42 protein-coding genes and 1 pseudogene are annotated in these 41,092 nt (G+C 67.5%); 21 read left to right on the forward strand and 22 right to left on the reverse strand.

Annotated features, from left to right (window positions below):
* Positions 1 to 68 precede the first annotated feature (68 nt).
* Positions 69 to 728, reverse strand: a complete 660-nt coding sequence (locus tag FFA01_RS11750; protein ID WP_146856343.1) for a TetR/AcrR family transcriptional regulator — start codon at positions 726 to 728, stop codon at positions 69 to 71.
* Between the two features lie 165 nt (positions 729 to 893).
* On the opposite strand from FFA01_RS11750, the gene FFA01_RS11755 reads away from it, so the two are divergent.
* The 3 genes from FFA01_RS11755 to FFA01_RS11765 all read left to right on the forward strand — a co-directional run bounded on the left by FFA01_RS11755 (position 894) and on the right by FFA01_RS11765 (position 2,699).
* Positions 894 to 1,205: a hypothetical protein gene (locus FFA01_RS11755; RefSeq protein ID WP_146856345.1), complete on the forward strand. Its 312-nt coding sequence runs from the start codon at positions 894 to 896 to the stop codon at positions 1,203 to 1,205.
* A 39-nt stretch (positions 1,206 to 1,244) separates the two neighbouring features.
* Positions 1,245 to 1,652 carry a RidA family protein gene (locus FFA01_RS11760; protein WP_146856347.1) on the forward strand — a complete coding sequence of 136 codons (408 nt, stop codon included), beginning with the start codon at positions 1,245 to 1,247 and terminating at the stop codon, positions 1,650 to 1,652.
* Between the two features lie 105 nt (positions 1,653 to 1,757).
* A complete protein-coding gene (locus FFA01_RS11765; protein WP_146856349.1) occupies positions 1,758 to 2,699 on the forward strand; it encodes an NADP-dependent oxidoreductase in 942 nt (313 codons plus the stop codon).
* Positions 2,700 to 2,900: 201 nt separating this feature from the next.
* Here the strand turns inward: FFA01_RS11765 and FFA01_RS16485 are convergent.
* The 4 genes and pseudogenes from FFA01_RS16485 to FFA01_RS11785 form a co-directional block, all read right to left on the reverse strand.
* Positions 2,901 to 3,316, reverse strand: a pseudogene (locus FFA01_RS16485) (DUF7882 family protein).
* A 606-nt stretch (positions 3,317 to 3,922) separates the two neighbouring features.
* Positions 3,923 to 5,014, reverse strand: coding sequence for an alpha/beta hydrolase (locus FFA01_RS11775; RefSeq protein WP_244289824.1), 1,092 nt, complete (start codon positions 5,012 to 5,014; stop codon positions 3,923 to 3,925).
* Complete coding sequence (locus FFA01_RS11780) at positions 4,911 to 6,053, reverse strand: serine hydrolase domain-containing protein (RefSeq protein WP_167627358.1); 1,143 nt, start codon at positions 6,051 to 6,053, stop codon at positions 4,911 to 4,913. Before FFA01_RS11780 ends, FFA01_RS11775 begins: the two co-directional genes overlap by 104 nt.
* A 32-nt stretch (positions 6,054 to 6,085) precedes the next feature.
* Positions 6,086 to 7,387 (reverse strand): MFS transporter, encoded by a 1,302-nt coding sequence (locus FFA01_RS11785; protein ID WP_167627359.1) that lies wholly within the window; start codon positions 7,385 to 7,387, stop codon positions 6,086 to 6,088.
* Between the two features lie 185 nt (positions 7,388 to 7,572).
* Here FFA01_RS11785 and FFA01_RS11790 point away from each other — a divergent pair, with 185 nt between their 5' ends.
* Positions 7,573 to 8,184: a TetR/AcrR family transcriptional regulator gene (locus FFA01_RS11790; RefSeq protein ID WP_167627360.1), complete on the forward strand. Its 612-nt coding sequence runs from the start codon at positions 7,573 to 7,575 to the stop codon at positions 8,182 to 8,184.
* A 75-nt stretch (positions 8,185 to 8,259) separates the two neighbouring features.
* Here FFA01_RS11790 and FFA01_RS16135 read toward each other — a convergent pair whose 3' ends face one another.
* Positions 8,260 to 8,862, reverse strand: a complete 603-nt coding sequence (locus FFA01_RS16135; protein ID WP_199859026.1) for a TetR/AcrR family transcriptional regulator — start codon at positions 8,860 to 8,862, stop codon at positions 8,260 to 8,262.
* 73 nt (positions 8,863 to 8,935) lie between these two features.
* Between FFA01_RS16135 and FFA01_RS11800 the strand changes: the two genes are divergently transcribed.
* The 3 genes from FFA01_RS11800 to FFA01_RS11810 all read left to right on the forward strand — a co-directional run bounded on the left by FFA01_RS11800 (position 8,936) and on the right by FFA01_RS11810 (position 11,657).
* The gene (locus tag FFA01_RS11800) at positions 8,936 to 10,363 is read left to right on the forward strand and encodes an alpha/beta hydrolase (RefSeq protein ID WP_167627361.1); all 1,428 of its coding nucleotides are present in this window, start codon (positions 8,936 to 8,938) and stop codon (positions 10,361 to 10,363) included.
* Positions 10,364 to 10,623: 260 nt separating this feature from the next.
* Positions 10,624 to 11,139 (forward strand): hypothetical protein, encoded by a 516-nt coding sequence (locus FFA01_RS11805; RefSeq protein ID WP_146856359.1) that lies wholly within the window; start codon positions 10,624 to 10,626, stop codon positions 11,137 to 11,139.
* Positions 11,140 to 11,399: 260 nt separating this feature from the next.
* Entirely contained in the window at positions 11,400 to 11,657 is a 258-nt protein-coding gene (locus FFA01_RS11810) for a hypothetical protein (protein ID WP_208720913.1), read from the forward strand.
* A 207-nt stretch (positions 11,658 to 11,864) separates the two neighbouring features.
* On the opposite strand, the gene FFA01_RS11815 is transcribed toward FFA01_RS11810, so the two are convergent.
* From FFA01_RS11815 to FFA01_RS11830, 4 genes are read right to left on the reverse strand one after another with little or no spacing between them, the layout of a single operon-like run.
* Positions 11,865 to 12,938, reverse strand: coding sequence for a sensor histidine kinase (locus FFA01_RS11815; protein WP_146856363.1), 1,074 nt, complete (start codon positions 12,936 to 12,938; stop codon positions 11,865 to 11,867).
* Positions 12,935 to 13,606 carry a response regulator transcription factor gene (locus tag FFA01_RS11820; protein ID WP_146856365.1) on the reverse strand — a complete coding sequence of 224 codons (672 nt, stop codon included), beginning with the start codon at positions 13,604 to 13,606 and terminating at the stop codon, positions 12,935 to 12,937. Before FFA01_RS11820 ends, FFA01_RS11815 begins: the two co-directional genes overlap by 4 nt.
* The gene (locus FFA01_RS11825) at positions 13,593 to 14,252 is read right to left on the reverse strand and encodes a DedA family protein (RefSeq protein WP_146856367.1); all 660 of its coding nucleotides are present in this window, start codon (positions 14,250 to 14,252) and stop codon (positions 13,593 to 13,595) included. The genes FFA01_RS11820 and FFA01_RS11825 overlap by 14 nt, the downstream gene beginning before the upstream one ends.
* Positions 14,249 to 15,049, reverse strand: a complete 801-nt coding sequence (locus FFA01_RS11830; RefSeq protein ID WP_146856369.1) for a phosphatase PAP2 family protein — start codon at positions 15,047 to 15,049, stop codon at positions 14,249 to 14,251. Before FFA01_RS11830 ends, FFA01_RS11825 begins: the two co-directional genes overlap by 4 nt.
* Positions 15,050 to 15,167: 118 nt before the next feature.
* Between FFA01_RS11830 and FFA01_RS11835 the strand changes: the two genes are divergently transcribed.
* The 6 genes from FFA01_RS11835 (at position 15,168) to FFA01_RS11860 (ending at position 19,850) form a co-directional block, all read left to right on the forward strand.
* A complete protein-coding gene (locus FFA01_RS11835; protein WP_146856371.1) occupies positions 15,168 to 15,965 on the forward strand; it encodes a COG4705 family protein in 798 nt (265 codons plus the stop codon).
* 37 nt (positions 15,966 to 16,002) lie between these two features.
* A complete protein-coding gene (locus FFA01_RS11840) occupies positions 16,003 to 16,500 on the forward strand; it encodes a DUF2231 domain-containing protein (protein WP_123517333.1) in 498 nt (165 codons plus the stop codon).
* 475 nt (positions 16,501 to 16,975) lie between these two features.
* Positions 16,976 to 17,428, forward strand: a complete 453-nt coding sequence (locus FFA01_RS11845; RefSeq protein ID WP_146856373.1) for a GNAT family N-acetyltransferase — start codon at positions 16,976 to 16,978, stop codon at positions 17,426 to 17,428.
* 136 nt (positions 17,429 to 17,564) lie between these two features.
* Positions 17,565 to 18,524: a proline dehydrogenase family protein gene (locus FFA01_RS11850; protein WP_146856375.1), complete on the forward strand. Its 960-nt coding sequence runs from the start codon at positions 17,565 to 17,567 to the stop codon at positions 18,522 to 18,524.
* A 140-nt stretch (positions 18,525 to 18,664) separates the two neighbouring features.
* Positions 18,665 to 19,090, forward strand: a complete 426-nt coding sequence (locus FFA01_RS11855) for a hypothetical protein (protein WP_146856377.1) — start codon at positions 18,665 to 18,667, stop codon at positions 19,088 to 19,090.
* Between the two features lie 184 nt (positions 19,091 to 19,274).
* Positions 19,275 to 19,850, forward strand: coding sequence for a VanZ family protein (locus FFA01_RS11860; protein ID WP_146856379.1), 576 nt, complete (start codon positions 19,275 to 19,277; stop codon positions 19,848 to 19,850).
* Positions 19,851 to 20,028: 178 nt separating this feature from the next.
* On the opposite strand, the gene FFA01_RS11865 is transcribed toward FFA01_RS11860, so the two are convergent.
* The 4 genes from FFA01_RS11865 to FFA01_RS11880 all read right to left on the reverse strand — a co-directional run bounded on the left by FFA01_RS11865 (position 20,029) and on the right by FFA01_RS11880 (position 22,530).
* Complete coding sequence (locus FFA01_RS11865; protein ID WP_146856381.1) at positions 20,029 to 20,430, reverse strand: hypothetical protein; 402 nt, start codon at positions 20,428 to 20,430, stop codon at positions 20,029 to 20,031.
* A gap of 133 nt (positions 20,431 to 20,563) precedes the next feature.
* Complete coding sequence (locus FFA01_RS11870; RefSeq protein ID WP_146856383.1) at positions 20,564 to 20,944, reverse strand: nuclear transport factor 2 family protein; 381 nt, start codon at positions 20,942 to 20,944, stop codon at positions 20,564 to 20,566.
* Between the two features lie 151 nt (positions 20,945 to 21,095).
* Positions 21,096 to 21,926 carry a TIGR02391 family protein gene (locus FFA01_RS11875; RefSeq protein ID WP_146856385.1) on the reverse strand — a complete coding sequence of 277 codons (831 nt, stop codon included), beginning with the start codon at positions 21,924 to 21,926 and terminating at the stop codon, positions 21,096 to 21,098.
* A 34-nt stretch (positions 21,927 to 21,960) separates the two neighbouring features.
* Positions 21,961 to 22,530, reverse strand: a complete 570-nt coding sequence (locus FFA01_RS11880) for a recombinase family protein (protein ID WP_146856387.1) — start codon at positions 22,528 to 22,530, stop codon at positions 21,961 to 21,963.
* Positions 22,531 to 23,043: 513 nt separating this feature from the next.
* Between FFA01_RS11880 and FFA01_RS11885 the strand changes: the two genes are divergently transcribed.
* Positions 23,044 to 23,475: a DUF1801 domain-containing protein gene (locus tag FFA01_RS11885; RefSeq protein ID WP_167627362.1), complete on the forward strand. Its 432-nt coding sequence runs from the start codon at positions 23,044 to 23,046 to the stop codon at positions 23,473 to 23,475.
* A gap of 142 nt (positions 23,476 to 23,617) precedes the next feature.
* A complete protein-coding gene (locus FFA01_RS11890; protein ID WP_146856391.1) occupies positions 23,618 to 24,025 on the forward strand; it encodes a pyridoxamine 5'-phosphate oxidase family protein in 408 nt (135 codons plus the stop codon).
* A gap of 379 nt (positions 24,026 to 24,404) precedes the next feature.
* Here FFA01_RS11890 and FFA01_RS11895 read toward each other — a convergent pair whose 3' ends face one another.
* From FFA01_RS11895 to FFA01_RS11930, 8 genes are all read right to left on the reverse strand, one after another.
* Positions 24,405 to 24,893, reverse strand: coding sequence for a DUF1269 domain-containing protein (locus FFA01_RS11895; RefSeq protein WP_146856394.1), 489 nt, complete (start codon positions 24,891 to 24,893; stop codon positions 24,405 to 24,407).
* 967 nt (positions 24,894 to 25,860) lie between these two features.
* Positions 25,861 to 27,246 (reverse strand): replicative DNA helicase, encoded by a 1,386-nt coding sequence (dnaB, locus tag FFA01_RS11900; protein WP_146856396.1) that lies wholly within the window; start codon positions 27,244 to 27,246, stop codon positions 25,861 to 25,863.
* A 792-nt stretch (positions 27,247 to 28,038) separates the two neighbouring features.
* The gene (gene rplI, locus FFA01_RS11905; protein WP_146856398.1) at positions 28,039 to 28,491 is read right to left on the reverse strand and encodes a 50S ribosomal protein L9; all 453 of its coding nucleotides are present in this window, start codon (positions 28,489 to 28,491) and stop codon (positions 28,039 to 28,041) included.
* Between the two features lie 26 nt (positions 28,492 to 28,517).
* Positions 28,518 to 28,778, reverse strand: coding sequence for a 30S ribosomal protein S18 (gene rpsR, locus FFA01_RS11910; RefSeq protein ID WP_043595327.1), 261 nt, complete (start codon positions 28,776 to 28,778; stop codon positions 28,518 to 28,520).
* 53 nt (positions 28,779 to 28,831) lie between these two features.
* Positions 28,832 to 29,386: a single-stranded DNA-binding protein gene (locus tag FFA01_RS11915; protein ID WP_146856400.1), complete on the reverse strand. Its 555-nt coding sequence runs from the start codon at positions 29,384 to 29,386 to the stop codon at positions 28,832 to 28,834.
* Positions 29,387 to 29,389: 3 nt separating this feature from the next.
* Complete coding sequence (gene rpsF / locus FFA01_RS11920; protein WP_146856402.1) at positions 29,390 to 29,821, reverse strand: 30S ribosomal protein S6; 432 nt, start codon at positions 29,819 to 29,821, stop codon at positions 29,390 to 29,392.
* Between the two features lie 155 nt (positions 29,822 to 29,976).
* Entirely contained in the window at positions 29,977 to 31,356 is a 1,380-nt protein-coding gene (locus FFA01_RS11925) for an ABC transporter substrate-binding protein (RefSeq protein WP_146856404.1), read from the reverse strand.
* Positions 31,357 to 31,467: 111 nt separating this feature from the next.
* Positions 31,468 to 32,898, reverse strand: coding sequence for a CCA tRNA nucleotidyltransferase (locus FFA01_RS11930; RefSeq protein WP_146856406.1), 1,431 nt, complete (start codon positions 32,896 to 32,898; stop codon positions 31,468 to 31,470).
* 174 nt (positions 32,899 to 33,072) lie between these two features.
* Here FFA01_RS11930 and FFA01_RS11935 point away from each other — a divergent pair, with 174 nt between their 5' ends.
* From FFA01_RS11935 to FFA01_RS11960, 6 genes are all read left to right on the forward strand, one after another.
* On the forward strand, positions 33,073 to 35,370 hold the full coding sequence (locus tag FFA01_RS11935; protein WP_146856408.1) for a DUF6049 family protein: 2,298 nt from the start codon (positions 33,073 to 33,075) through the stop codon (positions 35,368 to 35,370).
* Positions 35,367 to 37,037, forward strand: a complete 1,671-nt coding sequence (gene murJ, locus FFA01_RS11940) for a murein biosynthesis integral membrane protein MurJ (protein ID WP_244289825.1) — start codon at positions 35,367 to 35,369, stop codon at positions 37,035 to 37,037. Before FFA01_RS11935 ends, murJ begins: the two co-directional genes overlap by 4 nt.
* 187 nt (positions 37,038 to 37,224) lie before the next feature.
* Positions 37,225 to 38,217: a thioredoxin-disulfide reductase gene (gene trxB / locus FFA01_RS11945; protein WP_146856410.1), complete on the forward strand. Its 993-nt coding sequence runs from the start codon at positions 37,225 to 37,227 to the stop codon at positions 38,215 to 38,217.
* A gap of 41 nt (positions 38,218 to 38,258) precedes the next feature.
* Positions 38,259 to 38,585, forward strand: coding sequence for a thioredoxin (gene trxA / locus FFA01_RS11950; RefSeq protein ID WP_055799001.1), 327 nt, complete (start codon positions 38,259 to 38,261; stop codon positions 38,583 to 38,585).
* A 115-nt stretch (positions 38,586 to 38,700) separates the two neighbouring features.
* Positions 38,701 to 40,008: an aminotransferase-like domain-containing protein gene (locus tag FFA01_RS11955; RefSeq protein ID WP_146856412.1), complete on the forward strand. Its 1,308-nt coding sequence runs from the start codon at positions 38,701 to 38,703 to the stop codon at positions 40,006 to 40,008.
* A gap of 80 nt (positions 40,009 to 40,088) precedes the next feature.
* Positions 40,089 to 41,048 carry a D-alanine--D-alanine ligase family protein gene (locus FFA01_RS11960; protein ID WP_146856414.1) on the forward strand — a complete coding sequence of 320 codons (960 nt, stop codon included), beginning with the start codon at positions 40,089 to 40,091 and terminating at the stop codon, positions 41,046 to 41,048.
* Positions 41,049 to 41,092 lie beyond the last annotated feature (44 nt).

Consider the following 41,092-nt stretch of genomic DNA (forward strand, 5'->3'; position numbering starts at 1 on the left):
CCGCCTCCTCATGGCGTCGCTGAGTCGAACGTCCGCTGAGCCATCGTCCATCGGGCCGAACAGGAGGGTCAGGCCGTACGGGCCATCGCTTTGTAGAGGTCCTTGTCCAGCGGTGGCTGCGGCATGGGGGGCAAGGGGGCTCCCGGGGTTGCCACGGCCCTGAGGAAGTGACCAACGAGTCGTTTCCACGAGCTTGGTGCCGCCTCGGCAGTAGCCGTCACAAGGCCCGCGTTTGCCATCAACAGGATCACGAAGTCCTCGGAGGCGAAATCGGCTCGTAGGTGCCCAGTTGCTTTGGCACCGGCGATAAGGGTCAGGAAGCCTCGATAGCTCGAGTCTCTGAGGTCCTCGAGTTCACGTGCATCAGGGAAAGTGATGGTGAGGACATTGGCGAATCCGCGATCCGCGGCCTGCATGGAACAGATGGTCTCGATGAACCCTGTGAAGCCAGCCCAGGCATTTGGATTCGCTAGCGCCTCGTCCGTCGCGCGCACATAACTGGCCATGTGCTCGGCGAAGACGGCAGCAATCAAGTCATTTTTGGTGGCGAATCGTCGGCTGAGCGTTGCCTTCCCGACGCCGGCCTCCCTGGCGACCGATGACATCGAGATGTCCAGCCCCTCAGAGGCATAAAGGCGTCGTGCGGCACTCAGGATGCGATCGCGGTTGCGCTCAGCGTCGGCGCGGAGCGATCGATCGGATTCGCCACCTTCGAGCTCTGTCGGCATTTGCACAGCCTATCAAGTGGAACGCCTGACCCACATGCTGCTAGCTTCGTCTATGTGGTTCGCACGTTCCAGTTACGGAATTGCCCGGCGGCCGACGAAACGCTCACTGTCGCGATCGGGCCGAAGAAGAGATCACGTCGATGACCGAGAAGGAGAGCAGACCATATGTCGGTTCAACCCAAGACCGAGCCGGTAACTGAAGCGCCCGTGACCCCCGGGGATCGCGTGCTCCTCGGCTACCCGATGACGGCAATCCCCGAGCCGACATGGGCCGTTGTGGACTTCGTCCAATGGGTCCTCGCGGAAGAGATCCTGCGCGGTAACACCCAAACGCGCCCGTGGAAGGTCGGCTACCGAATCACGCTGATTGACCCGTCGGGGCACGCGCTCGAGCAGCTGGGCGTCGCGTTCCTCGATGACGACGGACACGACATGGACGGCTTCGTGCTCGACATCGATCGAACCACCACGAACTAGCTACACCTCACCCCACCCCACAACAGAAAGAGCACTGCAATGTCGACCGACTCCGCACAGACCCGTTTCCTCCAGCACACCCCCCACGGCTTCTCCAACGTCGTCGAGGTGACCGGCGGACGCCTCGTCTTCATCACCGGCCAGATGGCCCTCGACGCGACAGGAACCCTCGTCGGAGAGGGCGACTACAAGGCCCAGCTCGAGCAGGTCTTCGAGAACATCAAGACGCAGCTCGACGTCGTCGGCGCCGACTTCAGCCAGGTCATCAAGATCACGACCCTCGCCGAGGTCGGGTTCGCCGAGCACGCACTCGAGTTCGGCGAGGTCCGCGACCGCTACATCAACCTGGAGAACCCGCCCGCCAGCGCGATCTTCCTCGCCCCGAAGCTGATCCACCCCGGCGCTCTCGTCGACATCTCCGCCATCGCGCATCTCCCCCTCGCCTAACGAGGCAACACCAACACGGCAGAGGCAGGCTGGTCGCGCGCACGCGGCCGGCCTGCCCCTCTGCACTTCGCATCGCCCCAACCACGACACAGACAAAGAGACACCTTGAAGGCCCTCGCGCTCCCCGCAATCGACCACTACGTCGAGCTCATCGACCTCCCTCTGCCTGCCGTTGAGGAGGGGCAGATCAGGGTGAAGGTCCATGCAGCATCCGTCAACGGATTCGACCTCGCCGTATCGGCGGGTTACCTCCGCGGCAGGATGGAGCACCACTTCCCCGTGGTCATCGGGAAAGACTTCGCCGGCATCGTGGCTGCCGTCGGTGACAACGTGACCGGGTTCCGGGTGGGTGATCGAGTGTTCGGCGTCGTGAGCGAGAGCGTCCTCGGAACCGGGTCGTTCGGCGAGTACGTCACTGTCGCTGCAGACTTCGGGGTCACGCTCCTGCCCGACGAGATCAGCTTCGACGATGGGGCAGCCCTCGGCCTCGCAGGCACGACTGCCCGTGACGCTCTCAACGCCGTCACGATGGACGAGTCAACAACCGTCCTCATCTCCGGCGCCACCGGAGGAGTGGGACAACAGCTCCTCCAGCTCGCCGCCGCAACGGGAGCCCATGTGATCGCCACCGCACCGACTCCGACGGACGTTGATCTCCTCACGACCCTCGGTGCGTCACAGACTGTCGACTCCTCTCGGAACATCACCGAGCAAATGGGCAAGCTCCACCCCGACGGTGTCGACGTCGTCTTCCACCTCGCCGGGGACGTCGACGCCCTCTCCGCGCTGGTCAAGTCCACGGGGACTTTCGTCACGACGATCGCCCTCGACCTCCCTCCCGTGCTTGCCACAGGTGCACGCGCGGAACGAATCATGGCCATGGCGACGCGAACCACCCTTGACGACGTCGCGGCGGCGCACGCTTCCGGGCTGACCACCCTCTCGATCGCGGCGGTCTACACCCTGGACGAGTTTCAGAGCGCTCTCGCTCACTTCACCTCCGGCAAGCGCGGCAAGATCGTTGTGCGCCCGAACCTCGAGGCTTGACAGCACCCCGCATCGACGAGAAACGACAGGATGAAGCTGCCCCCTCCACTCCTGTGATCGTCCACTCGAGGTGATCATTTGCGAGCATGAGAGCAAAGGAGGCGTCCCAATAGACGATCGTCTATCGGGACACGCCCTGTTGATATCTAGCTCTCGGAGGTCGCCCGGGGTGAGCGCGCACCGCTGAGCGCCTGACCCGGGTCATGGAGCCTTGGTTCCTACCGGTGGCCTTGCTGCCCGAGTCTTGGGCGGCTCGGGACGATCGCTAGCCCAGTCAACGTGGTCACCAGTCACACCGGGAAGATGGGTTCCGGGGTCATGGGCAGGTTCGGCCTCCGGGTAGAGGCCCCGCCCAGACGCGGGACTGGCATAGAGCGCAGCAAGCCAGGTCGGGTTGATCTCTATCGTGCGACTCCCCGCGAATTCGAACCGCAACCCAATGTTCGGTGACAGCCACACCGTGGAACGCCATCCCCCGTCTCGATGGGCTCTTTCCACGAAAACATGAACGACTCGTTCTTGCGGAACTTGTTCACGATCACGATCTGCAAGTGGGCAAGAAGGCCGTCTTCGACTTTGAACTCGAGAATCTCACCGTCGTACACGATGTACCCCATGGAGGCTCCGAAAGTTAGTGCGCCGAAACGGTGCTGACAGCAGGGCCTGGGCTGCGGGTGGGTGTGCTCACGACACTATGCACTCTCCGGGCCATGCCAATGGGGCCACCCATGGTGGCTCTTGCGCGCATGAGGTTCAACAGCTCGAGTCTTCTCAGGGACCAAGAAATCCCAGGGAGCGCGAGAAGGCGGCAGGGCCTCACCCGTGAAGAGGACCCTGCCGCTGCCAGCCGCACCGAACCCGATCAATGCGAACTGCACGCCCAGAGAACCTGAACCGCCCTCAGGACTAGACCAGACTCTCCGACGTCACGGGCAACAAAAAGGTCTAGACATAAGCCCCCGCGCACGATAGGAGCTGGCAGGTCCTAAGCACCCACTAGCGGCGAGAGGATTGCGGGTCTATGGTTCCCCCACCGACCCGGACCCATCTAGGGCCATCCTCATCCTTCCCGCGGCCGGTAAGCCACGGCCCGGGAAACTAGTCGCCCTGTGCATGACAGGGTGACACCGGCGGGCGTCTGGTTCCTGAACCACCAGACGCTCGCCACCACTCATGCTCGCCTCGATACAGAGTCCGGTTATGGATGGCCTACCGGGCGCGGTTCAGCTCACTGGTGACTTTCGAGCGTGGGCCGCTCGCAGGGCTTGTAGTCCCTCTTCTCGCCAGGTCCGGGCGGATGCCATGACTTTCGTAAAGGCGCTGGACCCGTGGATGTGCCCGAGTTGTAGGGAGAACGTTGCGGGAACTCGGTCGAGGGTGAGGCGTTCGGCGTAGCGTGCGCCGTCGTCGACGATGGGGTCGTATTCCGCCGACATTATGTGCGCCGGGGGCAGGTCGCTGAGGTTCTCGGCGAGCAGCGGTGATGCGTAGGGGTTGGTCGCGTCGGCCTCGGACGGAAGGTACAGGCGTCGGCACAGGTGCAGGGTCTGTTCGGTGAGTCCGTAGCCGGTGGCGTTTCGGCGGATGGAGGGGCTGCTGAAGGTGAAGTCGAGCGAGGGGACTTCCAGCAGTTGGAAGGCGATCGCGGGACCGTCGTCGTCTCGGGCTTTCAGGCAGAGGGCGGCGGCGAGGTTGGCGCCGGCTGATCCTCCGCCGACGGTGATCAGGTCGGCGCGGGCACCGAGGTTCTCGATATTCTCGGCGACCCAGAGCAGCGCGGCGTAGCTGTCATTGAGAGCGGTGGGGAAGGGGTGTTCGGGGGCTTTGCGGTACTCGACGGCGACGACGATGCAGTCCGCTCCGGCGGCGCGTTCCTGGCAGAGGATGTCGATGACCATCGAGTGGATGGTGCCGCCGATCCAACCGCCGCCGTGGAAGTAGAGGTGGACGGGGTGGGGGCCGTCGCTGTCCGGGTGGAAGACGTTAAGAGTGATCTCCCCGTCCTGGACGGGGAGGGTCACGGTGCGCTTGCTTCGGACGGGTGGGGCGGGTTCGAGCAGCTGCTCGGCGAGTGCGGCGGCGCCTGCGTTCTCCTGCAAGCGGAATGCGGCGATGTCGTCGATCTCGGCGGGGACGGTCGGCATGGTCTCGAGCAGGGGAACGAGGAACGGGTCGAGCGGCATGAGTTCTTCTCCTTCGAAGAGTGGGGTTTCAGAGGCTGTCGCGCAGTGCGCGGCAGAGAGCCTCGGCGCGGTCGTCGGGGTAGCCGCCGGGGCGGATTGTCGCGTATCCGAGGGAAACACCGGATTCGGCATGCGCGAAGCCGAGCTGACCACCGGCTCCGTCGTGGCCGAAGCTGCCGGGGCCGGCCATGCCTCGGGGGGTGGAGTCGAGCATGAATCCCGTGCCCCAGCGAAGCCCCGAGTCGGGGCCGAAGAACGGCGCGCCGACCGATTGAGGGAGGCGGGCGTCGCGGGTGGTGGCGGGCTGAAGCAAGCGGATCCCGTCGACCTCGCCGATGGTCGCGGCGTAGAGGCGGGCGATGTCGTGGGCGGTGCCGACGATGTTCGCAGCGGGAATCTCGAAGCCGAGAAGGTCGGGGGTGTTCGCGGAGCCGAACAGGTTGAGGCCGTCGATGGCTCCGTTCATCCCCATCACGCGCGCCAGCATGTCGATGTTCGGGCTCTTCCACGGTGGTGCGGCGGTGTCGGGGAGTGGCTGCTCCTGGAGCGCGAAGTCCGGGTCGGTGTCGGGGTCGGTCCCGAAGGTGAGTCCGAGGCCGAGGGGGCCGGCGATGTGCTGGTGGAGCCAGTCCGCGGGGCGTAGTCCGGTGGTGCGACGGAGGACTTCACCGGCGAGCCAGCCGAAGGTGAGGGCGTGGTATGAGTGCGCGGTCCCAGGCTCCCAGAGCGGGTTCTGCCGGGCGAGGGCCTCGGTGACCGGATGCCACGCGCGCAGGTCCTCCACTGTGAGGGGCTCGTCGGGGGCGATGAGTCCGGCGCGGTGCGCGAGGAGCTGCCGGACGGTCAGTGCGCTCTTGCCGTGGTCGGCGAATTCCGGCCAATAGGTGGCGACCGGTTCATCGAGGGTGAGATGGCCCGCTTCGACGGCCATGAGCAGGCAGATGGTGGTGACGCCTTTGCTGACGGAGAAGAGGATGCTGCGGGTGTTGGCCGTCCACGGTCCGTGGCGGAAGGTGCCGCCGTGGAGGTCGACGACGGGGACGCCGTGGAGATAGACGGTGCAGGCAGCCCCGGTGTCGCCGCGTTCGGTGAAGTTCTGAGTGAACGCGTCGGCGACGCGTTGGAATCCGGGTTCGACGTGTCCGTGGATGGTGGGGGCGGAAGTGCTCATGGGTGGCGTGGAGGCCTTCTGGGTGGGGGTGGTCATGATGCTGAGGACGAAGTGGCGGCGGTGATGTCGATGCTCTCGGTCTCGTGGTGGAACTCGTTGATGAGGCGTCCGCTGCGCACCCCGAACCAGCCGACGGCGATACCGGCGGCGGCGAGGACGGAGAGGGCGATCAGGAAGCCGTTGATTGAGCTCGAGAGAAGGAACGGCACGGGGACCAGGAGCAGTGCTGGCACCAGGCGGGCGATGGCGAAGATGACGCCTTGGCCGGTGGAGCGGAGCATGGTCGGGAACGCCTCGTTCACCCACACGCGGAAGATGGGCTCTCCGCAAAAAACGGTGCCCATGCCGGAAACGAGCACCGTGGTGACGAGCGTGGCCAGGTTCATTCCGAGGATGACGGGAATGAGGTATGCCGCGACGTAGAGGATTCCGCCGAGGATGAAGAAGGTGAGGCGGAAACGGGTGTCGACCACTCGCATGAAGATGACCTGCACGATGATCGCGAGCGGTACGAGGAACAGCACGAACACGGAGAATTCGGACACGGGAGTGCCGGTGAAGTTCGCTCCGATGTAGGCCGCGTAGGAGCCAAAGAGCGTGATCGGGATGCTCACCAGGGTGAAGAACCCGACGAGGATGAGGAACGGGAAGCGCAGCGGGGGCGTGATGAGGTCCCGCAGCTTCGAGCGGTCAGCGCGCACGGTGTGCACGCCCTGTGTCTGTTCCAGGCGAGCAGCTCGCCAGCTGGTGGATTCGGGGATCGTAAGTCGCAGCGCGAGGACGATGACCGCGACGACGGCGATGAGGCCGAAGATGGCCTGCGCGGCGAAGATCCCGGTCCCGCCGGTGAGGGTGGCGACGAGGACGACGGCGCCGATGCCGACTCCGGCGAGGAGGTTGGACATCACGAGGATCTTGCCGCGGTTCTGATCTGTCGCCGCTTCGGCGATGGTCGCGAGGGAGACGGGGATATCTGCCCCGATCGCTACACCGAGGACACCTAGACCCAGCAGCAGCAGCGGGAACGCGGTGGCCACGATCGGGACCGATGCGCCGAGGGCGATGAAGATCATCGTGACCACGAACACCCGACGCCGCCCGAAGCGGTCGCCAAGGCGACCGCCGATCAGAGCGCCGACCGCCACCCCGAAGGTGAGTGCGCTGGTGAGCACCCCGATCTGCCCGGGGGTGAGACCGATCGTCTGCTGGAGAATCACCAACGCGAAACCGACACCGTTCAGGGCCGCGCCATCGACGAAGGACGCCATGCCGGCCACTGTCCCCACCCACCAGGCGTTCACCGCGCGAGGGGGCGCCGGAATCGCTTCTGTCATGACCTTCTCCTTCGAAGACATCGAGGCCAGGCCTCGTCGTGGGTACCGGCGAACCCGGCTGCGGCTGACTGTAGATCAAAATTGTCCAGGATGGCAAGCATTCGGGGCGGCAATTATTCGGTTTGGCAAATGTTCATGCGAGGATGAGGTGCAGGGCGCGGGTCTCGCGGATCGAAGGAGAGCAGATGGCGCCGGAGGCAACGGAACAGCCGGCCGTGTCGAAGCGGCGCGGACGATACGCGAACGGACTGCAGCGGCGAGACCTGTTCATCGACCGTGCGTTCGAGATATTCGCGACGCACGGCTTCCAGCGCCTGTCGTTGCGGAAGATCGCAGAGGAGCTCGGGGTCAGTCACGCCGCCCTCAGCTACCACTTCCCCTCTAAGGAGGACCTGCTGCAGGCCGTCTTCGACCGTCAGGCGGAGCGGGACCGGCCCCTACTGGAGCGGTCGCTCTCCGAGCGGGGCTTGCTGGCTGCACTCTCGGAGCTCGTGCGACAGAATGAGAATTTTCCGGGATTGATCCAGCTCGACGCCACCATGCAGGCGGAGGCAATTCGGAAGGACCACCCGGGGCACGACTTCACCCACCACCGGATCGATCTGTTCAATGCCGACGTTCGTCGGGAGCTTGAGCGTGAGCAGGAAAAGGGTCGTCTGCGCGCGGACCTGGACCTCGACCTCACCGCGCGTCAACTCACCGCCATGGCGCGCGGGCTCCAGATGCAGTGGCTCTATGACCCCACGGTCGACGTCGCCGCGCACCTCGATGGGTTCCTAGCGTTCCTGCGCGCATGAGCGCATGAGCGCGTGAGCGCGTGAGCGCATGAGCGCATGAGCGCACGATGCCTCGAGGGCGTCGCGACCTCGCGATCAGTCCGAAGACCGGCTGCTTCTCCTGACCGCATCGATAGCACCTGAGAGGGCATCGTGAATCAGTTTCAGGGTCTCATCGTCCTCGCGGTGTGATCCGACGAGCAGCTCCACCCGCACGACGATCCCCGCAACGATGCCCAAGGTGATCTGCACCCCCGGGTGATCCGGCGGGACGTCGAGGTCTTCCGCAATCGCGTCGGCCGCGATGGCGAGGAGGGGAGGGGAATCCTCTGGTCCGGACCCCTGCAGCACCGGATTCCGCTCAAGCATGGCGGCTCTGAGCCGCCACTCCTCCTCCGGAACAAAAGCCGGTTCTTCGCGGAGCCACTGAACGACACGATCGACGATCGACTCGCCCTCGTCACGTGAGCGCAACGCGAGGATCAAGCGATCAGCCGCCGCGGACGAGGACGCCGTGGCGATGTGGAGCTTCGTCGGGAAGTACGCCGACACAGACCGGGTCGACACCTCCGCCTCCTCAGCGATCTGCGCCACTGTCGTCGCGTCGTAGCCCTGTTCGGCGAACAGCCGCATGCCGGCAAGGAGAACAGCACGGTACCGGCGCTCCTTCGAGCGCTCCCTCAGCGAAGTTGCAGCCATACGCCGACCTTACCTCTTCTGTACTTCTGCACTGAAGCGTATAGTTGCAGTCAACCGCAATTTTGGAGGACTCATGGTCGACCCGACCCTCGCCCGAATCGAACGCCCCCGCTGGACTCGTTGGGCGCTGCTCACCAGTGGCCTTTACGTGCTCCTCGTTGCCTGGGCCGAGCCGTTCTTCGTCCGTTACCCCCCCGCGGGAGCCTTGCTCCTCGTGGGCTTGCTGGCCGCAGGTGTGGCCTGGCGCCGCCCGGGGGGCAGCAAGGCGGCCTGGGTGACGATCCTCTCGGCGATCATCAGCGCCAGCGCGCAGATCGCGTGGCTCGTGACCGCCTGGTACCCCGCGTGGGCAGTGGCCCTGGGGGTTGCACTGGTGGTTGCCTTCTCGTGCTTCGCCGGTTTCTGGAAGCTGAGCAGGACGCATCGCCGCGCCCTCGGGCAGGAGCGTGCCTCTGTGTCTACTCGATCCCTTCTCACCATCCTGCGGAGCGTCGTGAGCACCCTTCTCGTCGTCATCGCCGCGGTCACCTCCGCTGTCGTGCTCCTGGTTGCCGCGGCACCCGCGGCGGTGGCCATCCCGATCCAAGCCGCCGCCGGTCAGACACCATCGTTCCAACCCCGAGGACCCGAGGGAGCTGTCAGCGTGACAGCGAACGGAGATGGGCTCACGAGCGACGTCCGATACGGCGATGAGTACCCCAGCAGCTTTCTCGACATCTACATCGCCGATGACGACGCATCGGTCAAGCGGCCCACTTACATCTACATCCACGGTGGCGGCTGGATCGGTGGGACTAAGTCCGACGGCGACCCGAACGCACCCGGTGGCGGTTTTGCCGTCACCACAGACCCCGTCCTCGACGGTGGGTTCAACTTCGTCAGCCTCGATTACGGCCTTGCCCCGACCGTCAAGTACCCCACACAGGTGAAACAAGTTTCGCAGGCAGTCTCCTTCCTTCAGCAAAATGCCGAGCAGTACGGCCTGAACATGTCCGACGTCGTCATCGGAGGAGGAAGCGCCGGCGGCCAGCTCGCCGGCCAGTTCGCGAACATCCAGACCAACCCGACCTATGCCGCGAGTATCGGAGTGGAACCGGTCATAGGTGACGCTCTGCGAGCAGTCATGCTCGACAGTCCTGCGCTCGAGCTGGAGAAGACAGGCGAGACGCAGACGCCGCAACCGGTGAAGGACCTCATCTTCGGACTGTCTGCACGCAGCTACGTGGGCACCTCCGCGGCCCTGATTGAGGAAGCATCCGTCACCAACCACGTGACCGCAGACTTCCCCGCCACGTTCATCGCGGACGGGAACACCGGCACGTTCCCGGATCAGGCCGAGAACCTGCACGAACGCCTCGACCAGCTCGGAGTGACGAACGCCGTCGACGTTCCGCCAGCGAGCTCGGCGATTCTGGGCCACGGCTACATGGCGATGCCGGGCAAATGGACCGACACGTACAACGAGAAAAAGCTCGCGTTCTTGTCAGCACTCGGTCTTTGACCACTCACCTCACGCCGCCGTGCATCCGATGCTGGTGGGATGCCCCGGTCCGATACCGGGGCTTCCCACGAGGGGATCCCCTATCGGGCACCTTCGCGGAGTCCCTCGACCGAGCTCTAGGGCGCTGCCGATCAACGCTCTCTCTGCGGCTGACACTGTGTTCCATCCGTCGTCCGCGGATGACGGCGCCAACCGGAAGTGGTCACGCCGGAGTCGAATCCCGTTGACCAAGTCCGGCCAGTGCTCCACAGTGATGACCCATGAGCCGATTCGTCCCCAGGTCAGCTGTCCGCATGGCCGGCGCCGGCGCCGTGGCCCTCGTGCTTGCCGCAGCATGCACGAGTTGCGCCGCTTCGGTCGATCACACCATCAAGGGCAAGATCAAAGAGCAAGCGGAACAGATGCGGAGCTACCTGGAGTACATCGGCGACAACCCCACGGGAGACTCGGTCGAGCAACGAATACGAGCGGGCGAGCTGTACACGGACCTCGCGCTCGACGGCGCCGAACCGGCCAGCGACTCTCCCGCAGGTCCTCCGACGAGCGTCGTCTACGACCTGAGCACCGACGAGCAGGGGGTCGTGTCGGTGTCCTTCCTCATAGCCGATCAGAGCACCGGCAGTGTCGGGCTATTTGGCTCGGACACACGCGCGCTCGTCGCTTGCATGACCCTCACCGCGAACCCTGACGGTCAAATCCGGGGCAGCTCGGCCGAGTGCCCCGACTACGTCGACACCCTCTACAGCGCCTACCGCCAAGTGGCCATGCAGCCCTAGACGCGGGACCACGAAGCGATCATCGGACAAAATTAGGACGTTGCCGCCGACCACAGCTCCCCTGAAGGCCTGGAATGACTTAACCTCATCGTGTGAAGGTTCGGTCCTGGCTCGCGATGCCCGTTCTCGCTGTGGCCTTCGTGTTCTCATCCGCTTCGTGCACGAGCGACTCAGTGCCGCCAACCGCTAATCCCTCGGCTCAGGTAACGCCGTCGAGCACGGCTGCTCCGCCTGCCACGCCCATGCCCACGCCCACGTCGATGCCGACCACTGCGCCCATCGTCGACATGGGCGAGCGGGAGGGCGCGTCCGGAGTCGTCGGAGAGAACCCCGACGGCGCCCTCGAGTACGTCGCCGTCGCTGGCGACGTCACCAGTGTCGTGTGTGATCGCTTCGGTCGACGCTGGTGGCAGATGTCGCGACCCGCCACCGCCGGCCCCTTCGACTGCAACACAGCTGTCATGGTGGGCGATGTCCTGGTCCCGACCGACGAACCCCAGAACGGGCGCCCCGACTAGCGCCAGCCTCGGTCAAGTTAGCCACGCCAGCCCACGTACAACGGGAAGCACAGGACGCTGATCGCCACGACCGTATGGGTGACCTCGCGAGACGCGTTGTAGAGCGTGTTCGGATGGTCCGGACACGCGGCTATCCGACCGCGGACGACGCCGCCCTCGAGAATGCCCGCAGCGCCATCCCCTGTCGGGACACGCTGACCGTTCGCGTCAGGTCGTGCATGTCGGGACTGGCAAGACCAGCTCGAGCGTCGTACCCGTGGCGGAGGTCGAAGCGACCCGGACGCTTCCTCCGTGGCGTAGGGCGATCTCTCTGACGAGGGCGAGACCGATTCCGAAGCTTGGTCGGGTGCCGCCGCTGGCACGCCACGAGGCTTTGTCTGCTGGCTCCGACCGCGCGAACCGGTCGAAGACGCGCGTCGGCTCGATGCCTGTGATCCCTGGCCCCTCATCGGTGACCGTGAGCACGACCGAGCCGCGCTCGTCCCGGGTCGACAGTGTGACGGTCGAGCCCGAGGGTGCGTGGCCGATCGCGTTGTCGAGCAGAGCCAGTACCGCTCGTCGGAGGCTCGCGCGCGGCACTCGGACCCACGAGACGGTGGTGCTGTCGTGCCGCAGGGCCACGTCGCGCTCGGCGGCGAGCACTGACATCGACCGCAGGACGTCCTCGACGACGTCGTCGAGCAGGACCGGCTCGGGCACGGCAGCCGGGCCAGCAGGGTCGCCTCCTGCCGCCTCGAGCAGGTCTCCGACGATGTCGATCAGGGCTCGCGAGTCGTCGCGGAGTCTCGCCAGGTCGGCGGTGACGTGCTCGTCGGCATTCGCCGCGCCTCCTGCGATATTGCGCTGCAGCGCCTGGAGGCGGGCGTCGAGCACGGCGAGGGGCGTGCGCAGCTCGTGGCTCGCGTCGGCGACGAACTGCCGTTGCAGGCGCAGGGCCTCGCCGAGCGGCCGGACGGCTCGCCGGGCGATGACGACCGCGACGAGGCCCGCGAACACAACGCCGGCGACTCCGAGCACGACGAAGCCGGCCACGACGTCGGTCGCCGAGACGAAGACCTCGCCCTGACCGGCGGCGGCGACCTGCTCGAGACGTTCCTGCGGGATCGTCTGGTGCAGGACCCACGCGATCGTCAGGGCGAGGGCGCCCACGACGACGAGGCCCGAGACGAGCACGATCTGTCGGCCGATCGACCGGGCGGCAGCCTGCAGGGCCGCGGCCTCCGGTTCGGGCAGGGCCTGGGCGACGGTGCGCCCGCGCCCTCGCCGTCGCGGTCCGCTCACAGGGCGCCCACCCGGTACCCGCGCCCACGCACGGTGAGGACGACGTCGCGGTCGATCTTGCGGCGCAGGTAGCTGACGTAGGTGTCGACGGTGCCGAGCTGCTCGCCGTGCGGGAACACGCGGGAGAGCAGGTCGGCCCGGTCGAAGGTGTGGTCCGGGCGTCGGGCGAGCTCGGCGAGCAGCGCGCTCTCCCGCTCGCTCAGCACGACGCGGCTCGACCACGGCGTGACGACGATGCGGCTCTCGGGATACAGGCGGGCCTCCCCCAGGTCGAGCCAGCGCTCCTCGGGGGCGAACGACCGCGTCAGGGCACGCAGCCGGGCGAACAGCTCGTCGAACTCGAACGGCTTGACGAGGTAGTCGTCCGCCCCGCCGTCCAGCCCGGCCACCCGGTCGGCCGTGGTGCCGAGCGCCGTCAGCATCAGCACGGGGGTCGTCACGTGTTCCCGCCGGAGGGCCGCGACGAGCTCGGTGCCCTCGAGCCCGGGGAGGCGGCGGTCGACGACGAGGACCGCGTGCCCGCCTGCCCGGGCGGCCTCGAGCCCGTGCCGGCCGTCGGTCACGAGGTCGACCTGCCAGGCCTCGCCGAGCACGTCGGCCACGATGGGCCCGAGCGCCTGGTCGTCCTCGACCAGCAGGAGGCGCGGGCGCGTGTCAGGACCGGTCACCCACCGCCTCCTCGTCCCTCGTCGTCGTCGCTGCGACCCTCTGCTCAGCCCGGCCGACGCGCGATCGCCGCAGGGCGGTGACCACGATCGGCAGCACCGACACGACGACGAGCCCGACGGCGAGCAGGTCGATGTGGTCTGCAACGAACGGTAGGCCACCGAGCAGCGATCCGAGCACCGTCATGCCGACGGCCCACAAGAACGCGCCCGCGAGGTTCCACACCACGAACATGCGGTACGGGTAGCCGCTGGTGCCGGCGGCGAGGGGCACGAAGGTACGGACGACGGGCACGAACCGGCCGAGGACGAGCGCCTTGCCGCCGTGACGCACGAAGAACGCCTCGGCCTGCTCGAGATGAGCCGTCTTGAGCACACGGGCGTCGGGGCGGAACCAGCGGCGCCCGAACCGGTGCCCGAGGAAGAACCCGACCTGGTCGCCAGCCGCCGCCGCGAGGAACGCGCATAGCGCGATGAGCGCGACGCTGAGGCCGAGGCTCTGGTGCAGCAGTCCCGCGGTCACCAACAGCGAGTCGCCCGGCAAGAAAGGGAACAGCAGGCCCGACTCGACGAAGATCATCAACGACAGGCCGCCGAGGGCCCACGGACCCATGCCGGCGAGGAGGGCCTGGGGGTCGAGGATGCTCATGAACGGGTCCGTCCTGGCTCGGTGGTCGTGTTGGGGTTCGGTGCCGAGGCCTCGACGGTGTGGGCCGGGTCCGAGCGCTGCCCGATCCGGTCGAGGAGGCGCAGCCACGGCGGAAGGGCCAGCGCCATCACCGAGCAGCCGAGCACGACCGAGGCGACCGTGTCGCTCGGCCAGTGCACGCCGATCCAGACGCGTGACAACCCGACGGCGGCCACGGCGAGGGCGGAGGCCCCGACCACGACGGGCGCGCCGCGCCTCCCCCAGACGAGCAGCACGAGTGCCAGCGCTAGCCCGGTCGCGAGGGCGGTGTGCCCGCTGGGGAACGAGAACGAGTGCGGCTCGACGATCAGAGGGTCGACAAGGAGCCCTGGGTCGGGTCGGTCTCGCTGCACGACGAGCTTGACCAACTCGGCCGCGGCCCACGGCCCGATCGCGACGCCCAAGACTGTGAGGGCCGCAGCCGCTCGACGGGTGACCACCCAGACCGCGACGGTCAGAAGCAATACGAGGGCTGCGCCGAGCTGCGGCCCGAGCAGCCGGTCGACGAGCAGCGCGGTCTCGTCGAGCACGGGCACGTGCGCGCGGCTCGCGTGCTGGACGAAGTCGAGGTCGACCTCGCCCACGCCGCCCGCACCCGAGGTGATCAGCAACCCGGCGACGACGACGCCGACGACGCCGGTCACGCCCCGCGCCACCCAGGCCCGGTCGTGGACGACCGCTCGGACGGCGGGGAACAGAGGAGGCGCGGTGCGGCCACGAGGGAGCGCCGACGAGGGCGGACGGTGCAGGACGGTCATGAAGCGAGGCTCCGCCCGGCCGTCCCAGAAAGCGCCCAGACGGGCTGGCGGGCCGACCCGCGCCTCCTCGGCTCGGGCTCTGGGGGCTTTCTGGGAGGCGACCCGTGACGGTCGTCGCATGACGACACGTGCTGTTCCGACCGGGGCTACGGCCTCGGGACGCCGGGCCCTGCTGAGCAAGGTCCCCGAGATCACCCTCGCGTTCTGGGTGATCAAGGTGCTCTGCACCACCGTCGGCGAGACGTTCGCCGACTTCCTCGCCGACGGCCTCGGACTCGGGCTGACCGTGACGAGCGTCGTGATGGCGGCCCTGCTCGTGGTGGCGCTCATCGTGCAGTTCCGGGCGCGGGCCTACGTGCCCGTCGTCTACTGGCTCGCCGTAGTGCTGATCAGCGTCGTCGGCACGCTCCTCACCGACACGCTGACCGACTCGCTCGGGGTCAGCCTGTGGGTGTCGACGGCGGTCTTCGCGGTCGCGCTGGCCGTCGTCTTCGTCGTCTGGCACCGCGTCGAGGGCACCCTCTCGATCCACGAGGTCACGACCCCGCGTCGCGAGGCCTTCTACTGGGCCGCCGTGCTGATGACGTTCGCGCTCGGCACCGCGGTCGGCGACCTGCTCGGCGAGCAGCTCGCGCTCGGCTACCTGCCCTCGGCGCTGCTTTTCGCCGCCGCGATCGCGGTCGTCGCCCTGGCGCACCGCTTCACCGGCGTCGGGTCGGTGCTCGCCTTCTGGGCGGCGTACGTCCTCACCCGCCCGCTCGGCGCCTCCGTCGGGGACTTCCTGTCGCAGCCGGTCGCGGACGGCGGGCTCGGCCTCGGGGCGACCGTCACCAGCGTGGTGTTCCTCGCCGCGATCGCGGCCCTCGTCGTCGTCCTCACGGTACGGCGACCGGCGCGACCCGCGCTACACGCCTGACTCCCTCCGCCCCCGCCTCCTCGAGAAAGAAGACCCAATGGACTGGCAGATCAACGGCCTCCCCGTACACCCCCTCATCGTCCACCTCGTCACCGTCGCGTTCCCGACGGCCTCGCTGCTGATCCTCGTCGGGGCGTTCTGGCCCGGCCTCCGTCGGCGGCTGGGTGTCATCACCCCGCTCGTCGCCCTCGTCTCGCTTGTCGCCGTCCCCCTCGCCACGTCCTCCGGCGAGTCGCTGGAGGCGCGGGTCGGTCACAGCGCACTGCTCGAGACCCACACGCAGCTCGGTGACACCCTGCTGCCCTGGGCCATCGCGGTATTCGTCGTCGCCGTCGCGCAGTGGGCCTGGCAGCACTGGGTTCTGACACCAGACGCGCGTCGCCCACGGCCGACCCTCCGGCACGGGACGAGACTCGGTGTCGGCGCCGTGCTGACGGTGCTGGTCGTCGGCGCGAGCATCGGCGGGATCGTCACGACCGTGCGCATCGGCGACTCCGGCGCCAAGGCCGTCTGGTCCGACTCATCGGCCACCTGAGCGCAGCCGTCCGCTCGCACAACCCTCTGTTGACCAACAGCAAAGCCAGCACACAAGCTGGCCACGCCCGGCTATCGATCCCCTATCGGGCCCCGCCCTTCGGCCTCGACCACGCTGTCGAAGTTCGCTAACTTCAGACATCACTACTTCTCGGAGGCGCTGTGCTCTCGATCGTCATCGTCCCAGTGGCTCTCATCATCGTGCTGGCCCTGCTCGGGATGGCCATCCTCGGGACTGCCAGAACGAGTCCTACCCAGAAGCGCCAGGATGCTGAGGCGAGAGAGCGTCGGCAGGCCCGTGCAGATCGAGGGAGGACAGGTGATGCGACCGCGAACACCGCTACGACCTTGGGCTCTCCAGGCGACGAAGCGGTCCGCTAGCCGATGGGCTATCGGGACGCGTTCCCAGGTCGCCTTGCGTGGGACGGCAAGCTAGCCGACGCTTCATACAGACGGAGCCATTCCTAGAATGAATCATGCCCACGATCCAGATCGAGAGTCCGCATTCCGATGACGTGCTCGCCCTGCTGCGCCAGGGCGATGAGTTCGCGCTCGCCCTGTACCCGGCCGAGAGTTACTACGGACTCGATCTTGAGGCACTGGAAGCTGACGGGGTCTCGCTCTTCGTCGCTCGCGACGGCGGTGCCGCATTGGGGACGGTGGCCATCGTCGACCGCGGTGCTGGCTCGGCCGAGATCAAAAGAATGTTCGTCACCGACGAGGCACGAGGACTCGGGATCGGACGTGGCCTCCTTGAAGCGCTAGAGGCACACGCACGCCGCTCAGGCCTCTCCACTCTGCAGCTCGAGACAGGACTGCCCCAGGTCGCAGCGATTGCCCTATACGAGAAGCTCGGATACGAGCAGATCTCTCGCTTCGGCAAGTACGTCGACGACCCGACGAGCTACTGCATGCAGAAACACCTCTGACCACGGCACCCATTCGTCCGATACTCGATCCCTTATCGGGCGTCTCGGATGGAAGACGGTTCATCTCCGATCAGGACCGGATTCGACCGAGGCTCCCCGGGCGTCTGCGTTTAGAGAGATTCACTAGGTTCTTCTGATGACCACGAGCGACAACACCCTGCGACGCGCGGCCGACACCCTCCGGGCCTTCGCCCTCGACGAAGACCTCAAAGCACGCACGCTCGCGAACCCCGCACTGGCGACCATGGCGGCGAAGATCGCCCGCCGCTACACCGCCGGCTCGGACGTCGACGCGGCAGTGGCGCTGCTCGAGGCGAACACGTCCCGTGGCCACCTCGGCAGCGTCGAACTCGTCGGCGAGTCGATCCGGGACGAGGCCGTCGCCGATCAGCAAACCGACGAGTTCGTCGATCTGGCCCATCGTCTGGGGCAGGTTCCCGGACGGGCGACAATCTCCTTCGACCTGTCACATGTGGGTGCCGTCGTGTCGCCCGAGGTCGGTTTGCGAAACGGCCGCGCCATCGCCCGCGCAGCCCGCGAGGCGGGCACGTCGATCATGATCTCCGCCGAGGGGTCCGACCGCACGGATCTCGTCCTCTCGATCACGGAGCAGATCGCCGACGAGTTCCCCGAGACCGGCGTCACCCTCCAGGCCCGTCTCCACCGCACCCCCGGGGATCTCGACCGGCTCATCCAGCGCCCCGGGCCCATCCGCCTCGTCAAAGGCGCGTTCCTCGAATCCGCCGACGTCGCCTACGCCCGAGACAGCGAGCCCCTGACCACGGCCTACCTCGAGGCCGCGAGACGCCTGGTGGGCTCGGGACACCGAGTGAATCTCGCCACCCACGACCCGCTTCTGGTCTCGTCGTTGCGCGACACGTTGGGCACCGACCTCATGGCCGAGCACGTCGAGTTCGAGATGCTGCAGGGCCTCGGTACCGAACTGCTCGACTCCCTGCGTCACGACGGGTTCACCACCCGCGAGTACGTCGTCTACGGCCCCGAATGGTGGCTCTACGTCCTGAACCGGATGGCCGAACACCCCGAGCGCGTCCTCGATGCTCTCGCGGACCTCGACATCACCGGAAGGCCCTGACGCAGGCCCTGACGAATCCGTCTGGCCGCAGCCCGGTGCACGATCGGCTACCGGGCACCGGTAACAGCCTTCCCGCTTCCCTGACCGCGCCACAGCGACCGGCGTGTGGGATCGTCGAAGCGAGATGACATGCTGAGCGCATGCTGACCGATGCGGAGATCGTGGCCGCGATGAGAAGAGTCGAGCGAAAGAGTCGATCTACCGGGACGGACCTGTCGCATCTCGACTACGAGATGCGAGACATCCGCGCCTCGCCCGGACACGTCGATGTCGAACTCATCCAGCGCGAGGGCCACTCCGCGCGTCTCCTCATCGCCCTCCCCTCCACCGGCGAATCCCAATACTGGCTCTACTTTCTCCCCGAGAATGCCGAAGAGTGGGTAGAACAGCTCCTCATCTGGCTCGACGAAGAGGTTTTCACCAGCGGGCTCATGGACGGGCGAGTACGCGTAGAGAGAAACGGTGCCAGTTACGTGCAGTCAGCTCCCTACGGTTGGCGCGTGACGGATCCTGCTGAGCACGCACGCCTCTCCGAGGCTGCTGGCCCCGACGGTTGGTACGGATGACGATCCCCAAGCGGAACGGGTCTCAGCTGGCCGCGCTTTCCGTTCCGGACCGCCACCAGTGCCGGAACGTGGCTCGGTCGAGCCACGTTCGTGTGCCCGAATAATCGATCCCCGGGATCGGTTACCGAGACCGTCCACGGTCATCAGATCCTTGCAGCAGCTCAGCGTCACTAGGCTTCCCCGGATGTCTACTAACCCGTTCGGCGAAGTTCCCGTCCTACCGGTCGCTGTCCCCGTCGGCGCCGTCGTGTTCCTCCTCCAGCTTGCGCTCCTGCTCAGGGGGCAACGTTTCACCCGGCCGCGCGCGGCTGTCGCGGCCGCCATCGCCGTCTACGCCGCGGGAATCTTCGCGAACACGGTCTTCCCGATCTTTCTCAACCCGACGCCAAGGTCTGAGCCATGGGAGCCGGCGCTGGCACTGATCCCGTTCCAGGACTACGAGCTCGCGGACGCGCTCACCAACCTGGCGGTGTTCATACCGCTCGGCATCCTCATACCGCTCCTGATGCGCCGGCCGTCCTGGTGGAAGGTGCTGCTGACCTCGGCGGTGGTCAGCCTGACAATCGAGCTACTGCAACTCGCCGCGCAGAAGCTGTTCTCCGGTGGTCACGTCGCTGACGTCAACGACTTCATCTGGAACACCTTCGGGGGAATCCTCGGCTACGTGATCTTCGTTCTGCTCACACGTGTACCGATCTTGTCCGCACTCGCGGACCGGTTCCGCTGGCACACGAACCCCGGGGCAGCACCCACCGCCTAAACCGCGGAGCAGCGCCCGCTTGGGGATCGCTCACCGAGCAACGGCGGAGGCTAGCCACTTCCCCGCAGCTACGGGGCGCTGGCTGTCTCGATAGGTCAGTCCGAAACAGATCTCGGTGAACGATCGGCTATCGGGCACCCTGCGGGAGTCACCCACGTCCGTCAAGCCCTGAGCTTGCCTATGTGCAGCGGGGATCGTCTCCACCGGTGACGCAAGGCACGTAGTCGGACATAAGCCCTTGGCCACCGCCGATAATGCTCGTCAGTTGCCCCTCAAGGAGGAGGAGCACAACGACCTCGCCGACGACTATGGCAAGGGCCACGACCGAGAGAACCCGTAGACCGGGCCAGTTCGACGCAGAAGCGAGCAGGGTGGCTGTCAGAAGCGCGAGGACGGACACTGCGAGAACGACGTCATAAGCGATGACCTGCATGAACGTCCACGGATCGCTACCGCCGATGAGCTGGAAGTTCGAGGCCCAGATACCGAAGAGCGTCAGTATCCCGGCGAGACCCAGGATGAAAGCGGTCTGGGCCACCAGAGCCAGCTGCCGCAAGCGCATCTCGACGGTCGTGTCCATGGACAGAGACTAGGACGCGGTCGTCAAGATCACCAGATGCCGATCGTCTATCGGGCATGCAGAGACGATCGTTTCCGAGCGACGGCACCCAGCTTGCCGGTCGGGTGCTGGCGTAGAACTCGAGCCCCGGGCTCTATGCGAACGGTTCGGCGCTGCCCGCTACTACTTGCCAACGACCCTCGATGATCGACCAAAAGCGGCGGTACGACATGCGAGCCTCGATGCGGTGGCCCCTATCGAATACGACGATGTCCACGAGCGACGATGTCCGGCCATGACCATCATGTTCCAGAGTTGATCGATGAAGCTCCGACAGCTTGTCGAATCGTGTTGCCCCCGAGGCATGAGCGTCGAGATCGGCTGCACGGCCCACCACTGACTCTCCCGGCAGCTCGAAGGCCAGGCCCTCGTATAGCAACTCGCGGAGATGGCTCACGTCGCCACCACGCATGGCTTGGTGAAGAGCATCCTGGGCTTGGTCGATGGAGCGCCCGCGATCGTCCCGTGTCGTCATGTGACGAGGCTAATGTGCGGTTTCCACAGACTGCGATTGACCCGAAAACGATCGTCTGCGATCTCCGCCGCTGGAGGATCGTCTATCGGGCAAGCACCTCGTCTAGATCATCTGAGTGCAGGCCGGCGCTGTCGTAGCGGTTCGCTAGAGCTCATTCGGCAGGGCGCCCGACCTCGCATTGATCCACGAAATGAGCAAGCACGCTTAGGGTCGCCAGCCGTTCTAAAGCTGCTTGTTCCGACAGCGGCTCATCCGCATGTGTTGCAGGGTTCCGAATCACCATGTTCACGCCAGGTGCAAATTGGCGCAGGCCATCCTGCATCGTCTTCACGTCTTGATTTGCCTGATCTCCACGCCAGCGGAGACGCAATTTGTCGGGTCGCGGGGCGTCCTGGGCGAACGCTTGCTGCCAGAGGGACGTATCAGACGCATCGTGCCGATTAGTCAGCTCTTTCATCTGACCGCTGACGGCTTCGGCGGCCGCAGATACAGCCTGGCGCAGGTGCCCGTCGTTCCATAGCCGTTGTGCTGTTGACCACACGAGCGGGTGCAGAAGTGATGGCTGGATAGTTGGCGAGGACAGGGCGTCGGCTCGCGCCCGGAGCCCCTCGAGTCGCCCTGCAGCCTGGAGGCAACATCCGCGAACCGTAGATGCCTCAAGCACAGGCTTTGGCTCTGTTATGCGCTCCCAATTGACGAATGGGTCGATCACGCCCCTGCCCTCCACCATCATGCGCACACCCGTTACCGAGCTCAGGTCCATGAGGGAGCCGGCGAGCCGATTTAGCTTCGCAGTGAGTACCCGTACCCGATCTTCATTCGCGCCCTCCTTCGGAAAAACAGCTGGCGCAAGCCCTCGCGTGAAGGAACCGGGCCCAACGTTCTCGACGTGGTGGGTCATGAACTCGTCGAACGCCCCTATGAACTCTCTGAGCCGCTCGGAGAGAAAATCGAGATAGTCCGTGCTGGTTCTCGGGTCCATGCCCTGAGTGTCCCAGACCGCGATCACCTCTAAGTCACACCTGCTCAGCGCGCTGTATTGCTCGATAGACCGTGGAACGGGCGACGCCGAACAGCTCCGCGATCTCGCTCGTCGTGTGGGCGCCGGTGCGGTGCAGCTGGACCAGGTGCTTCTCCTGCGACGGGGTCAGCTTGGGCTTGCGTCCGCGGAGCTTGCCGGCGGCCTTGGCGATCGCCATGCCTTCACGGGTGCGAGCGCGGATGAGGTCAGCCTCGAACTCCGCCACCATGCCGAGGACGTTGAACAGAAGCCGGCCGACCGGGTCGGTGGGGTCGTAGACCGCTCCCCCGAGGTTCAAAGCGACACCCTTCTTCGTGAGTTCGTCGGCGATGTCGGTCGCGTCCCGCAGCGACCGGGCGAGACGATCGAGCTTTGTCACGACCAAGACGTCACCGGCACGGCACGCAGCCAGCGCTTCACGGAGCCCCGGCCGTGCTCGAGTCGTGCCCGAGAGGCCGTGGTCAACATGCACGTGTTGATCGTCAACACCGAGCGCTGCAAGACCATCACGTTGTGCTGCGAGATCTTGTCCCGAGGTCGAGACGCGCGCGTATCCGATGAGCATCCGACGACTGTAGCGTTTAGACCCCCGCCACCGGGCATTTTTGCGGGACAGGCATACGCGAATCCGCAGGCCAGGCACCACTTGGCCCCAGGCGACTGAGACGCGCTCGAAAAGGTGTCCCGACGAACGACCGACTATCGGGCAGCACCCAGAGCACCTGCAAGGACTAGCGGCTGTGGTCAGCGCATCATCCCGCTAGATCACCCCCGGATGAACTTGAGCTTATGTCTTGTTCGGCGCACGTGTTGGGGTATAGCGTCCGCAGCAGTTGGCCCCGATTTACTCGGTGATGGCACCAGACGATGGCGTCTGTCGGCCTAGCCCTGATCCCGACGTCAGGCATCGCTTAGATCACATCAGACCCGCCTGGTTGGGTACCGATTAGCGGACATCTCTTCAAACGGTGACGACGGAGGAGATGTTCGCTCCACCAGCTCTCGCAAGCGCCGCCACCCGACCCGACGACCGATGGAGGCCTCCCGTGAACGACACGACCCGGCACGTTCGCCATCGGTGCCCGGCGACGTCGTGACCGCGGCCGAGGTCGACGCGTGGTTCGACGACCTCGACCACCCGATGAAGGATGCGGCACTGACGCTGCGGCACGGCCTCGCGACCGTGTCCCCCGACGTCGTCGAGAACATCAAGTGGAAGGCGCCGAACTTCGCCCTGCGGGACGACTTCGCGACCATGAATCTGCGCCGACCGACGGCCGTCCAGGTGATCCTGCACACCGGGGCCCGCCCCCAGCCCGACCACCCCGAGATCCTTCTCGACGACCCGTCTGGCCTGCTGCGTCGCGCCGACCGCAATCGCTGGGTCGCGACGTTCACCAGCGCCGACCACGTGCGCGACGCACTGCCCGCGTTCATGCTGATCGCCGCCTCCTGGGTGCAGCAGCTCGAGTCGCCGAGCCCCGAGCGCCCCTCGTGCGCCACCCCGTGAGGCCCATCGCTTGACGGCGTGACGATGGAGGGTCAGAGTCACCCTGCACGCCGTTTCAGACGACCTCGGCCGACAGACCTCCTCGTACGCACCTCGAGGCGCAGCATCCCCGGCCTCACAACAGCACAGTCAGCGACGACACATGCACGAGAACGACGGCGTCGAGCAACTGCTGAGCTGGGACGAGTGCTGGGGGCACATCCGCCGCAGTCGCAGAGGCCGCATCGCCTGGGGCTACGGGCCCAGCATCGACATCACACCGACGAGCTATCTCGCCGACGGGCAGACCATCTACATCCCGACCGATGTGAGCACCCGGACGGTCATGACGGGCACCTCGCCGTGGGTCGCGTTCGAGATCGATGGTCTCGGCGAGGATGCGCGATGGAGCGTCCTGGTCAAGGGGCACACCCATCAGGTGGTCTCGCAGGCAGACGATGACGTGATCGACTCCCTGCGGAGCCATCCAGTGCGACGCGGACCTACGGTGCGTTTCGTGCGGCTCGATCCGACCGAGGTGACCGGCTGGGCCACGTTCCCCGACCTCTAGCCCGCCAGGCCGGGCGATCCGGCGTGAGCGAATGTGAGCACAGGTCTGGTTCTCGAGGCCCTTCGGGTATAGCGTCCAACCAGTTGGCCCCGATCGATTCGGCAGGAGGCCTGACGAGGCGGTCGGGAACCCTAGTCCTGACCCCCGCAGGAACCGATGCGATCACATCAGACCCGCCTGGTGGGTACCGATTAGCGGACATCTCCTCAACGGTGACGACCGAGGACATGTCCGCCACACGGCTATCGCCGCCGACCCTCATCAGGCGTAGCCTCAGGGCCGCCTCGAGTCTGACGGACCGAGGCCGCGGCACGGCCGCGGGTAGGCCGCTGCTGTCGGGTGCGGCGGCCTATCGTCACCGTGAACGGGACCCGCGACGTCAGTCAGCGAACGCGGTCCGGATGGCTGCCTCCTGCTTGTCACTCAGGTTTGCCTGCAGGAGTCTGGCGTTCGCGCCCCGGAACGCCTCGGTGAGCCGATCGACCTCGGTGCTGCTCGTCAGGACGAACAGCGCTGACGTGCCGGGTCGGAGGTCGCGCCGGATACGACGGATGAAGTTGTCGTCGATGCCCACATCGGTCAGAGCGCCCGCGATGATGCCCGTCGCCGCCCCGAGCGTCATCCCGATCAACGGGACGAAGAACATCACCCCGAAGAGGAACCCCCAGAACAAACCGCCCAGGGCCCCCTCGGGATCCGCCGAGGGGAACGGGGCCGTGCGGGGCTTCCGCGTCCCCGGCTCCCAGCTCACGATCGCCCCGTCGCTCACCGTGAACACCTCCTCGGCATGCAGACGGTCCACCTTCACATGGGCCTCATCGGCCCCCGTAGAGGTGTCGAACTCCCAGACAGACAGGGTGGCGGCCATTTCGGGCTCCTCGAGCGGAAGAGAACCGACCCCCTGACCGCTCTGATCGAGAACAGCGGACGTCGGAACCCACGCTGGCACCGCTCGTCGGCGCAGGCGCGCACAGTCTGTCGCCAAAGAGCCGCAGCACCTAAGGCAGACCGTCACAAGAAACCAAAGCGACCACCTCGCAGCCCTACGGTTGCGAGACGTCTCGTCGATGCCGGGCAACGGGCATCCAGCCGCCCGTAATTTCGGGATACGGCGAGTCTCGTAACTTTGTATCGCAACCTGGCTGGCGAATCGGTGTCATGAGGGTTGGTTGCGAGACACAGACGGCCCAGCGATGAGGTTGATCGACTACGCCCGGGTCGTGGCGCGTCACAGGACATCCATCGGTAAGAACGCGACCTGCTCGCGACGTGGAGGCGGCGGGATGACCTGCACGTCGATTTGGGCGTGTCCGATGCACGTTCATCCAGCTCAGCGTTGGACCGAGCTCTCGCGGCCCTGCAATAAGGCACACTCGTCGTGCCAACCCTCGACCGCCTAGAGCGTCTCACGATCGACAAGCGCGGCTTCGCTGCACAGCTCCGAGGCCGCGGCGCTGGCCTACGCATGTTGAGCCTCGGCGGCGGTGGCGTCGACTTCACTACGCCCTTCAGTCTGATCGCGTTCTCCGTGATGGCGATACGGTGCTGGCGCGGCACGCAGCAAGGCACTTGCGAAGGCCCCGCCGTGCTCGAGTCGTGCCCTCGAGGCCGTGATTGACATGCGCATGATCATCGTCAACACCGAGCGTCCTAGGGCCGTCACGTTTTGCTGCGAGATCCTGTCACGATGTCGAGACGCGAGCGTTCCCGATGGGCATCAGCAACGTGACGCCGGACGTGCAGCCCAGCGGTGAACGCAAGATACGGGGCGCGCTGCCTCAACCGCACACGTGAAAAGTGGACCACGGATTTGAGCAGCGACAACGACATCAGACCTAGCTAGGCATATCCACGAACCGCGAGAACATCCCGTGGAACGCCACCGTGATCGTGTCCGTAGGCCCGTTGCGGTGCTTGGCGACGATGAAGTCGGCCTCGCCCTGGCGGGGGTTGTCCTTCTCGTAGGCGGACTCGCGGTGCAGCAGGATGACCATGTCGGCGTCCTGCTCGAGCGAACCGGACTCTCGCAGGTCGCTGATCGCGGGCTTCTTGTCCGCGCGCTGCTCGGGGCCACGGTTCAGCTGCGACAGCGCGATCACGGGCACCTGCAGCTCCTTCGCCATCAGCTTCAGCGCACGCGAGAACTCCGACACCTCCTGCTGACGGCTCTCGACACGCTTACCCGACGTCATCAGCTGCAGGTAGTCGATCACCACGAGCTTCAGGTTGTGCTGCTGCTTCAGCCGCCGGCACTTCGCCCGGATCTCGACCAGCGTCATGTTCGGGCTGTCGTCGATGAACAGCGGCGCATCGTTGATCCGCCCACGCACCTGCGCGATGTTCGTCCAGTCACGCGCATCCACCGTGCCCTTGCGCATGTTCTGCAGCGGCACACTCGACTCGGCCGACATCAGACGCATCGCGATCTCGCTTCGCCCCATCTCGAGCGAGAAGAACACCGACGCCTGCCCGTGCTTGATCGACGCCGCCCGCGCCAGGTCGAGCGCCAACGTCGACTTACCGAGCGCCGGTCGCGCCGCCACGATGATCAGCTGCCCGGGGTGGAACCCGTTCGTCAACGCATCGAGCTGCGCGAACCCGGTCGGCACACCCGTCATCTGCCCGTCACGGCCCTTGGCCGCCTCGATCTCGTCGATCGCGACCGTCACGGCCTCGTTCAGCGGCACGTAGTCCTCGGTCTGCACTCCCCCGGCCACGTTGTAGACCTCGGCCTGCGCGTTGTTGACCAGGTCGACGACCTCGCCCTCGCTGGCGTAGCCCATCTGCACGATCCGCGTGCCGGCCTCGACCAGACGGCGCAGCACCGCCTTCTCGGCCACGATCGACGCGTAGTAGCCCGCGTTCGCCGCCGTCGGCACCACACCGGTCAGCGTGTGCAGGTACTCCGCTCCCCCGGCGCGCGACAGATCGCCCGACTTCATCAGCTCGTCGCTGACCGTGATGACGTCGGTCGGCTCGCCGTGCGAGTACAGCCCCAGGATCGCGTCGTAGATGACCTCGTGCTTCGGCACGTAGAAGTCCATACCGCGCACCGTCTCGATGACGTCGGCCACGGCGTCCTTGCTCAGCAGCATGCCGCCGATCGTGCTCTGCTCCGCCAGCAGGTCGTGAGGAGGCACACGATCCATGCCCGAACCCATCGCCGGCCGGTCGCGGTCACGCGATGCGTCGCTGGCGATACCGAGTTGGGCGATCGACATGGGGCCTCCTGCTGACGAGAGATCGGGTGCGCGCCGACAGGCGCGAACGACGCTCAGGGACGTTCTACATCGGACCCCCGACATCCCTGCGCCGAACCGCCGCGACCCACCCCTGACGAGCGCGTGTACACCCTATGGACACCTAGTTCTCCACAGCAAATACCCCTGTGGATAACTCTGGGGAGAACCGGTGCGAAACGCCGGGGGCGCTTGGGGAGAACTGTGGATCAACCTGTGGAGAGAGAGATACTTCACGCGAATAACCCTCGTGTGATCAGCACTTTCCATTTCCCCACCCTGTGTGTAAAAAGATGTCTAAACCGGGGGTTGAGAGTCCCGATTTGACATCCGCCTGTGCACAAAGAACTTGACAAGGAGGCACGTGGACCGATAGCGACTCGGCTCGCGTTCAGCTTCTGGTAACCGGCCTCGGCTCCCCCACCCGCGCCTCCTGAACCCCCTCACACGCCCTCAGCGCCCCGTCAGCGCTATGAACCACGAATGCGAAGAAGAACCCCGTTTTCGCGTGGTTCATCTTCGCAAACGGGGTTCATCGCTCGAGCCCCGCCCGCGGCGCTCAGAACCCCGCGATGAGCATGGAACCTCACCATGGCGGGGTTCGATGCTCACGCCGGGGTTCGACGCCGAAGCCCAGCAGCTCAGCCCAGCCCAGCCCCTCAGCCCAGCGCAGCCCAGCCCCGCAGCACCGCAGCGCAGCACCACCACCGGCACGACGAAAAGCGGCGCCCCTCCGAAGAGGGACGCCGCTCGACCGCATGCGCGGCGGGGGACTTACTTGGCCGAGACCACCGTGAGGGTGATCGTGGCGATGACGTCTTCGCGAAGACGCAGCGTGGCCTCGTGCTCACCGACGAGCTTGATGGCCGAGGGGATCTCGACCTTGCGCTTGTCGATGGTGGCGACGCCCTGCTTGGTGACGGCGTCGGCCACGTCGGCCGGACGGACCGAGCCGAACAGACGGCCGTCGGCACCGGTCTTGACCGTGAGACGGATCTTCTGGGCCTCGAGGCGCTGCTTGAGGTCGTGGGCCTCTTCGATCGTCTTCAGCTCGCGGGTCTCGCGGGCCGTGCGGATCTGAGCGACCTGCTTCTCGCCACCACGCGACCACGCCACGGCGAAGCCCTGGGGGACGAGGTAGTTGCGGGCGTAGCCGTTCTTGACGTCGACGACGTCACCGGCGGAACCGAGGCCGGAGACCTCGTGCGTGAGGATTACTTTCGACATGCGTTCTCTCCTTCAGTCGGCGCTGATCAGCGGCCGGAGCCGGCGTAGGGGAGAAGCGCCATCTCGCGGGCGTTCTTCACGGCACGGGCGATGAGGCGCTGCTCCTGGACGGAGACGCCGGTGATGCGACGGGCGCGGATCTTTCCACGCTCCGAGATGAACTTGCGGAGGGTCGCGACGTCCTTGTAGTCGATGACGCCGACGCGGATCGACTTCGCGGGAGCGGCGTTCTTGCCGCCCTTGCCGCGGAGGGGCTTGCGGCGGTCGCCGCTGCTCTTTCCAGCCATTGTGTGTCTGCTTTCAGATGAGAGAAGAAGTACTGAGAGGGGGACGACGGAGCCTAGAAGGGCGTCTCGTCGTTGTAGGTGCCGCCGCCGGGGGTGTTCCACACGTCGCTCGAGGTGTTCCCACCCTGCGGAGCGGCTGCGGGCTGACCCCACGGCTCTTGTGCCTGACCGCCGCCGACCTGGCCCTGCTGGCCGCCGCCGCGGTTGCCCCCGAAGGAGCCTCCGGCAGCGCCGTCACGGGACGAGGAGGCGCGAGTCACCTGAGCGGTCGCGTAACGCAGCGAGGGGCCGATCTCGTCGATCTCGAGCTCCATGCTGGTGCGCTTCTCACCCTCTTTGGTCTCGTACGAGCGCTGCTTGAGCCGCCCCTGAGCCATGACCCGGCTGCCCTTGGTGAGGCTGCTGGCCACGTGCTCGGCGAACTCGCGCCAGACGCTGGCACGGAGGAAGAGGGCTTCGCCGTCCTTCCACTCGTTCGACGCGCGGTCGAACGTGCGGGGGGTCGACGCGATGGTGAAGTTCGCGACCGCGAGCCCGTTCTGCGTGTAACGCAGCTCGGGGTCACTGGTGAGGTTGCCCACCACTGTGATGACGGTCTCGCCTGCCATCGGTTACTCGGCGGCCTTCGGTGCGGCGGGAGCCGCGGCGACGGCAGCGGCGGGAGCCGAAGCGGCAGCCGGAGCGGAGGCGGCGTTGGCTGCCTTGCGGGCGGCCTTCTCGTCAGCGAGCTTCTTCGCGCTGGCGACCATCGCGATGGCCTCCTCTGCGCGGAGGACCTTCGTGCGCAGCACGGCCTCGGAGAGACCCAGCTGGCGGTCGAGCTCGACCGTGGCGGCCGAGTTCGAGGTCAGGTTGACGACGGCGTAGATGCCCTCGGACTTCTTGTTGATCTCGTAGGCCAGGCGACGACGTCCCCAGATGTCCACGTTGTCGATCGTTCCGCCATCGTTGCGGATGACGTTGAGGAACTTGTCCAAGCTCGGGGCGACGGTGCGCTCATCGATCTCGGGGTCCAGGATGACCATCAGTTCGTACTGGTGCATGACTAACCCACCTCCTTCGGACTTAACGGTCACAGACGGTCTGTGACAGGAGGGTGTTCATGACGTCGCGACAGCCGTGAGGCAGACGCAACCTTCCTAGCGTAGCCGAGCGCGCCTCCTACTTCAATGCTGTCGTCGTGACGGGGGCTCGGGCGCTAGTCGTCGAGCAGGGCGTTCGCGTCGGTCTGCGCCTTCGTCAGGGCGTCGGCCACCGAGAGCCTCCCGGTGAACATGTCGTCGAAGGTCGGCTCGATCACCGACTGGGTGCGCCCGTAGATCCCGGTCGGCGCGGCGATCGTCGGGCCGTCGTCGATCACGTCGAAGAAGGGGGAGACGTCGACCCCCTCGCCCTCCCAGTAGTCGTAGTAGACCTGCTGCGCACCGATCACCGCGGGCACGGCGGCACCCTGGGCGCCGATGTGGCGGGCGCCGTCGGACGAGCCGAGCCAGGCGAGCACCTTCGCGGTGTCGTCGCGGTGCGGGGTCGCCGCGTTGCCGGCCGCGACGATGCCGTTCGTCACGCTGACCCGGCCGTCGGGCCCGGCGGGCATCCGCGCGACGCCCCAGTCGAAGTCGGCGGTGCTCGCGATGGGGGAGAGGTTGTACAGCCCCGACTGGAACAGCGCCATCGTCCCCGAGGTGAACTGGTCGCGGCTGAAGTCGGCGTGCTCGTTGGTCGACGCGGCGGGAGGCGCGACGCGGTGCACCTGCACGAGGTCGACCAGGTACTGGAAGGCGACCCGCGCCTCCTCGGAGTCGAAGACGAACGCGGACGAGTCCTCGTTCTCGAGGCTGCCGCCGGCCGAGGCCAGGTAGTCGAGCCAGATCGCCTGCAGGTCGTTGCCGGCGTTGTAGCCGTACTGCACCGGGGTGCCGTCGAAGGCGGGGTCGGCGGCGGTGTGCCCGGCCGCGTCGCGGGTCAGCGCCTCGAGCACGGGCAGCAGGGTGTCGCCCTCGCCGCCGCCGGGCGCCCACGAGAGGTCGTCGAGCACGGCCGGGTCGATGCCCGCGGCGTCGAGCAGGTCGGCGTTGTAGTACAGCGCGATGCCGCCGTCGGACAGCTGCGGCACGCCCCAGAGGTGACCGTCCTCGGTCGTGAACTGGTCGACGACCGCAGGGCTCCAGGCGGCACGGGCCGTGGTGCCGAGCACCCGGTCGATGTCGAGCAGCTGCCCGTCGTCGGCGTAGCCGGTGTAGTTCGAGCTGTTCAGCCAGAAGATGTCGTCGGCCGTGCCCGCGTCGACGTCGGCGGCGAGGGAGTCGAAGTACTGGTCGTAGGGCACCACGTCGACCTCGACGTCGATGTCGGGGTTGTCGCGCTCGAACGTCTCGAAGGCCTGCTCGTAACCGGCCGCGACGGTGTCGTCCCAGACGCGCACCGTGACGGTCGTCTGATCGGGCTCGGGCGTCGGACGGACGGGAGCGCCGCGCCCCGAGGTCGACAGACCGAACGCGGTGATGCCGAGGGCCGACGCCGCGACGATCGTGACGCAGACGGATCCGGCGATGAGAGCTGAGGAGGGACGCTTGGGCACCGGTGCAGATTACCCGGCGCGCGAGGCGTCCCGACATCGGCCCCCAGCCGCGATCAGCCGAGGAGGCGCGGGGGAGGGACCACGCGGGTCGCCTTCCACAGGCCCCCGCCGCTACCTCTCGCGGGCCGCCCACCAGGCGAGCAGACGCTCGGTCGCGACCTCGGCGCCCAGCGGCCCCTCCTCCGTGCGCAGCTCGAGCAGGAACCGGTACGCCTCGCCCACCTCGCGGCTCGGGCCGATGCCCAGCACGCGCTGGATCTCGACGCCGTCGAGGTCGGGCCGCAGCGAGTCGATGGCCTCGCGCTCGCGCAGCTCGGCGATGCGGTTCTCGAGGTCGTCGTAGGCGAAGCCGAGCCGGTCGGCCTTGCGGCGGTTGCGGGTGGTGACGTCGGCGCGGGTCAGGATGTGCAGGCGCTCGAGCTGGTCGCCGGCGTCGCGCACGTAGCGGCGGACGGCCGAGTCGGTCCAGGCGCCCTCGGTGTAGCCGAAGAACCGAAGGTGCAGCTCGATCAGCCGGTGGACGGCGCCGATCGTGTCGTTGTCGAAGCGCAGCGCCTTGAGCCGCTTCTTGGCGAGCTTCGCGCCGACCACGTCGTGGTGGTGGAACGTCACGACGCCGCCCGGCTCGAGCCGGCGCGTGGCCGGCTTGCCGCAGTCGTGCAGCAGGGCCGCGAGGCGCAGCGTCAGGTCGGGGGCCTCGCCCGGGTGCCGCTCGGACTCGTAGCCGATGGCCTGCTCGAGCACGGTGAGGCTGTGCTCGTAGACGTCCTTGTGGTGGTGGTGCTCGTCGATCTCGAGGCGCATCGCCGCGAGCTCGGGCATCACGTGGTCGGCGAGGCCGGTGTCGACCAGCAGACGGATGCCCGGGGTCGGCGTCGCGGTGCGCAGCAGCTTCGAGAGCTCGTCGGCGACCCGCTCGACCGAGACGATCGAGAGGGTGGAGGCGCGGGTCGTCATCGCATCGCGCACCTCGTCCGCGACGTCGAAGCCGAGCTGGGCGGTGAACCGCGCGGCCCGCATCATCCGCAGCGGGTCGTCGCGGAACGAGTCGACGGCCGCGCCGGGCGTCGCGAGGCGCCGGGCCAGCAGGTCGTCGACGCCGCCGGACGGGTCGACGAGCACCTTCTCGGGCAGCCGCAGCGCCATGGCGTTCACGGTGAAGTCGCGGCGGACCAGATCGCCCTCGAGGGTGTCGCCGAACTCGACGACGGGCTTGCGCGTCTCGCCGTCGTAGACGTCGCTGCGGTAGGTGGTGATCTCGACCACCTCGCCGTCGACGCGGGCGGCGATGGTGCCGAACTGGCGGCCGACGTCCCAGTGGGCCTCGGCGATCGGCACGACGATCGCGAGGATCTCGTCGGGGGAGGCGCTGGTGGTGAAGTCGAGGTCGTTGACGCGGTGTCCGAGGAACGCGTCGCGCACCGGGCCGCCGACCAGGGCGAACTCGTGTCCGGCGGCGGCGAAGGCCGCCGAGAGGCGGGCGATGCGGGGGGTGGCGGCCAGTCGATCCAGGCGCTCGACGGCGGAGGCGACGGTGTCCATGACCGTCAACCTTGCCACACGGGGAGGCGCGGATCGCCTCCCCGCGCCTCCTCCCCAGGGCTGGTTCCCCACCCCCGACGGCCGGTTCTCGCGTGCTGCGCCTCCCTCTCTCCGAATCGATTCCCTAGACTCGGCATGCTCGTGCGACCCCCTCCGCCCCCGAGCACCTTCACTATGAGACTTCTCCCCGCCCTCCTGGCCCTCGTGACGACGCTCGGCGTCGCCGGCGCCGCGCTGCCCGCCGAACCGGCGTCGGCGGCCTCCGCGGGGTCGTCGGCGGCGGCCGCGTCGAGCGCCACGGGTCAGTCCGACGCCGTCACGCTGAGCGTCGCGCCGGAGGCCGACGGGGTGCTGCGCTCGGGCGACGACCTCGAGCTCTCCGTCACGGTGACGAACGGCACCGAGACCGATCTCGACGCCGGCAGCGCGCGCATCTACCTCGACCGCGACTCGTTCCTCACGCGCTCGAAGCTCGCCGACTGGCTCTCGCCCGACGAGACCACGGGCGACGACTACCTCGGCATCTACATGGCCCGCGTCGACGTGCCCGCGGTGGCGGCGGGCGAGAGCGTCACGGTCGACTCCATCACCATCCCGGCGTCGCGCACGGCCCTCGACGGGTGGTCGTGGGGTGCCCGGGCGCTGGGGGTGCGCCTCCTCGACTCCGTCGGCGTCCAGGTCGCGCAGGCCCGCAGCAGCGTCGTCTGGTACCCGAGCGAGAGCTTCCAGCCCACCCGCCTGTCGGTCGCGGTGCCGATCACGACCCCCGAGACCGAGAACGGCGTGCTCGACGCGGCGGCGCTCGAGGCGTACACCTCGGCCGACGGCACCCTCACGCGTCAGCTGCGCCAGGTCGTGGGCACGTCGGCCACGATCGCGGTCGACCCGATGATCATCGCCTCGATCCGCCTGCTCGGCAGCGAGGCGCCGGCCTCGGCCCTCGGCTGGCTCGACGACCTCTCCTCGGCGGGCGTCGAGACGTTCCCCCTCACCTACGCCGACGCCGACGTCGCCGGTCTCAGCCAGGCGGGCGCCCCGTCGGTGCCCGGCCCGACCTCCTTCGACGGCTTCGTCGACGAGTCGCGATTCGACACGTCCACCTCGGCCACCGACGCGCCCAGTCCGGCCGAGACCGACCAGGGCACCAGCGACGGCTCCGGGTCGAGCACCAGCTCGTCGTCCGGGTCGCCCGCCGACCCCTCGGCGACCGAGACGCCGTCGCCCAGCCCGACCGACGAGCCCTCCGCTCCGCCGCTGCCGACGACCGAGTCGCTGCTGTCGTTCCCCTGGTCGCTGTCGTCGATCGCCTGGCCGGCCGACGACACCGTCGTGTCGTCCGACATCGCGACGATCACGTCGCGCGACTACACGTCGACGATCCTCTCGAGCTCGAACGTCAACGTCGCGACCGATGCGACAGAGAACGCGCCGGTCGACCTCGGCGGCTCGACGGGCCTCGTGTCGGACGACACCCTCTCCGGACTGATCCGCGAGGCCGCGGCCGCGACGTCGCAGGCCGCCTGGAGGAGCGCGATGGCCGAGCTGTCCGCCAGCGTCGCCACGATCGCGAAGGAGCGCCCCAGCGACGCCCGCACGATGCTGGCGACCCTCGACCGCTCGTGGTCGACCGACGGCGGCCGTCTGCGCCAGACCCTGGCCGCCCTCGACGACCTGCCCTGGTCGTCGCCCTCGTCGCTGTCCGACACCCTCGCCGCCGAGCCCACCGACGCGACCGTGGTCGACGAGCCCGAGTCGGCCGACCGCCTCCGCGAGCTGCGCTCGATCGTGCGCGCCGACGAGCAGGTCACCGACTTCTCCACCGCCCTCGAGGACCCTCTGACGGTCACCGGCCCGGCGCGTCTGCGCACCCTCGCCCTCTCGTCGCACGCCTGGCGCGACAACCCCGACGGCCTGTCGACCGAGGTCGACGGCGCGACCCAGCAGGCGACCGAGACGTCGCAGCTCGTCTCGATCGTCCAGGGCAGCGACCAGCTCATCCTCGGCGACCGGTCGTCGCTGCCGCTCTACGTGCAGAACGCGAGCGACTCGTCGGCGACGGTGTTCCTCACCCTCGCGCCCTCCAGCTCGCGGCTGACGATCGAGGAGAACCGGATCCCCGTGACGGTCCAGGCCAAGTCGCAGGTCCGCGTGCGCGTGCCCGTGCAGTCGATCGCCAACGGCACGGTCAACGTCTCGCTCTCGCTGGTCAGCTCGACCGGGGTGACCATCGCGACGCCCGCGGTCGTCACCATCAACGTCCAGGCCGGCTGGGAGACCGCCATCACCTGGGCCTTCGGCATCGGCTTCGCGCTGCTGTTCGGCGGCGGCATCTACCGCACGATCCGCAAGCGCCGCCGCGGTGCCGCTCGCGACGACGACGGTGACGACGACAGCGACGACAGCGATTACGACGAGAGCGGCGTAACCGGTTCGACCGGTCACTCCGAACCGACAGTGGGGAGCACCGCGTGAGCGGTCAGTCCGGTCTCGGCAGAGCGAGCATCCTGCTGGCCTCGGGCACGATGGTGTCCCGCGTGCTCGGCTTCGTCAAGACGGCGGTGCTCGCCGCCGCCATCGGGCAGTCCGCGAGCCGGGCGGCCGACTCGTTCGCCCTGGCGAACCAGCTGCCGAACAACATCTACGCCCTGATCGCCGGCGGCCTGCTCAGCGCCGTCCTGGTGCCGCAGATCGTCCGCGCGGCCACCCAGGACGACGACGGCGGGCAGCGGTTCATCAACAAGATCGTGACGCTCGGCACGATCGTCTTCGCGGCGGTGGGCCTGATCGGCACCCTGCTGGCCCCGGTGCTCGTCTCGCTCTACGCCCAGCAGGCGAATGCATCCGGTCAAGGGGGTTACACCTCCGAGTCGCTTGCGCTGGCGACGGCCTTCGCCTACTGGTGCCTGCCGCAGATCTTCTTCTACGCGATGTACTCGCTGCTCAGCGAGGTGCTCAACGCCCGCCAGGTCTTCGGCCCGTTCACCTGGGCGCCCGTGCTCAACAACGTCGTCGCCATCGCCGGCCTCGTCGTGTTCATGGTCCTGTTCGGCGGCTCCGAGGCGAACTCGACCGTCGACGTGTGGAGCCCCGACCGCATCGCCGTCATCGCCGGCACCGCGTCGCTCGGCGTGCTCGCGCAGGCGGCGTTCCTCCTGCTCTTCTGGCGTCGAGCGGGCCTGACGTTCCGCCCCGACTTCCGGTGGCGCGGCGTCGGGCTCGGCGCGACCGGCAAGGCCGCCGGCTGGCTGTTCGGCATGGTGCTCGTCACCCAGGTGGCGGGTCTCGTGCAGAGCCGCGTGGCGTCGCAGGGGAGCGGCGAGGGCGCGTCCAACGCCGTGCTGGCGAACTCGTGGCTGCTGTTCATGCTGCCGCACGGCATCGTGGCCGTCTCGATCGCGACCGCGTACTTCACCCGCATGAGCGGTCACGCCTCGCGCGGCGATCTCGGCGCCGTCCGGGCCGACCTCTCGCAGTCCCTCCGCACCATCGGCATGTTCATGGTGTTCGCCACCGTGGCCATGTGCGTCGTGGCCTACCCGTTCGCGAGCTTCTTCGAGCGCACCTTCGAGGGTGCGAGCCAGATGGCCCAGGTGATCCTCGGATTCATGCCCGGGCTGATCCTCTTCAGCGTGCTGTTCGTCGTGCAGCGCGTCTTCTACGCACTCCACGACCAGCGCACGCCGTTCTTCATGCAGGTCGTCCAGTCGAGCATCTTCGTCGTCGGCACGCTCATCTCGTCGGTCGTCGTGCCCGACGACCAGGTCGCCGTGGCCATCGCCATCACCACCTCGATCGCCGGCTCGACCCAGACCGTGGTCGCCCTCGTGCTCATCTCCCGTCGTCTCGGCGGCATGGACGGCCGGTGGGTCCTGCGTCGCTACGTGCAGTTCGCGTTCTTCTCGCTCATCGCGGGTGTCGTCGGTCTCGTCGTCGTGACGGCCATGGGCGGTTTCGCCCCCGACGGCTTCGCTCACACCGGCAGGATCGCCGGTCTGCTCACCGTGATCGTCGCCGCGGCGGTCATGGGCGTCGTCTACCTGGGCCTGCTCCGCCTGATCCGGCTGCCCGAGCTCGAGGCGCTGACCGCACCCCTCGTGCGTCGCGCCGGCCCCCTGCTGGCCCGTCTCCGCCGACGCTGAGCCGTCGAGTCCCCTCCCCGGACGGAGGCGTCCCCCGGCTCCTGAGCGCGCTCTGGGAGGCACGGGTCGGCGGAATAGCGCGTCGATAGGATGTGTTCATTCAGACGGTCGAGGGAGAACGTCGACCGGGCATCACGGCCCGAGAGCGTCTCCCACCCCATCCGCCACGTTCTTCAGAGAGGTGCCCATGCGCCAGATCATCATCATCGGCTCCGGTCCCGCCGGTTACACGGCCGGCATCTACGCGGCTCGTGCCGGGCTCGAGCCGCTCATCGTGGCCAGCTCCGTCGAAGCCGGTGGAGAGCTCATGAAGACGACCGAGGTCGAGAACTTCCCCGGCTTCCCCGACGGCATCCAGGGCCCCGAGCTGATGTTCAAGCTCCAGGAGCAGGCCGAGAAGTTCGGCGCCGAGGTCCTCCTCGACGACGTCACCAGCGTCGACCTGACCGGCGACGTCAAGAAGGTCACCCTCGGGAACGGCACCGTCGAGGAGGCCGTCTCGGTCATCTTCGCCACGGGCAGCGCCTACCGCAAGCTCGGTCTCCCCGACGAGGAGCGCCTCAGCGGCCGTGGTGTCAGCTGGTGCGCCACCTGCGACGGCTTCTTCTTCAAGCAGAAGGAGATCGCGGTCGTCGGCGGCGGCGACTCCGCGATGGAGGAGGCCACGTTCCTCACCCGCTTCGCCAGCAAGGTCTACGTCATCCACCGCGGCGACTCGCTGCGCGCGTCGAAGATCATGCAGGAGCGCGCGTTCGCGAACGACAAGATCGAGTTCCTCTGGAACAAGACCGTCACGGCCGTCCTCGGCGACGAGAAGGCCACCGGAGTGCAGCTGACCGACACGGTCGACGGCAGCACCTCCGATCTCGACCTCGACGGCCTGTTCATCGCGATCGGCAACGACCCCCGCGTGCACCTCGTGCACGGCCAGCTCGACCTCACGGTCGACGGCACGATCGCCGTCGAGGGGCGCAGCTCGAAGACCAACCTGCGCGGCGTGTTCGCCGCCGGCGACGTCATCGACGCCACGTACCGTCAGGCGGCCACCGCGGCCGGCTCCGGGGTCGTCGCGGCCCTCGACGCCGAGCACTTCCTGGCCAGCCTCGACCAGACGTTTCTAGCCGAGAACACCGACGGGGCCGCCGAGGGCATCGACACGGCCGAGTCCGTCGCCGTCTGACCCCCCCGATCTCCACAGTCCCCCTGACGAAAGGAACCACCATGAGCACCGCCAAGGCAGTCACCGACGCGTCCTTCGAGAGCGACGTCATCACCTCCGACAAGACGATCCTGGTCGACTTCTGGGCCGAGTGGTGCGGCCCGTGCCGCGCCGTCTCGCCGATCCTCGACCAGATCGCGGCCGAGCACTCGGACAAGATCGAGATCGTGAAGCTCAACGTCGACGACAACCCGCAGACCGCGGCCAAGTACCAGATCACGTCGATCCCCGCCATGAAGGTCTACCGCGGTGGCGAGGTCGTCAAGACCGTCATCGGCGCGAAGCCCAAGCAGGCCCTCGAGGCCGACCTGGCGGAGTTCCTCGCGTAGTCGACCGACCACGACGAGAGCCCGCCCAGCACACACGCTGGGCGGGCTCTCGTCGTCTCACCGCACTTCCCGGCATAGTCTTGGACGATTCACCCTCTGACCGATAGGGACGCAGATGACGAACAAGGGCACCAACCTCGATCCGTGGTACGACTCGTACGCCGACCGCACGGCCGGCCTGAGCGCCTCCGAGGTCCGAGCCCTGTTCGCCGTCGCCTCCCGCCCCGAGGTCGTCTCGCTGGCCGGTGGCATGCCCTTCGTGTCGGCTCTGCCGCGCGAGCTCGTCACGGGCTCCATCGACCGCGTCATGTCGAACGGCGGGGGAGCGATGGCCCTGCAGTACGGCTCCGGGCAGGGCACTCCCGCCATCCGCGAGCACATCATGCAGATCATGGCGATGGAGGGCATCCGCGGCAGCGCCGACGACGTCGTGGTCACGACGGGCTCGCAGCAGGCCCTCGACCTCGTCACGCGCCTGTTCATCAACCCCGGCGACGTCATCCTGGCCGAGTCGCCCAGCTACGTGGGCGCCCTGGGCGTCTTCAAGGCCTACCAGGCGGACGTCGAGCACGTCGCCATGGACGACGAGGGCCTGATCCCGGAGGCGCTGCGCGAGGCGATCGCGTCGGTCACCTCCCGCGGCGGCCGCATCAAGTTCCTGTACACGATCCCCAACTTCCACAACCCCGCCGGCGTCACGCTCTCCTGGGCCCGTCGTCTCGAGATCCTCGAGATCTGTCGCAGCGCGGGCATCCTCGTCCTGGAGGACAACCCCTACGGCCTCCTGTCCTTCGACGAGCCGGCCCCGCACGCCATGCGCTCCGTCGACGACGAGGGAGTCATCTACCTCGGTTCGTTCTCGAAGACCCTCGCGCCCGGATTCCGCGTCGGCTGGGCCCTCGCCCCGCACGCCATCCGCGAGAAGCTCATCCTGGCCAACGAGTCCGCGACGCTGTCGCCGAACTCCTTCGGCCAGTTCGTCATCACCGAGTACCTCGACCAGGCCGACTGGCGGGGGCAGATCGACATCTTCCGCGGTCTCTACCGCGAGCGTCGCGACGCCATGCTCTCGGCTCTGGGGGAGTACCTCCCCTCGCTCACCTGGACCCGGCCCGAGGGCGGCTTCTTCGTCTGGCTCTCGCTCCCCGACGAGCTCGACTCGAAGGCGATGCTCCCGCGCGCGGTGAAGGAGCTCGTGGCGTACACCCCGGGAACGGCCTTCTACGCCGACGGGCAGGGCCGCCAGAACATCCGGCTGTCGTTCTGCTATCCGACGCCCGAGTCGATCCGCGTCGGCGTCGCCCGACTCGCGACGGTCATCAACGGCGAGCTCGACCTGCTCAGCACCTTCTCGTCCGCCCGTCTCGGCAAGCCGATCCCCCTCCGCGAGGGCGTCGGCACGCCGCCCCCGAACATCTCCTGACCAGCATTTAATCCGTAACGGCGTCGTGCGTCGCACGGCGCCACGGCTCGGCACGCCCGTCACACGAAGGACCCCACCACATGAACTCGAGCGCCCTCCGCAGCGTCACCGTCCTGGCCGGCGGCATCTCGCACGAGCGCGACGTCTCGTTGCGCTCCGGTCGACGGGTCGTCGACAGCCTCACCTCCAACGGCATCGCCGTCGACCTCCGTGACCCCGACGCGACCCTCCTCGGCCACCTCACCGAGAGCCGCCCCGACGTGGTCTGGCCCGCTCTGCACGGTGCCAGCGGTGAGGACGGCGCGCTCCGCGGTCTGCTCGAGGCCCTCGACATCCCCTTCGTCGGCAGCACCTCGGCGGCGGCCCGTCTCGCGTGGGACAAGCCGACTGCCAAGGAACTCGCCCGTCGTGCCGGTGTTCTGACCCCGCGGGGCATCACGCTCTCGCACGACGCCTTCCGTGAGCTCGGGGCCGCAGGGGTCCTCGCCGCCATCGCCGACGAGCATCCCGTGCCGGTCGTCGTGAAGCCGGCCCGAGGAGGCTCGGCGCAGGGAGTCACGGTCGTCGACGACGCAGACGGCCTGCCCCGGGCCATGGTCGACGCCTACACGTACTGCGACGATGTCATCGTCGAGCAGAAGATCACCGGCACGGAGATCGCCGTCGGGGTCATCGACACCGGAGACGGCCCGACGGCCCTGCCGGCGGTCGAGATCGTCCCGCGCAACGGCATCTACGGATTCGAGGCTCGGTACAACGCCGGCGAGACGACCTTCTACACGCCGGCCCGACTCGAGCCCGACGCGGCCGACGCCGCCGCCCGTGCAGCGGTGACGGTGCACGAGGCCCTCGGGCTGCGTCACCTCTCGCGGGTCGACCTCATCGTCGACGCGGCCGGAGCCGCCTGGTTCCTCGAGGTGAACGTGCTCCCGGGTCTCACTGAGACCTCGCTCGTCCCGATGGCCCTCGATGCTGCGGGCTATGAGCTCGGCATGGTCTACGCCGCCCTCGCCGAGAAGGCCGTCGCCGACCACCACTGACCGCGGGCCCGGCCTGCCGCGCGTCTCCGCACTCGCCGAGCACT

It is taken from the genome of Frigoribacterium faeni, from assembly GCF_007988805.1.
Classification (GTDB): Bacteria; Actinomycetota; Actinomycetes; order Actinomycetales; family Microbacteriaceae; genus Frigoribacterium; species Frigoribacterium faeni.

What these genes read in the sequence shown, in the direction of transcription:
- FFA01_RS11800 (WP_167627361.1), top strand. Translation starts at nt 8,936, where the DNA reads ATGGTCGACCCGACCCTCGCCCGAATCGAACGCCCCCGCTGGACTCGT.
- FFA01_RS16135 (WP_199859026.1), bottom strand. Translation starts at nt 8,862, where the DNA reads ATGGCTGCAACTTCGCTGAGGGAGCGCTCGAAGGAGCGCCGGTACCGT.
- FFA01_RS11890 (WP_146856391.1), top strand. Translation starts at nt 23,618, where the DNA reads ATGCACGAGAACGACGGCGTCGAGCAACTGCTGAGCTGGGACGAGTGC.
- FFA01_RS11845 (WP_146856373.1), top strand. Translation starts at nt 16,976, where the DNA reads ATGCCCACGATCCAGATCGAGAGTCCGCATTCCGATGACGTGCTCGCC.
- FFA01_RS11805 (WP_146856359.1), top strand. Translation starts at nt 10,624, where the DNA reads ATGAGCCGATTCGTCCCCAGGTCAGCTGTCCGCATGGCCGGCGCCGGC.
- FFA01_RS11875 (WP_146856385.1), bottom strand. Translation starts at nt 21,926, where the DNA reads ATGGACCCGAGAACCAGCACGGACTATCTCGATTTTCTCTCCGAGCGG.
- FFA01_RS11895 (WP_146856394.1), bottom strand. Translation starts at nt 24,893, where the DNA reads ATGGCCGCCACCCTGTCTGTCTGGGAGTTCGACACCTCTACGGGGGCC.
- FFA01_RS11835 (WP_146856371.1), top strand. Translation starts at nt 15,168, where the DNA reads ATGACGACACGTGCTGTTCCGACCGGGGCTACGGCCTCGGGACGCCGG.
- rpsR (WP_043595327.1), bottom strand. Translation starts at nt 28,778, where the DNA reads ATGGCTGGAAAGAGCAGCGGCGACCGCCGCAAGCCCCTCCGCGGCAAG.
- FFA01_RS11785 (WP_167627359.1), bottom strand. Translation starts at nt 7,387, where the DNA reads ATGACAGAAGCGATTCCGGCGCCCCCTCGCGCGGTGAACGCCTGGTGG.
- FFA01_RS11760 (WP_146856347.1), top strand. Translation starts at nt 1,245, where the DNA reads ATGTCGACCGACTCCGCACAGACCCGTTTCCTCCAGCACACCCCCCAC.
- FFA01_RS11865 (WP_146856381.1), bottom strand. Translation starts at nt 20,430, where the DNA reads ATGGACACGACCGTCGAGATGCGCTTGCGGCAGCTGGCTCTGGTGGCC.
- FFA01_RS11955 (WP_146856412.1), top strand. Translation starts at nt 38,701, where the DNA reads ATGACGAACAAGGGCACCAACCTCGATCCGTGGTACGACTCGTACGCC.
- FFA01_RS11930 (WP_146856406.1), bottom strand. Translation starts at nt 32,898, where the DNA reads ATGGACACCGTCGCCTCCGCCGTCGAGCGCCTGGATCGACTGGCCGCC.
- FFA01_RS11750 (WP_146856343.1), bottom strand. Translation starts at nt 728, where the DNA reads ATGCCGACAGAGCTCGAAGGTGGCGAATCCGATCGATCGCTCCGCGCC.
- FFA01_RS11850 (WP_146856375.1), top strand. Translation starts at nt 17,565, where the DNA reads ATGACCACGAGCGACAACACCCTGCGACGCGCGGCCGACACCCTCCGG.
- FFA01_RS11915 (WP_146856400.1), bottom strand. Translation starts at nt 29,386, where the DNA reads ATGGCAGGCGAGACCGTCATCACAGTGGTGGGCAACCTCACCAGTGAC.
- FFA01_RS11825 (WP_146856367.1), bottom strand. Translation starts at nt 14,252, where the DNA reads ATGAGCATCCTCGACCCCCAGGCCCTCCTCGCCGGCATGGGTCCGTGG.
- rpsF (WP_146856402.1), bottom strand. Translation starts at nt 29,821, where the DNA reads ATGCACCAGTACGAACTGATGGTCATCCTGGACCCCGAGATCGATGAG.
- FFA01_RS11810 (WP_208720913.1), top strand. Translation starts at nt 11,400, where the DNA reads ATGCCGACCACTGCGCCCATCGTCGACATGGGCGAGCGGGAGGGCGCG.
- FFA01_RS11830 (WP_146856369.1), bottom strand. Translation starts at nt 15,049, where the DNA reads ATGACCGTCCTGCACCGTCCGCCCTCGTCGGCGCTCCCTCGTGGCCGC.
- FFA01_RS11755 (WP_146856345.1), top strand. Translation starts at nt 894, where the DNA reads ATGTCGGTTCAACCCAAGACCGAGCCGGTAACTGAAGCGCCCGTGACC.
- FFA01_RS11775 (WP_244289824.1), bottom strand. Translation starts at nt 5,014, where the DNA reads ATGCCGAATCCGGTGTTTCCCTCGGATACGCGACAATCCGCCCCGGCG.
- FFA01_RS11860 (WP_146856379.1), top strand. Translation starts at nt 19,275, where the DNA reads ATGTCTACTAACCCGTTCGGCGAAGTTCCCGTCCTACCGGTCGCTGTC.
- FFA01_RS11870 (WP_146856383.1), bottom strand. Translation starts at nt 20,944, where the DNA reads ATGACGACACGGGACGATCGCGGGCGCTCCATCGACCAAGCCCAGGAT.
- FFA01_RS11880 (WP_146856387.1), bottom strand. Translation starts at nt 22,530, where the DNA reads ATGCTCATCGGATACGCGCGCGTCTCGACCTCGGGACAAGATCTCGCA.
- trxA (WP_055799001.1), top strand. Translation starts at nt 38,259, where the DNA reads ATGAGCACCGCCAAGGCAGTCACCGACGCGTCCTTCGAGAGCGACGTC.
- FFA01_RS11780 (WP_167627358.1), bottom strand. Translation starts at nt 6,053, where the DNA reads ATGAGCACTTCCGCCCCCACCATCCACGGACACGTCGAACCCGGATTC.
- FFA01_RS11790 (WP_167627360.1), top strand. Translation starts at nt 7,573, where the DNA reads ATGGCGCCGGAGGCAACGGAACAGCCGGCCGTGTCGAAGCGGCGCGGA.
- rplI (WP_146856398.1), bottom strand. Translation starts at nt 28,491, where the DNA reads ATGTCGAAAGTAATCCTCACGCACGAGGTCTCCGGCCTCGGTTCCGCC.
- FFA01_RS11960 (WP_146856414.1), top strand. Translation starts at nt 40,089, where the DNA reads ATGAACTCGAGCGCCCTCCGCAGCGTCACCGTCCTGGCCGGCGGCATC.
- FFA01_RS11935 (WP_146856408.1), top strand. Translation starts at nt 33,073, where the DNA reads ATGAGACTTCTCCCCGCCCTCCTGGCCCTCGTGACGACGCTCGGCGTC.
- FFA01_RS11840 (WP_123517333.1), top strand. Translation starts at nt 16,003, where the DNA reads ATGGACTGGCAGATCAACGGCCTCCCCGTACACCCCCTCATCGTCCAC.
- dnaB (WP_146856396.1), bottom strand. Translation starts at nt 27,246, where the DNA reads ATGTCGATCGCCCAACTCGGTATCGCCAGCGACGCATCGCGTGACCGC.
- trxB (WP_146856410.1), top strand. Translation starts at nt 37,225, where the DNA reads ATGCGCCAGATCATCATCATCGGCTCCGGTCCCGCCGGTTACACGGCC.
- FFA01_RS11855 (WP_146856377.1), top strand. Translation starts at nt 18,665, where the DNA reads ATGCTGACCGATGCGGAGATCGTGGCCGCGATGAGAAGAGTCGAGCGA.